Annotated in this window: 58 protein-coding genes (1 of these 58 cut by a window edge); 38 read left to right on the top strand and 20 right to left on the bottom strand. The window is 70.0% G+C overall.

The annotated features are described in order from the left end of the window. The 3 genes from ACEU5R_RS15755 to ACEU5R_RS15745 all read right to left on the bottom strand — a co-directional run. On the bottom strand, positions 1-515 hold the 5' portion of the coding sequence (locus ACEU5R_RS15755) for a branched-chain amino acid ABC transporter permease (RefSeq protein WP_103274696.1). The gene continues 319 nt to the left of window position 1, outside the view; the window shows 515 of its 834 coding nt (coding positions 1-515); the start codon lies at positions 513-515; the stop codon falls past the left edge of the window. 164 nt (positions 516-679) lie between these two features. Further along, positions 680-1,861 (bottom strand): substrate-binding protein, encoded by a 1,182-nt coding sequence (locus tag ACEU5R_RS15750; protein WP_392410780.1) that lies wholly within the window; start codon positions 1,859-1,861, stop codon positions 680-682. A gap of 71 nt (positions 1,862-1,932) precedes the next feature. Beyond that, positions 1,933-2,835, bottom strand: coding sequence for a nitrilase family protein (locus ACEU5R_RS15745; protein ID WP_392410779.1), 903 nt, complete (start codon positions 2,833-2,835; stop codon positions 1,933-1,935). A 408-nt stretch (positions 2,836-3,243) separates the two neighbouring features. Here ACEU5R_RS15745 and ACEU5R_RS15740 point away from each other — a divergent pair, with 408 nt between their 5' ends. After that, complete coding sequence (locus ACEU5R_RS15740; protein ID WP_392410778.1) at positions 3,244-4,692, top strand: DHA2 family efflux MFS transporter permease subunit; 1,449 nt, start codon at positions 3,244-3,246, stop codon at positions 4,690-4,692. 116 nt (positions 4,693-4,808) lie between these two features. Continuing rightward, positions 4,809-5,990 carry a low temperature requirement protein A gene (locus ACEU5R_RS15735; RefSeq protein ID WP_392410777.1) on the top strand — a complete coding sequence of 394 codons (1,182 nt, stop codon included), beginning with the start codon at positions 4,809-4,811 and terminating at the stop codon, positions 5,988-5,990. Between the two features lie 19 nt (positions 5,991-6,009). On the opposite strand, the gene ACEU5R_RS15730 is transcribed toward ACEU5R_RS15735, so the two are convergent. After that, positions 6,010-6,879 (bottom strand): IclR family transcriptional regulator, encoded by an 870-nt coding sequence (locus tag ACEU5R_RS15730; protein ID WP_392410776.1) that lies wholly within the window; start codon positions 6,877-6,879, stop codon positions 6,010-6,012. 193 nt (positions 6,880-7,072) lie between these two features. Between ACEU5R_RS15730 and ACEU5R_RS15725 the strand changes: the two genes are divergently transcribed. Together ACEU5R_RS15725 and ACEU5R_RS15720 are read left to right on the top strand one after the other, a co-directional pair. After that, positions 7,073-8,752: a GMC family oxidoreductase gene (locus ACEU5R_RS15725; RefSeq protein ID WP_392410775.1), complete on the top strand. Its 1,680-nt coding sequence runs from the start codon at positions 7,073-7,075 to the stop codon at positions 8,750-8,752. 85 nt (positions 8,753-8,837) lie between these two features. Beyond that, positions 8,838-10,193, top strand: coding sequence for an MFS transporter (locus ACEU5R_RS15720; RefSeq protein WP_392410774.1), 1,356 nt, complete (start codon positions 8,838-8,840; stop codon positions 10,191-10,193). On the opposite strand, the gene ACEU5R_RS15715 is transcribed toward ACEU5R_RS15720, so the two are convergent. Beyond that, positions 10,114-11,124 carry an aldo/keto reductase gene (locus ACEU5R_RS15715; protein ID WP_392410773.1) on the bottom strand — a complete coding sequence of 337 codons (1,011 nt, stop codon included), beginning with the start codon at positions 11,122-11,124 and terminating at the stop codon, positions 10,114-10,116. The two genes, ACEU5R_RS15720 and ACEU5R_RS15715, sit on opposite strands and share 80 nt — an antisense overlap. A gap of 142 nt (positions 11,125-11,266) precedes the next feature. Next, positions 11,267-11,824: a TetR/AcrR family transcriptional regulator gene (locus ACEU5R_RS15710; protein WP_392410772.1), complete on the bottom strand. Its 558-nt coding sequence runs from the start codon at positions 11,822-11,824 to the stop codon at positions 11,267-11,269. Between the two features lie 64 nt (positions 11,825-11,888). Between ACEU5R_RS15710 and ACEU5R_RS15705 the strand changes: the two genes are divergently transcribed. Further along, positions 11,889-12,458 (top strand): carboxypeptidase regulatory-like domain-containing protein, encoded by a 570-nt coding sequence (locus ACEU5R_RS15705; RefSeq protein ID WP_392410771.1) that lies wholly within the window; start codon positions 11,889-11,891, stop codon positions 12,456-12,458. 119 nt (positions 12,459-12,577) lie between these two features. Continuing rightward, positions 12,578-13,093, top strand: a complete 516-nt coding sequence (locus tag ACEU5R_RS15700) for a hypothetical protein (protein WP_392410770.1) — start codon at positions 12,578-12,580, stop codon at positions 13,091-13,093. A gap of 89 nt (positions 13,094-13,182) precedes the next feature. Here the strand turns inward: ACEU5R_RS15700 and ACEU5R_RS15695 are convergent, their stop codons facing one another. Both ACEU5R_RS15695 and ACEU5R_RS15690 read right to left on the bottom strand, forming a co-directional pair. Next, the gene (locus ACEU5R_RS15695) at positions 13,183-13,689 is read right to left on the bottom strand and encodes a DUF523 domain-containing protein (RefSeq protein ID WP_392410769.1); all 507 of its coding nucleotides are present in this window, start codon (positions 13,687-13,689) and stop codon (positions 13,183-13,185) included. Between the two features lie 139 nt (positions 13,690-13,828). After that, the gene (locus ACEU5R_RS15690; RefSeq protein WP_392410768.1) at positions 13,829-14,134 is read right to left on the bottom strand and encodes a hypothetical protein; all 306 of its coding nucleotides are present in this window, start codon (positions 14,132-14,134) and stop codon (positions 13,829-13,831) included. Positions 14,135-14,250: 116 nt separating this feature from the next. Here ACEU5R_RS15690 and ACEU5R_RS15685 point away from each other — a divergent pair, with 116 nt between their 5' ends. Further along, entirely contained in the window at positions 14,251-15,045 is a 795-nt protein-coding gene (locus tag ACEU5R_RS15685) for an AraC family transcriptional regulator (protein WP_392410767.1), read from the top strand. A 31-nt stretch (positions 15,046-15,076) separates the two neighbouring features. Here the strand turns inward: ACEU5R_RS15685 and ACEU5R_RS15680 are convergent, their stop codons facing one another. Continuing rightward, entirely contained in the window at positions 15,077-16,636 is a 1,560-nt protein-coding gene (locus ACEU5R_RS15680) for an NYN domain-containing protein (protein ID WP_392410766.1), read from the bottom strand. Between the two features lie 157 nt (positions 16,637-16,793). On the opposite strand from ACEU5R_RS15680, the gene ACEU5R_RS15675 reads away from it, so the two are divergent. The 9 genes from ACEU5R_RS15675 to ACEU5R_RS15635 all read left to right on the top strand — a co-directional run bounded on the left by ACEU5R_RS15675 (position 16,794) and on the right by ACEU5R_RS15635 (position 24,416). After that, positions 16,794-17,354 carry a GNAT family N-acetyltransferase gene (locus ACEU5R_RS15675; RefSeq protein ID WP_103274711.1) on the top strand — a complete coding sequence of 187 codons (561 nt, stop codon included), beginning with the start codon at positions 16,794-16,796 and terminating at the stop codon, positions 17,352-17,354. Between the two features lie 236 nt (positions 17,355-17,590). Beyond that, positions 17,591-18,457 carry a motility protein A gene (locus tag ACEU5R_RS15670; protein WP_103274712.1) on the top strand — a complete coding sequence of 289 codons (867 nt, stop codon included), beginning with the start codon at positions 17,591-17,593 and terminating at the stop codon, positions 18,455-18,457. Then, entirely contained in the window at positions 18,454-19,383 is a 930-nt protein-coding gene (locus ACEU5R_RS15665; protein WP_392410765.1) for a flagellar motor protein MotB, read from the top strand. The genes ACEU5R_RS15670 and ACEU5R_RS15665 overlap by 4 nt, the downstream gene beginning before the upstream one ends. Before the next feature lie 84 nt (positions 19,384-19,467). Further along, the gene (locus ACEU5R_RS15660; RefSeq protein ID WP_103274714.1) at positions 19,468-19,821 is read left to right on the top strand and encodes a YciI family protein; all 354 of its coding nucleotides are present in this window, start codon (positions 19,468-19,470) and stop codon (positions 19,819-19,821) included. Between the two features lie 214 nt (positions 19,822-20,035). Continuing rightward, positions 20,036-20,452 carry a YciI family protein gene (locus ACEU5R_RS15655; RefSeq protein WP_392410764.1) on the top strand — a complete coding sequence of 139 codons (417 nt, stop codon included), beginning with the start codon at positions 20,036-20,038 and terminating at the stop codon, positions 20,450-20,452. A gap of 218 nt (positions 20,453-20,670) precedes the next feature. Continuing rightward, complete coding sequence (locus ACEU5R_RS15650) at positions 20,671-21,081, top strand: VOC family protein (RefSeq protein ID WP_103274718.1); 411 nt, start codon at positions 20,671-20,673, stop codon at positions 21,079-21,081. Further along, entirely contained in the window at positions 21,078-22,406 is a 1,329-nt protein-coding gene (locus tag ACEU5R_RS15645) for an RNA polymerase sigma factor (protein ID WP_392410763.1), read from the top strand. The genes ACEU5R_RS15650 and ACEU5R_RS15645 overlap by 4 nt, the downstream gene beginning before the upstream one ends. Positions 22,407-22,429: 23 nt before the next feature. Further along, positions 22,430-23,296, top strand: a complete 867-nt coding sequence (locus ACEU5R_RS15640) for an AraC family ligand binding domain-containing protein (RefSeq protein ID WP_392410762.1) — start codon at positions 22,430-22,432, stop codon at positions 23,294-23,296. 160 nt (positions 23,297-23,456) lie between these two features. Next, the gene (locus ACEU5R_RS15635) at positions 23,457-24,416 is read left to right on the top strand and encodes a DMT family transporter (RefSeq protein ID WP_392410761.1); all 960 of its coding nucleotides are present in this window, start codon (positions 23,457-23,459) and stop codon (positions 24,414-24,416) included. Between the two features lie 14 nt (positions 24,417-24,430). On the opposite strand, the gene ACEU5R_RS15630 is transcribed toward ACEU5R_RS15635, so the two are convergent. The 5 genes from ACEU5R_RS15630 to ACEU5R_RS15610 all read right to left on the bottom strand — a co-directional run bounded on the left by ACEU5R_RS15630 (position 24,431) and on the right by ACEU5R_RS15610 (position 29,129). Next, entirely contained in the window at positions 24,431-25,252 is an 822-nt protein-coding gene (locus ACEU5R_RS15630) for an IclR family transcriptional regulator (protein ID WP_392410760.1), read from the bottom strand. Between the two features lie 128 nt (positions 25,253-25,380). Continuing rightward, entirely contained in the window at positions 25,381-26,100 is a 720-nt protein-coding gene (locus ACEU5R_RS15625) for an SDR family NAD(P)-dependent oxidoreductase (protein ID WP_392410785.1), read from the bottom strand. A 33-nt stretch (positions 26,101-26,133) separates the two neighbouring features. Beyond that, positions 26,134-27,111 carry a tripartite tricarboxylate transporter substrate binding protein gene (locus tag ACEU5R_RS15620; RefSeq protein WP_392410759.1) on the bottom strand — a complete coding sequence of 326 codons (978 nt, stop codon included), beginning with the start codon at positions 27,109-27,111 and terminating at the stop codon, positions 26,134-26,136. Positions 27,112-27,249: 138 nt separating this feature from the next. Further along, positions 27,250-27,777 (bottom strand): 2,4'-dihydroxyacetophenone dioxygenase family protein, encoded by a 528-nt coding sequence (locus ACEU5R_RS15615; RefSeq protein WP_103274723.1) that lies wholly within the window; start codon positions 27,775-27,777, stop codon positions 27,250-27,252. Between the two features lie 131 nt (positions 27,778-27,908). Continuing rightward, positions 27,909-29,129 (bottom strand): CynX/NimT family MFS transporter, encoded by a 1,221-nt coding sequence (locus ACEU5R_RS15610; RefSeq protein WP_392410758.1) that lies wholly within the window; start codon positions 29,127-29,129, stop codon positions 27,909-27,911. Between the two features lie 162 nt (positions 29,130-29,291). On the opposite strand from ACEU5R_RS15610, the gene ACEU5R_RS15605 reads away from it, so the two are divergent. Further along, positions 29,292-30,197 carry a LysR family transcriptional regulator gene (locus tag ACEU5R_RS15605; RefSeq protein ID WP_392410757.1) on the top strand — a complete coding sequence of 302 codons (906 nt, stop codon included), beginning with the start codon at positions 29,292-29,294 and terminating at the stop codon, positions 30,195-30,197. 24 nt (positions 30,198-30,221) lie between these two features. Here ACEU5R_RS15605 and ACEU5R_RS15600 read toward each other — a convergent pair whose 3' ends face one another. The 3 genes from ACEU5R_RS15600 to ACEU5R_RS15590 all read right to left on the bottom strand — a co-directional run bounded on the left by ACEU5R_RS15600 (position 30,222) and on the right by ACEU5R_RS15590 (position 32,139). Further along, positions 30,222-30,647 carry a GNAT family N-acetyltransferase gene (locus ACEU5R_RS15600; protein WP_392410756.1) on the bottom strand — a complete coding sequence of 142 codons (426 nt, stop codon included), beginning with the start codon at positions 30,645-30,647 and terminating at the stop codon, positions 30,222-30,224. A 182-nt stretch (positions 30,648-30,829) separates the two neighbouring features. Further along, entirely contained in the window at positions 30,830-31,612 is a 783-nt protein-coding gene (locus tag ACEU5R_RS15595; RefSeq protein ID WP_392410755.1) for a DNA alkylation repair protein, read from the bottom strand. Beyond that, entirely contained in the window at positions 31,609-32,139 is a 531-nt protein-coding gene (locus ACEU5R_RS15590) for a MarR family winged helix-turn-helix transcriptional regulator (protein ID WP_392410754.1), read from the bottom strand. The genes ACEU5R_RS15595 and ACEU5R_RS15590 overlap by 4 nt, the downstream gene beginning before the upstream one ends. Positions 32,140-32,285: 146 nt before the next feature. Between ACEU5R_RS15590 and ACEU5R_RS15585 the strand changes: the two genes are divergently transcribed. The 12 genes from ACEU5R_RS15585 to ACEU5R_RS15530 all read left to right on the top strand — a co-directional run bounded on the left by ACEU5R_RS15585 (position 32,286) and on the right by ACEU5R_RS15530 (position 44,368). Beyond that, positions 32,286-32,798, top strand: coding sequence for a GNAT family N-acetyltransferase (locus ACEU5R_RS15585; protein ID WP_103274728.1), 513 nt, complete (start codon positions 32,286-32,288; stop codon positions 32,796-32,798). A 42-nt stretch (positions 32,799-32,840) separates the two neighbouring features. Beyond that, complete coding sequence (locus tag ACEU5R_RS15580; RefSeq protein ID WP_103274729.1) at positions 32,841-33,326, top strand: DUF6882 domain-containing protein; 486 nt, start codon at positions 32,841-32,843, stop codon at positions 33,324-33,326. Between the two features lie 22 nt (positions 33,327-33,348). Continuing rightward, positions 33,349-34,569 carry a helix-turn-helix domain-containing protein gene (locus ACEU5R_RS15575; protein WP_392410753.1) on the top strand — a complete coding sequence of 407 codons (1,221 nt, stop codon included), beginning with the start codon at positions 33,349-33,351 and terminating at the stop codon, positions 34,567-34,569. Positions 34,570-34,602: 33 nt separating this feature from the next. Then, the gene (locus ACEU5R_RS15570; protein WP_392410752.1) at positions 34,603-35,247 is read left to right on the top strand and encodes a glutamine cyclotransferase; all 645 of its coding nucleotides are present in this window, start codon (positions 34,603-34,605) and stop codon (positions 35,245-35,247) included. A gap of 200 nt (positions 35,248-35,447) precedes the next feature. After that, entirely contained in the window at positions 35,448-36,197 is a 750-nt protein-coding gene (locus ACEU5R_RS15565) for a DUF3348 domain-containing protein (protein ID WP_392410751.1), read from the top strand. A 10-nt stretch (positions 36,198-36,207) separates the two neighbouring features. Further along, the gene (locus ACEU5R_RS15560; protein WP_392410750.1) at positions 36,208-39,609 is read left to right on the top strand and encodes a DUF802 domain-containing protein; all 3,402 of its coding nucleotides are present in this window, start codon (positions 36,208-36,210) and stop codon (positions 39,607-39,609) included. Next, a complete protein-coding gene (locus ACEU5R_RS15555) occupies positions 39,606-40,256 on the top strand; it encodes an OmpA family protein (protein WP_392410749.1) in 651 nt (216 codons plus the stop codon). Before ACEU5R_RS15560 ends, ACEU5R_RS15555 begins: the two co-directional genes overlap by 4 nt. Next, positions 40,249-41,100 carry a DUF2894 domain-containing protein gene (locus tag ACEU5R_RS15550; RefSeq protein ID WP_392410748.1) on the top strand — a complete coding sequence of 284 codons (852 nt, stop codon included), beginning with the start codon at positions 40,249-40,251 and terminating at the stop codon, positions 41,098-41,100. The genes ACEU5R_RS15555 and ACEU5R_RS15550 overlap by 8 nt, the downstream gene beginning before the upstream one ends. A 78-nt stretch (positions 41,101-41,178) precedes the next feature. Continuing rightward, a complete protein-coding gene (locus tag ACEU5R_RS15545; RefSeq protein WP_212322480.1) occupies positions 41,179-41,424 on the top strand; it encodes a ParD-like family protein in 246 nt (81 codons plus the stop codon). Further along, positions 41,424-42,215, top strand: coding sequence for a type I methionyl aminopeptidase (gene map / locus ACEU5R_RS15540; RefSeq protein WP_212322481.1), 792 nt, complete (start codon positions 41,424-41,426; stop codon positions 42,213-42,215). The genes ACEU5R_RS15545 and map overlap by 1 nt, the downstream gene beginning before the upstream one ends. A gap of 134 nt (positions 42,216-42,349) precedes the next feature. Then, complete coding sequence (locus tag ACEU5R_RS15535; RefSeq protein WP_392410747.1) at positions 42,350-43,573, top strand: MFS transporter; 1,224 nt, start codon at positions 42,350-42,352, stop codon at positions 43,571-43,573. A 171-nt stretch (positions 43,574-43,744) separates the two neighbouring features. Beyond that, a complete protein-coding gene (locus tag ACEU5R_RS15530) occupies positions 43,745-44,368 on the top strand; it encodes a glutathione S-transferase family protein (protein WP_392410746.1) in 624 nt (207 codons plus the stop codon). 37 nt (positions 44,369-44,405) lie between these two features. Here ACEU5R_RS15530 and ACEU5R_RS15525 read toward each other — a convergent pair whose 3' ends face one another. Then, positions 44,406-45,734, bottom strand: a complete 1,329-nt coding sequence (locus ACEU5R_RS15525) for a DUF445 domain-containing protein (RefSeq protein WP_392410745.1) — start codon at positions 45,732-45,734, stop codon at positions 44,406-44,408. Positions 45,735-45,974: 240 nt separating this feature from the next. Between ACEU5R_RS15525 and ACEU5R_RS15520 the strand changes: the two genes are divergently transcribed. The 9 genes from ACEU5R_RS15520 to ACEU5R_RS15480 all read left to right on the top strand — a co-directional run bounded on the left by ACEU5R_RS15520 (position 45,975) and on the right by ACEU5R_RS15480 (position 53,038). Next, a complete protein-coding gene (locus ACEU5R_RS15520) occupies positions 45,975-46,811 on the top strand; it encodes a transporter substrate-binding domain-containing protein (RefSeq protein ID WP_212320673.1) in 837 nt (278 codons plus the stop codon). Between the two features lie 54 nt (positions 46,812-46,865). Beyond that, the gene (locus ACEU5R_RS15515) at positions 46,866-47,528 is read left to right on the top strand and encodes an amino acid ABC transporter permease (protein ID WP_392410744.1); all 663 of its coding nucleotides are present in this window, start codon (positions 46,866-46,868) and stop codon (positions 47,526-47,528) included. A gap of 5 nt (positions 47,529-47,533) precedes the next feature. Then, positions 47,534-48,193, top strand: a complete 660-nt coding sequence (locus ACEU5R_RS15510; protein WP_103276514.1) for an amino acid ABC transporter permease — start codon at positions 47,534-47,536, stop codon at positions 48,191-48,193. A 13-nt stretch (positions 48,194-48,206) separates the two neighbouring features. Next, complete coding sequence (locus ACEU5R_RS15505) at positions 48,207-48,977, top strand: amino acid ABC transporter ATP-binding protein (RefSeq protein ID WP_103274743.1); 771 nt, start codon at positions 48,207-48,209, stop codon at positions 48,975-48,977. 87 nt (positions 48,978-49,064) lie between these two features. Beyond that, positions 49,065-49,868, top strand: a complete 804-nt coding sequence (locus tag ACEU5R_RS15500) for an IclR family transcriptional regulator (RefSeq protein ID WP_392410743.1) — start codon at positions 49,065-49,067, stop codon at positions 49,866-49,868. A 253-nt stretch (positions 49,869-50,121) separates the two neighbouring features. Further along, positions 50,122-50,646: a hypothetical protein gene (locus ACEU5R_RS15495; RefSeq protein WP_158658436.1), complete on the top strand. Its 525-nt coding sequence runs from the start codon at positions 50,122-50,124 to the stop codon at positions 50,644-50,646. Next, positions 50,643-51,911, top strand: coding sequence for an FKBP-type peptidyl-prolyl cis-trans isomerase N-terminal domain-containing protein (locus tag ACEU5R_RS15490; protein ID WP_392410742.1), 1,269 nt, complete (start codon positions 50,643-50,645; stop codon positions 51,909-51,911). The genes ACEU5R_RS15495 and ACEU5R_RS15490 overlap by 4 nt, the downstream gene beginning before the upstream one ends. A 198-nt stretch (positions 51,912-52,109) precedes the next feature. Then, positions 52,110-52,487 (top strand): VOC family protein, encoded by a 378-nt coding sequence (locus ACEU5R_RS15485; RefSeq protein ID WP_392410741.1) that lies wholly within the window; start codon positions 52,110-52,112, stop codon positions 52,485-52,487. A gap of 77 nt (positions 52,488-52,564) precedes the next feature. Next, on the top strand, positions 52,565-53,038 hold the full coding sequence (locus ACEU5R_RS15480; RefSeq protein WP_392410740.1) for a DUF2000 family protein: 474 nt from the start codon (positions 52,565-52,567) through the stop codon (positions 53,036-53,038). A 52-nt stretch (positions 53,039-53,090) separates the two neighbouring features. Here ACEU5R_RS15480 and ACEU5R_RS15475 read toward each other — a convergent pair whose 3' ends face one another. Together ACEU5R_RS15475 and ACEU5R_RS15470 are read right to left on the bottom strand one after the other, a co-directional pair. Next, positions 53,091-53,882 (bottom strand): hypothetical protein, encoded by a 792-nt coding sequence (locus ACEU5R_RS15475; protein ID WP_392410739.1) that lies wholly within the window; start codon positions 53,880-53,882, stop codon positions 53,091-53,093. A 213-nt stretch (positions 53,883-54,095) separates the two neighbouring features. Then, on the bottom strand, positions 54,096-54,260 hold the full coding sequence (locus ACEU5R_RS15470; protein ID WP_392410784.1) for an integrase core domain-containing protein: 165 nt from the start codon (positions 54,258-54,260) through the stop codon (positions 54,096-54,098). Between the last annotated feature and the right edge of the window lie 8 nt (positions 54,261-54,268).

Below are 54,268 nucleotides of genomic sequence, written 5' to 3'. Positions count from 1 at the left end.
CGCGCCAGGTTCTCGTTCATGATGACGGCGCGCGTGCGCACGCCAAAGCGCGTGCGGTTCAGCAGCAGCGTCAGCAGCAGGTACAGCAGCAACGCCGCCGGGATCAGGAACAGCCGGTAGGCCGAGTACTCCGTGCCCAGCAAGCTCGCCGCGCCCTGCACCGGCGAATCGACGAACTGCACCTCGCGGCCGAAGGCCATGGTGATGAGCTGGCCGATCACGATGCCCAGGCCCCAGGTCGCCAGGATGGCGTCCAGCGGCCGTTTGTACAGCGGCTGCACGATCAGCCGCTCGACCAGCAATCCGGTGGCCACGCCCGCCGCCAGCGCGGCCGGCAGCGCCAGCCAGGGGTTCAGCCCCAGCTGCGTCACCACCAGGCTGGCGTAGCTGCCCAGCGTGATGATGGCGCCATGGGCGAAGTTCACGATCTTCATCACCCCGAAAATGATCATCAGCCCGGCGGTCACGATGAACAGCATGGCCGCGGTGCTCAGGATGTCCAGCAACAATCCCATCGTCTTCTCCGGCGGCCGCCCGACTGGCGAGCGGCGCGCATCCAACACAGTTTGCCGCGCCCCGGCAATACGCCTGGCGGGGCCGCACGGAGCCGGCTTCGCCGGTCCGTGGCGGCGTCCCCTTTCGAGGGGGAGCGCGTGGCGCTTCGGGGGTGGGCCTCACCTCACTTAAGATCCGGACACTGGGCGCCAGGGTCGACGTTCTCGAAGGTCTGCAGGATCTTGATGGACCCGTCCTGCTGCACCTGACCCAGCCGCATGGTCAGCGCGGCATGGCGCTGGCGGTCCATCTTCACCACCCCGCGCGGACCGTCGAAGGACACCTGGCTCAGCGCCGCCACGATCTTCTGCGCATCCATGCCGCCGGCCTTTTCCACCGCAGCCTTGTACAGGTAGAACCCCTCGTACTGCGGCTCGGACAGGTCATTGGCGGTCTTGGCCTGGTCGCCGAACTTGGCTTTCAGCGCGGCCAGGAATTTGTGGTTCTGCGCGTTGTCGATGCTGGTCAGGTAGGACGCCGACATGTACATGCCCGCCGCCGTGTCGCCCATGGTCCTGGCCGTGCCTTCGTCGATGGCCAGGTTGCCATAGGGCATGGACAGTCCGGCCGCGCGGATCTGCTTGGCCAGGCCCACGTTGGGACTGCCGCCCGCGGTGGAGCTGATCAGCGCGCCGGGCTGGGCCGAGCGGATCTTGGAGACGATGGGCGTCCAGTCGGTGCCGTCCATGGGCAGGTATTCCTCGCCCACCACCTTGCCACCCTGCTTCTCGATGTACTCGCGGGTGAACTTGAGCATGCCCCGGCCAAAGGCGTAGTCGCTGCCGACCAGGAAGAAGGTCTTGACGCCGCGCTCCTTCATGAAGTGGTCGACGATGGGCGCGACCTGCTGCTCCGGCACCCAGCCGTTGACGTGCATCCAGCGGTTGCAGGAACGGCCTTCGTAGAACGAGCTGTAGATGTACGGGATCTTGCCCCGGTTGATGATGGGCAGCGCGGCGTTGCGCGCCGCGCTGGTTTCCATGGCGATCACGGCGTCCACTTTCTTCTGGAACACCAGCGTGTCGTAGGCCTTTTGCGCGCCCACCGCCGACGAGGCGTCGTCGGCGATCTCCAGCACCACCTGGCGGCCCAGGATGCCACCGGCGGCGTTGATCTCGTCGGCGGCCAACTGCGAGGCCTGCACCACGGCCGGCGCGATCACGCTGTTGGCGCCGGACAGGCCCACCGGCACGCCGATGCGCAAGGGTTCGGCGGCCTGCGCGGACGCGGACGCGCCCAGCAGGGCGACCACCGACAGGCGCAGCAGGAAGTTGCAATACGGAAGACGGCGTTGCGAAATGCTCATGGTTTTCTCCTTGGGGGCCGGCGGTGGTCCGCCGTTCGGATGTGCTGCGGGTTCGCTGCTGGATTCGCTATTCAGGTCACGGTCCTGTCCGCCGCCGGCGATGGGCCGGCGCCAAGCATTTCGTCGTACACGTCGCGGCGCCGGTCGCGCAGCACGTGGTTGAAGGCGTTGAGCTGGCGCGCGCGGCGCGCGGCCTTCAGGTCCACCGCCGCGACCAGGATCTCTTCCCGGTCGTGGCTGGCCGGCCCCGCCACCGTCCAGCCCTGCGCGCCCACGATCAGGCTGCGGCCGACGAAGGGCTGGCCGCGCTCGATGCCCACGCGGTCGGCGCAGGCCACGGTCAGGCCGTTGCTGTGAGCGCCGGCGATCGCCAGCGCGTGCGCCATCGCCGGGCCGTCAGGCGTCTGCCCCGGCATCGGCACCCAGTTGGTGGGCACGGCCACGATGTCCGCGCCGCGCATCGCCAGCAGCCGGTAGACCTCGGGGAACCAGCCGTCGTAGCAGATGGCCACGCCCAGCCGGCCGAACTCGGTGTGGAACACCGGCAGGCCCAGGTCGCCCGGTTCGAAATACAGGTTCTCGTCGCCCCACAGGTGCAGCTTGCGGTAGGTGCCCAGATAGCCTTGCGGGCCGGCGACCAGCGCAGAGTTGTAGAGCCGGCCGCCGTCGCGCTCGGCGATGCCGGCCACCAGATGGATGCCCAGCCGTTGCGCCAGCGCGATCCAGGCGCGCGCGCTGGGGCCGTCCGGCACTGTCTCGGCCAGCGCGTAGGCTTCCTCGCGGCTTTCGAACATGTAACCGGTATTGGCCAGCTCGGGCAGCACCACCAGTCGCGCGCCCTGGGCGGCGGCCTGTTCGACCAGCGTCCCGGCGCGCGCCACGTTGGCGGCGACCTCGCCCATCGCCGGGGCCATCTGCACGCAGGCGATCCGCAAATCGGCGGCGGGCGGATGCTGCGGGGAAGACTCTTGCATGCCATCTCCTTCATTTCTGGAACAGAACGCGACGCACGATCCGACGACGAAAACAAAAAGCCCCCGACCACGCGCTGCGTGCATATCGGGGGCTTTCATAGCCAGAAGGTGAATTCAGGCGGCAATCATTGCCGCGGGTACCGCCACTGCCGGCGCGCCGTGCGCGCCGCGGTCGAAGCTGACCTTGGCTCGCATGATAGAAAGGCCGGCGGCGGCGCGGCAATAAGAGATTTCCCGGACAAATCGTCTCGAAATGACACCACTACCGGCATCGCCGGCGTTACTATCGCGCTCCGGAAAATTCCGCGGACCGCGCCTTGCCCGCGCGCCGCGCCTGGACGATCGCGCACGCAGGGGGCTCATGCGCGACGGCTTCCGGTGTCCTTCGGCCCCCGGGAGCAACAATCGATGACGCATGACCTGCATGGCAAGCAACGATGGTGGGCGCTGATGGTGCTCTGCCTGGGCGTGTTGATGATCGTCCTGGACACCACCATCGTCAACGTCGCCCTGCCCTCGATCCGCGAAGACCTGCAATTCACCGAGACCGCGCTGGTCTGGGTGGTCAACGCCTACATGCTGACCTTCGGCGGCTTCCTGCTGCTGGGCGGACGGCTGGGCGACCTGTACGGCTCGCGCCGCATGTTCCTGGCTGGCCTGACGCTGTTCACCGTCGCGTCGCTGGCCTGTGGACTGGCCCAGGGGCAAACGCTGCTGATCGTCGCGCGCGCCGCGCAAGGCCTGGGCGGCGCCGTGGTCTCGGCGGTGTCGCTGTCGCTGATCATGAACCTCTTCACCGAGCCGGGTGAACGCGCCCGCGCCATGGGCGTGTACGGCTTCGTCTGCGCCGGCGGCGGCAGCATCGGCGTGCTGCTGGGCGGCCTCCTGACCAGCGCGCTGAGCTGGCACTGGATCTTCCTGGTCAACATCCCGATCGGCGTGCTGGTCTACGCGCTGTGCCTGCGGCTGCTGCCGGCGTCCCGGCCCGCTCCGGCCGGCACCCGGCTGGACGCGGGCGGCGCGCTGACCGTGACGGCCTCGCTGCTGCTGGCGGTCTACGCGGTGGTCAACGGCAACGAGGCCGGCTGGACCTCGGCGCAGTCGCTGTCGCTGCTGGGCGCGGCGGCGCTGTTGATGGCGCTGTTCCTGGCGATCGAGGCGCGCTCGTCCGACCCGCTGATGCCGCTGTCCATGTTCCGCCTGCGCAACCTGGCCACCGCCAACGTCGTGGCGGTGCTGTGGGCCGCCGCGATGTTCGCGTGGTTCTTCGTGTCGGCGCTCTACATGCAGCGCGTGCTGGGCTATGACGCCATGCAGGTGGGCCTGGCCTTCCTGCCCGGCAACCTGATCATGGCGGTGTTCTCGCTGGGCCTGTCGGCCAAGCTGGTGATGCGCTTCGGCATCCGCGGGCCGCTGGCCTGGGGGCTGGCGCTGGCGGCCCTGGGGCTGGCGCTGTTCGCGCGCGCGCCCATCGACGGCAGCTTCACGCTCGACGTGCTGCCTGCGATGGTGCTGCTGGGGCTGGGCGCAGGCGTGGCCTTCAATCCCATGCTGCTGGCCGCCATGAGCGACGTCGAGCCGTCGCGCTCCGGCCTGGCCTCGGGCCTGGTCAACACCGCCTTCATGATGGGCGGCGCGCTGGGACTGGCGGCGCTGGCCAGCCTGGCCGCCGCGCGCAGCGCCGGACTGGCGGCGGCCGGGGCCGCCCCGCAGGCCGCATTGAACGGCGGCTACCAGGCCACCTTTCTGGCCGGCGCCCTCATCGCCGGCGTCGCGGCGCTGCTCAGCGCCGCGCTGGTGCGCACGCGCAACCATGAGCTGGCGCGGCCGGCCGGCGACACGCCGCCCATGCACTAAGGCGAGGCGGGCGTGGCGTCGCCGCCACGCCCGGCCGGACTTTGCAGAGCTTGACGGTCCGGCGCGGACAGGCTTGCGCTAATCTGGCTGCGCCACCACAGCCAGGCAGCCTCCTCATGACCTTTCTCGCAAGCGCCAACCTGCTGCGCCGCCGCGACGGCCACGAAGCCCGCGTCACCTTCGTCGAGCTGTTCTTCGATCTGGTGTACGTCTTCGCGGTCACCCAGATCTCCCACAGCCTGCTGCACGACCTGACCCTGATGGGCGCGCTGCACGCGCTGGTCTTGTGGTTCGCCGTCTGGCTGGGCTGGCAGTACACCTGCTGGGTCACGAACTGGTTCGATCCCGACGCCGTGCCCATGCGCGTGATGCTGTTCGCCGTGATGCTGGCCGGCCTGGTCTCGGGCGCCGCCCTGCCCGGCGCCTTCGGCGCCACCGGGCTGGTGTTCGCCATCAGCTACGTGGTGATCCAGGTGGGCCGCACGCTGTTCATCGTGCTGCACCTGGGGCCGTCGCATCCGCTCTCGCCCAACTTTCGCCGCATGCTGGCCTGGCTGTGCGTGTCGGCGGTCCTGTGGATCGCCGGCGGCCTGTCGCAGGACGACACGCGGCTGGCGCTGTGGGCGCTGGCGGTGGCCTGCGAATACCTGTCGCCCATGATCGGCTTCCGCTTCCCCGGCCTGGGCCGTTCCGCCACGCGCGAATGGACCATCGAGGGCGGCCACCTGGCCGAGCGCTGTCAGCTCTTCGTCATCGTGGCGCTGGGCGAGACCCTGCTGATCACCGGCGCCACGCTGGCTGGCCTGGACAACTGGCACGCGCCGGCGCTGATCGCGCTGCTGGCCGCCTTCCTCGGCACCGCCGCGATGTGGTGGGTGTACTTCGACACCAGCAGCCATGACGGCACCGAGGCCATCGTGCATTCGGACGATCCGGGCCGCATCGGCGCCTGGTTCCACTACGTGCACGTGATCCTGATCGCCGGCGTGATCGTCTCGGCCGTGGCCAACGAACTGGTCATCCTGCATCCGGACGGCCGCAACACCATGCCGGCCGCCGCCGCGCTGATCGGCGGCCCGGCGCTATACCTCGCCGGCAACGGCATCTACAAGACCGTGGTCTACGGCCGCTTCCCCTTGTCGCACGTGGTCGGCCTGTTGCTGCTGGCCGTGCTGGCGCCCATCGCCTTCGTCACCGACAACCTGATGGTGGGCGGCCTGACCACGCTGATCATGATCCTGGTGGCGGCCTGGGAAAGCGTGGCGCGGCGCAAGGCTCGCGCCGCCGCCCCGCACTGAGCCGGGGCGCGCGCCCCGATCAGCCGGCCGCCGCCCGCTGCGAGAACACCTCGCGCATGGCCTCGGCCGCCCGCTGCATCACCGGCACGGCGCGCAGCAGATCGTCCAGCATCACCCGCGCCGTCGGCGCATGGCAGGCCACGGCCGCCACCACGCGATCTTCCTCGTCGCGCACCGGTACCGCCACCGCGCTCATGCCGCGCACGAACTCCTCGTTGTCGATGCCGATGCCGCGCGCGGCCAGGCGCTCCAGCTCTTCCTCCAGCTGCTCGGGCCGGGTCAGCGTGCGCGGCGTGTTGCGCGTGAGCGGCAGCCGAGCCACCACGCGCGCGCGTTCCAGCCGGCTCATCGAGGCCAGGAACAGCTTGCCGCTGGCGGTGCAGTGCATGGGCACGTGGCTGCCCACCGCGAAGATCAGCCGCAACGGCTCGGCGGTTTCGACGCGCTCCATGTAGATGACGCGGTCGCCGTCCGGCGCGGTCAGGTTGCAGGTCTCTCCCAGCGTGCCGGCCAGCTGCGCCAGCACCGCGCGGCAGGCGCGCGTGTAGGCCGAGGCGCGCAGCGTGGCCAGCGCCAGCGCGCCGGCCTGCGGCCCCGGCACGTAGCCGCGCTCGACCGGCGTGGCGGCGACGAAGCCGGCGCGCTGCATCGCGGCCAGCAGCCGCATCAGGGTGGTCTTGGGCATGGCCAGACGCTGCGCCAGCTGGGCCAGCGTGGGCGGATGCTGGGCCCGGGCCAGATGGTCCAGCACATGCAGGGCGCGCAGGCTGCGCGCCTCCTCCAGCCGCGACCCGGCGTCCTCGTCCCGGCCGTCCTGGATGCCGCCATCGGCGCCGTCCCGCGATGCTGCACTGCGATTTTGAAACCGAAGCCCCATGTTCTGTTCCATTTCCCGCCCCGCGCGCCGATTGCGCTTGGCCCGGCGCGCGCGCTTCCTAGAATCGCCTCAAGCCTCGCGGGCCGTGCTCGCGCCGCGAGGAACCCGGCCAGTATATAAGCGCCCCCGGCCCCGGCAAGCAGGAAAAAACGCGTCGTGGCGGACGCGCGCTTGCGCAGGCCCGGGCGCCAGGGAGACAGGCGGCATGTCGGACACAGTGGACTACATCGTGGTGGGCGCCGGTTCGGCCGGATGCGTGCTGGCCAACCGGCTGAGCGAGGACGGCGCGCATGCCGTCTGCCTGCTGGAGGCCGGTCCGCGCGACCGCTATCCGTGGATACACATCCCCATCGGCTACGGCAAGACCATGTTCCACAAGGAAGTGAACTGGGGCTACTACACCGATCCCGATCCCAACATGCTGGGCCGCCGCATCTACTGGCCGCGCGGCCGCACGCTGGGCGGCTCCAGCGCCATCAATGGCCTGATCTATATCCGGGGCCAGCGCGCCGACTACGATGCCTGGGCCGCCGCCGGCAATCCCGGCTGGCGCTGGGAAGACTGCCTGCCCTACTTCCGCCGGCTGGAGGACAACGACCTGGGCGAGAGCCCGACGCGCGGCGTGGGCGGCCCGCTGAGCGCCACCTCGATCAAGACGCCGCATCCGCTGGTCGAGGCCATGATCGAGGCCGCCGCCGGCCTGGGCGTGCCGCGCGTGCGCGACTTCAACACCGGCGAACAGGAAGGCGCGGGCTATTACCAGCTCACCACGCGCAACGGCCGGCGCTGCTCCACCGCCGTGGCCTACCTGCGTCCGGCCGAGGGCCGGCCCAACCTGCGCGTGCAGACCGGCGCCCACGCCATGGCCGTGCTGTTCGAGGGCCGCCGCGCCTGCGGCGTGCGCTACCGCGTCGACGGCGAGGTGCGCACGCTGCGAGCCCGGCGCGAGGTGCTGCTGTGCGCCGGCGCGCTGCAATCGCCGCAGCTGCTGCAGCTGTCCGGGGTCGGGCCGGCGGCGCTGCTGCGCCAGCACGGCATCGGCGTGGTGCGCGACCTGCCGGGCGTGGGCGAGAACCTGCAGGACCATCTGCAGATCCGGCTGATCTACGAGACCCGCCGTCCCATCACCACCAACGACCAGCTGCGCACGCTGGCCGGGCGCGCGCGCATCGGCCTGCAATGGCTGCTGTTCCGCGACGGGCCGCTGGCGGTCGGCATCAACCAGGGCGGCCTGTTCTGCCGCGTGGATCCGGCCAGCGCCACGCCGGACACGCAGTTCCATTTCGCCACGCTGTCGGCCGACATGGCCGGCGGCAAGGTGCATCCGTTCTCGGGCTGCACCTACTCGGTGTGCCAGTTGCGGCCCAGCTCGCGCGGCCATGTGCGGCTGCGCAGCGCCGATCCCTTCGAGGCCCCGTCCATGCAGCCGAACTACCTGTCCACCGAGCTGGACCGCCGCATGGCGGTGGATGCGGTCAAATACGCGCGCCGGCTGGCGGCCGCCGAGCCGCTGGCCGGGCTGATGAAACGCGAGTTCCGGCCCGGCCCCGAGGTGCGCGACGACGACGAGATCCTGCACTTCTGCCGCGAATACGGCGCCACCATCTTTCATCCTTCGGGCACGGCCAAGATGGGGCCGGCCGACGATCCGCTGGCGGTGGTGGACGAGCGGCTGCGCGTGCGCGGCGTGGCCGGGCTGCGCGTGGTCGACTGCTCGGTCATGCCGACGCTGGTGTCGGGCAACACGAACGCGCCCGTGATCATGCTGGCCGAGCGCGCGGCCGAATTCATATTGCAGGAACAGTCCCTGCCCGCGACGCCAGGCGCCGCCTCGCTGGAGGCATGCACGCGGACGGGCGAGGCCGGCGCCACGGCAGCCCGATGATGCGGCATCCGCCAGTCCAACCGTAGCACCCCCAACGGCCAGGCGCGGCGCAGACCGCCCGGCCATCCACCAGAGGAGAGCAGACATGGCCAAGCAGAACGTAGCGGCGGTGCGCAGAGTCGTCACCGCCTCGCTGATCGGCGCCACCATCGAGTGGTACGACTTCTTCCTGTACGGCGTCGTCGCCGGCATCGTGTTCAACAAGCTGTACTTCCCCACGGACGACCCGCTGGTGTCGACCATGCTGGCCTATACCACCTTCGCGGTCGGCTTCATCACGCGTCCGCTGGGCGGGCTGATCTTCGGCCACTTCGGCGACCGCATCGGCCGCAAGAGCATGCTGGTGATGACGCTGATGATCATGGGCGTGTCGACCTTCCTGATCGGCCTGGTGCCCACCTACGACAGCATCGGCATCTGGGCGCCCGTGCTGCTGCTGCTCTTGCGCGTGTTCCAGGGCATCGGGCTGGGCGGCGAATGGGGCGGCGCGGTGCTGATGGCCTATGAGTACGCGCCGCCGGAGAAGAAAGGCTTCTACGCCTCGCTGCCGCAGATCGGGCTGGCCATCGGCCTGTGCCTGGCCTCGGGCACGGTGGCGCTGCTGTCCACCCTGCTCACCGACGCGCAGTTCATGGCCTGGGGCTGGCGCGTCGCCTTCCTGGCCTCGGCCGCGATGGTGCTGGTGGGCATGTACATCCGGCTCAACATCAAGGAGACGCCCGAGTTCTCCGAGGTCAAGGCGCGCAACGCCGAGAGCCGCATTCCCTTCTTCGACATGCTGCGGCGCTATCCGGGCAATGTGCTCAAGGGCATGGGCGCGCGCTACATCGACGGCGTGTTCTTCAATGTGTTCGGGGTCTTCTCGATCTCGTACCTGACCCAGACCGTGCAGATCACACGCACGCAGGCGCTGACCGGCGTGATGGCGGCGGCGCTGGTGATGTGCGTGTTCATCCCCTTCTTCGGCCGGCTGTCGGACCGCATCGGCCGCACGCGCGTCTACTTCTGGGGCTCGCTGATCACGGCGGCGGCGTCCTTTCCGGGCTTCTGGCTGATGCTCAACAGCCAGGGCAGCGTGATGCTGGTGTGGCTGGCCATCATCGTGCCCTTCGGCATCTTCTACGCCGCCGTCTACGGGCCGGAGGCCGCGCTGTTCTGCGAGCTGTTCGACGCCAAGGTGCGCTACACCGGCATCTCCTTCGTCTATCAGTTCTCCGGCATCTTCGCCTCGGGCATCACGCCCATCATCGCCACCGCCCTGCTCAAGAGCGGCGGCGGCCAGCCCTGGCTGATCTGCCTGTACGTGCTGTTCGCGGGCCTGGTGTCGGCGCTGTGCGCATGGCTGATCGGACGCGGCGGAGTCAGGCGCGGGGGACCGGCCGGCCGTGGAACGGATAGTTGGGATCGTTGTAGCCGTGGGTGGAAGCGTGACCCGGCGTGACCCAATCGTCCACCAGCGTCTCGTCCTCGGGCGTGATGCGCAGGTCCAGCGCGGCGTAGTCGTCCTGCATCTGCGCCAGCGTGCGCGGGCCGGCGATCACCGAGCTGACCAGCGGATTGGCCAGCACCCAGGCGGTGGCGAAGGGGCCGGGCTGCACGCCGCGCGCGGCGGCATGCTCGACCAGCCGCTGCGCGATCCGCAGCGATTCCTCGCGGAACTCGGTGGCCAGGATGCGGCGGTCGCCACGACCGGCGCGCGTGTCCGCCCCGGGGGCCTGGCCCGGCAGGTACTTGCCCGTGAGCACGCCGCGCGCGATCGGGCTGTACGGCACCACGCCCAGGCCATAGTGGCCGCAGGCGGGCAGGATCTCGACCTCGGGGCCACGGTTGAGCATGTTGTAGTACGGCTGGCAGACCACCGGCTGCGGCACGCCCAGCTGTGCGCACAGCCGGATGACCTCGGCGATGCGCCAGCCTCGGAAGTTCGACAGACCGAAACCGCGCAGCTTGCCGGCGCGGATCAGGTCGCCCAGCGCCCACACGGCCTCTTCCAGGTTTTCCTCGTGGTAGTCGCGGTGCAGGTACAGGATGTCCAGGAAATCGGTGTCCAGCCGCGCCAGGCTGGCCTCGACGCCGCGCACCAGCCACTGGCGCGAATAATGCGCCTGGTTGGGGCCCTGGCCCATGGCGTTGCCGATCTTGCTGGCCAGCACCCAGTCATGGCGCTGGCCCTTGAGCAGCCTGCCCAGCACCTGTTCGGAACGACCGTCGTTATAGACGTCGGCGGTGTCGATGAAATTCACACCCTGTTCGCGCGCCGACGCGACGATGCGCGCGGCCTCGTCGTCCGGCGTCTGTTCGCCGAACATCATGGTGCCCAGGCACAGCGGCGATACGCGGAGATTGCTGTTTCCCAGTCTGCGGTAATTCATGGCGGTTCCCTTGTGGCGTTGCGGGCGGCGTCTGCGCCGGACGGCACATATTGCCAGAAGCCCGCGCCATGGGACGCGCCGGCGCCGAAGCCGTGCCACGCGCCATGCCTGCGTTCAGGGATCCGTCAGTGCGGGCGCAGCGTCAGGCGGGCATGCCCGCCGGCGCCGCGCGGCGGCGCGCGCCGTCCAGCAGCAGGTCCGAGATGAATCCCGACAGCGTCGAGGATTCCTGCCCCGGCGCCTGGCGCACGAAACGTTCGATGATGCCCATCAGCGCATGCGCGAACAGCTCGGCCGAAACCTCGGCGCGGAACAGGCCGGCCTGCTGCTCCAGGCGCACCCTGGCCGCGATCATGCGCGCCAGTTCGTCCTTGAGATCCTCGGCCGAATCGGCCTGGAAGAAGCCGATGCGGGTCAGGTCGGGATTCTCGCGCAGGATGGCCAGCAGGCCGCCGACGCTGGCGCGCACGCGCTCGTCCAGCCCCGAACCCGGCGCGCCGGGCTCGCGCTCCTGGCCGATGATGCCGCGCAGGCGCTTGGCGAACATGCCGACGAGTTCGTCATAGGCCGCCTGCTTGCTGGTGAAATATTGATAGAAGACCGGCTGCGTCACGCCGGCGCGGGCGACAATGTCGCTGATCCGGGTATGCTGGAAGCCGCGTTCGGCGAATTCCGCCGCGGCCACTTCCAAAAGCTGCAATCTGGTGCGTTCGCCTTTCGTCAGGCGCGGGTCTTGCGATAAAGATGGGGGTCGTGCCGTACTCATGAATGGTCTTGCCTTGCTAGTCGCGAGAAAATACTACCTTCGTATTCTTTTGACCACTGTTTCCCTGTATTGCCACACCGCCAATATGTATCGACTGTTGCGTCGACCGTTCCGTCTCCCATTTTTTTCGCTGCGCGCGGCCCTGCTGGCCGCGCCCTTGTTGCTGGGCGGCTGCATTCCGTACCCGGCGTACAAGACGCTGCAGCCGCAGGCCCGCGCCACCGTGGTCGACGAGCAGTCCAGGCCCTTGGCGGACACCCGCGTGATCCTGATCACCTCCTCCTATCCCTATGGCCGGGAACGCTGGCGCGATGAACAGCGCAGCGGCGAGGACGGCGTCGCCTCATTCGAGAATCACAGCGAATGGCGTGCCGAATCGCTGATGATCCATGGCCGGACGATCTTTTTCTGGAACTGGTGCGTGGAGAAACCGGGCTATGCGACCTATCGCACGCTGCTGACGTCGTCGGACGACTTCGACGCGCGGCCGACGATCACGCTGACGCCCGGATCGTCGCAAACTTGCGATGATCCGGGCGCGAGCAAGGACCGTCCGCCCAAGTCCTGAAATCCGCTGAAATGCGGGTAACCATTGACACATCTATTTCCGCGCCGCGGCGGTAAAGTAGCGTCATCGCCACAGTTCTCAGCGCATCGCCGGGCCTGGGCGACTCGGGAGCACGAATCATGAAGCGGTTTTCAGGCCGACTGGTCAGCGCGGCGCTGGCACTGGCCCTGGCAAGTTCGCCAGCCTTCGCCGGCAGGTATCACCATCACGATCACTATCGCGGCGGCAGCGCCAGCGGCTGGTGGATAGGCGGCGCGGTGGCGCTGGCCGCCGCCGGGCTGTACCTGGCGGCCAACTCGGAGCCGAGCTACGCGCAGGCCGGCGTCTACGCGCCCGGCGTGGCCTACACCAGCCCTCCGGTCTATGCCGCGCCGGTCTATTCGGCGCCTGTCTATGCCGCGCCCGCTCCGGTCTACGCGGCCGCGCCGCAACAGTACGCGCCGGTGCAGTATCAACAGCAGAGTCCCGCCGACAATGCGCTGGCCAACGCGTCCACCGATTGCCAGCGCTGGGCCGTCAACCAGAGCGGCTACGACCCGGCCACCATCTCGCAATGGACCACGCAGGTCATGGTGGACTCCTACAACCGCGCGCTGGATTCCTGCATGAACAGCCGCGGCTACCGCGCCAACTGAGGCCCGGCAGGAACACGGGCGGCGCTCAGCGCCGCCACGCCAGCCAGGCGCAGACCCCGATCCCCACGGCCGCCAGCGGCTCGCCCATGTCAGGGTTCCCCGGCGTCTTCCAGCGCCAGCAGGCAGGCCTGCGCCTCGTCCCATTGCTGCTCGCTGAACACCTGCAAGCCCGCTTCGCGCAGCAGCGCGGCCGTCACGCCCTGGCCGGGCTGGCGCTGTCCCTGGAAACGGCCGTCATACACATAGGCGCTGCCGCAGGACGGACTGCCCTGCTTGAGCACGGCGACGCGAATGCCCTGGCGTCGCGCGGCGTCCAGCGCCATGCCGGCGCCCTGCACGAAGGGCGCGGTGACGTCCTCGCCGTTGACCGCGACCACGCGGGCGCGGCCGGCCAGCACGGCGGCGGCATCGGCCCCCGGCTCGATCTCGGCGGGCGGCCTGGGAATGGGCATGCCGCCGGCGACCTCGGGACAGACGGATACGATGCGGCCCTCGGCGCGCCAGCGCGCCAGCACGGGATGATCGACGGGCACCCCGCGGCCGTCGTAGCGCACCGGGTTGCCCAGCAGACAGGAACTGACCAGGACGTATTGCATGAAAGGCACCGGAACCGCGGCAGGCATCGGGGCCCACGCCCCGCGCCCGCCGCAAACCCTGGATGATAGATCAGGGGCGGTTAATGCATCCCGCCACGGGTGCGCGCCCGCGACCGCCGCCAGCCGGCATCTCGCCGCCTTATGCGATCACTTCCCGCGCCCGCGCCGCCACCGTTCCGGTCGCCTCTTGCGCCTCTTGCGCCTCGATCCAGGCCCGCAGCGCCGGATCACGCAGCTGCAATACCTCGAACAGGCCCAGCGCGCGCAAGGCGGGCAAGGCCTCCGCGATGTCGCGCCCGGCGGCCTCGCGGCGCTCCGGCGTGGCGGCGGCGTCGCACCAGGCGCGCGCATTCGCCAGGAACGCGCCCACCGTGCCCTTGCGCACCATCACGCCCTGGAATTCGCCCTGGTTCACATCATCAGGCAATACGTCTTGCGCTTTCATGTCGGCTCCTTGCCGCGCCCGGGCCGCCGTGATGGCGCGCGCTGCGGGCACTGGCGCTACGATAGGCGCGTCGCGCCGGCAAGACTGGCGTATTCTGGTCATTCGATACCCCATTCATGCCAACGCCGACTCCGCCCGCTCCCCTGCTCGATCCCGCCCTGGCGCGTTCCCCGCGCGGTCCGCGCGCCATCGCCGTGCGACGCGATGATGCCGAGCTGCGCGACACCGCCATGCACCGCCACGCGCGCGGCCAGTTGCTGGGCGCGCGCCGGGGCCTGATCACGGTCTATGCCGGCGACCGGCAATGGGTCGCGCCGCCCTCTCAGGCGGTGTGGATTCCTCCAGGCTGGCCGCATGGGCTGCGCTCGCACGGGCCATATTCGGGCTACAGCGTCTACCTGAGCCCGGCGGCCTGCGCCGGCCTGCCGTCGGCGCCGCGCGCACTGGCGGCGTCCGCCCTGCTGCTGGCCGCCGTGGAGCGCGCGGCCGCCTGGGACGGCGATGCGCGGGACGCGCCGCGCCGGCGCGTGGTCGAAGTGATCCGCGACGAGATCGGCGACCAGCCGCAAGCGGCCGACGCCCTGCTGCTACCCGCCGAAGCCCGATTGCAACGGCTGGCGCTGGCCCTGTCGGACGATCCCGCCGACACCCGCACGCTAGCCCAATGGGCTGACTGGATCGGCATGGCGCCGCGCACGCTGGCGCGGCATTTCCTGGCGGAGACCGGCCTGACGCTGAGCGCGTGGCGGCAGCGCGCCCGCCTGATGCGGGCGCTGGAAATGCTGGCGGCGGGCGCCGCCGTGACCACGGTGGCGCTGGACCTGGGCTATGACAACGTCAGCGCCTTCATCGCCATGTTCAAGCGCGAGCATGGCGTGACGCCGGGACGCTACGCGCCGGACGGCGCGTAGCCGACCCTTGCGCCGGGCACAGCGACCGGACTCAGGCGTCCGAGGACGCGGCCGTCTTGCGCGGACGACGCGGACGCGCGGCGGTCTTGCGCGCGGGCTTGGCCTCGTCCGGCGCCGGCGCGTCGGCGGTAGCGGCGGGCGCCGGCGCGGCAACGCCGGCCTTGTCGCCAGTCGCGCCGTCGTCGGCGGCCATGGTGTCGCCCGCCGTCTTGGCGGCCTTGCCCCGGCCGGCGGCGCGGCGCGGGGTCTTGGCGGCGCGCTTGGCGGCCGGTTTCGCGGTCGCCTGGACGGCGGCGGGCGTGTCGGCATCGGCCGAACCATCCTGCGTTGCCTGGCTGTCGTCCTGCGCATGCGCGGCGGCGTCCGAACGCAGGTCCGGCGCGGCTTGCGACGGCCGCGTGGACGCGAAGCCGGCGCTGGCGCGCGATTCGTCTTCCGCTTGCGCCTGCTGGCCTTCCCAGGATTCAGCATCCTCCCACGGCAACACGGGCGTGGCCGCGCGCGCGGCGTCCTGCGCCGGTTCGCGGTCGCCATCCGCCGCCCCATCATCCTGCGCACGCTCGGCGTCACGGCGGCCGCCGCGCTTGCGATCGCGGCCCGACCGGCCCTTGGCGCCCTCCTGCTGGCCGCCGCGCGAACCCCGCGCGGCGCCTTGCGCCGGTTCGGCGGACGCTTCCTGCGCGGCGGCGGCAACGGCCTCATCCGCCGGCTGCAAGGCCGCGGCGCGCACGCCCTGGCGCGGAGCCGGACGGCCATGGGCGCTGTCGCGGTACACATAGGTGCCCGACTTTTCCTCGCGGCCCACGTCCAGGAAGCCGCGCGACTGCGCCTCTTCCAGCAGGTTGCCGAAGGCGCGGAAGCCGTAGTAGGACTCGTTGAAATCGGGCTTGCGCCGCTTGAGCGCGTCCTTCAGCACCGAGGCCCAGATCCTGTCGCCGTCGCCGCGCTCGGCCATGAGCGCGTCGAAGGTCTCGACCACCAGCTCGACCGCCTGGGTCTTGCGGGCTTCCTGTTCTTCCTTGCGGCGGCGCTCCTCTTCCGGCGTGCGGCGCTGGCCGCCGCCGGCGCCACGGCTGTCGCGGCTGTCGCGGCGCGACTCGGCGGCGCGCTGGCCTTCGCGGGCCAGGTCGTCATAGAAGATGAATTCGTCGCAATTGGCGATCAGCAGGTCGGAGGTGGACTGCTTGACGCCCACGCCGATCACCTTCTTGTCGTTCTCGCGCAGCTTGGACACCAGCGGCGAGAAATCGGAATCACCGCTGATGATCACGAAGGTATTGACGTGGGACTTGGTGTAGCAAAGGTCCAGCGCATCCACCACCAGGCGGATGTCGGCGGAGTTCTTGCCGGACTGGCGCACGTGGGGGATTTCGATCAGCTCGAAATTGGCCTCGTGCATGGGGGCCTTGAATTCCTTGTAGCGCTCCCAGTCGCAATAGGCCTTCTTGACCACGATGCTGCCCTTGAGCAGCAGGCGTTCCAGCACCGGCCGGATGTCGAACTTCTGGTAGCGGGTATCGCGCACGCCCAGCGCCACGTTCTCGAAGTCGCAGAAAAGCGCCATGCTGACGTTTTCGTTGGGGGTATTCACAGTCTTTCTCCAATGCCGCGACGGCCGCGCGGACGCGTCGCTCAGGCCGTCATGATATACATTTCCCCTGGCCGCGCCCCCTTTTCCCGCCTGCTATCCCTCGCCGTCGCATTCCCGCCATTACACGCCGCGCCCGGCGCCACGCCCGCCCCGTCCCATGTCCGCCCCAGACCTGCCCGTCCTGCACACCCCCCGCCTGATCCTGCGCCCGCTGGCGCGCGAAGACGCCGACGCCATCCAGCGCCTGTTTCCGCAATGGGAAGTGGTGCGCTACCTGGCCGACCAGATTCCCTGGCCCTATCCGCCCGACGGCGCGCGCCACTTCGTCGAGAACCTGGCCCTGCCCGCCATGGCGCGCGGCCAGCAGTGGCATTGGTCGATCCGCGAGCAGGCCGCGCCCGAGGCGCTGATCGGCGTGATCAGCCTGATGGACGACGAGCCGGACAATCATCGCGGCTTCTGGCTGGCGCCGGCCTGGCAGGGCCGGGGCTACATGAGCGAGGCCTGCGAGGCCGTGACCGGTTACTGGTTCGAGACGCTGGGCAAACCGCTGCTGCGCGCGCCCAAAGCCGCGCCTAACGCCGCCTCGCGCCGCATCTCCGAGAAATCCGGCATGCGGCTGCTGCGCACCGAGGAACGCGGCTATGTCAGCGGCCGCCATCCGAGCGAGCTGTGGGAAATCAGCCGCGAGGAGTGGCTGGCGCGCCGCAACCGCTGACGCCAGGGGCTGGCCTTGCGGACGGACGGCCGGCGCGGGCGGCTCCGGCGACTGCGCGCCTTCACATGCGTCCCTGATTTACTCACGGAGTCCTTGCTCCCCGCCGCCAGCGCCAAGCCGCCGCTTACCGCCCTTTTCGCCCCGTTTTCCCGCCGATTGAAGGCGGCCCGCCCTGGCTAGAATGCCCCAGCATCCAGCGCTGCGTCCGCGCAGCGCCTTCCCTTCGGGCCAGATCCATGAATCCGTCTACCGTCATCGGGGCCGCCGTCGGCCTGCTCACCCTGATCATCGTGGTGGCGCTGTCCGCCACCAACCCCGGCATGTATTTCAATCTGCCGGGCCTGGCCATCGTGCTGGGCGGCACCTGCGCCGCGCTCTTCATCGCCTACCCGCTGTCCGAGGTGGTGCGCGTGTTCAAGCTGGTGCGCACCGTGTTCCGCAACGACCAGCACGACCAGCAGCGCGACATCGACGAGCTGGTGAACATGGCCCAGCTGTGGATGAACACCGACGTGCACAAGGTCGAACAGGAGCTGAAGAAGGTCTCGAACCCCTTCCTGCGCACCGGCGTGCAGCTCATCATCGACAACACCCCGGAAGACCAGATCATCGAGCTGTTGCAATGGCGCGTGGCGCGGCTGCGCGCGCGCGAACAGGCCGAGGCGCAGATGTTCCGCGTCATGGCCACCTTCGCCCCGGCCTTCGGCATGTTGGGCACGCTGGTGGGCCTGATCAACCTGATGGCCATCCTGGGCGACGGCAGCATGCAGACCATCGGCCAGCAGCTGGCGATCGGCCTGATGACCACGTTCTACGGCATCCTGCTGGCCAACCTGGTGTGCAAGCCCATCGCGGTCAAGCTGGAGCGCCGCACCGCCCGCCGCGTCGAATCCATGAACATGGTGCTGCAAGGCATCGCCATGATGTGCGAGAAGCGCGGCCCGGCCGTCGTGCGCGAGACCCTCAATTCCTTCGTCATGCACGTCGAGGACGAGATCTATGACGGCGGCGCCCCCGCCGCGCAGCCGGCCAGGACCGAAGGCCAAGTCAAGGCCGGCGCCCGTCCCGTGTCCATCGCCCGCCCCGCCGCCGCGCGCCAATGAGCCTGATTTCTCCCTCCCTGGCGCAGCGGATCGAACAGGCCCGCCAGGCCCAGCTGCGCGCGCAGAAGGCCGCCGAGAACAGCGGCTGGCGCATGAGCCAGAGCAAGAGCGCCGGCGGCAAGGACCGCTACGCGCGCTGGCACGTGGACGAGGCGATCGAGCAGGATTCCGAGAACTGGCTGCTGAGCTACCTGGACCTGATCACGCTGCTGCTGGCCATGCTGGTGGTGATGCTGGCCATCTCGCGCCTGCACGGCTTCCCCGGCGAGAGCAAACCGGTCGAGCTGGTCGGCTCGCTGGCCGCCAGCGGCCTGCCCGCCTACGACGGCGAATATTCCGAGTTCGACAAGGTCGCCATTCCGCCCGAATGGGCCGCGCCCGAGGCCACGGCCCAGGCGGCCGCGCCGGCCACGGCAAGCGACGGCGAGATCGTCGCCGAGGCCGCCCCGCCGCTGAAGGCCCCGTCCAAGGAGTCGCTGGGACTGGCCGACCTGGGCAAATCGGTGGACGTGATCGTCAACGAGCAGTCGGTGAGCTTTCGCATCAGCAACGAGCTGCTGTTCGCCTCGGGCCAAGCCACGCTCAGCCCCGCCGGGCTGGACGTGATCAAGCGGCTGGCGGCGATCCTGAACAAGAACGAGTACCAGGTCTCGGTCGAGGGCCACAGCGACACGGTGCCGATCCAGACCCGCCAGTTCGCCTCGAACTGGGAGCTGTCCAGCAGCCGCGCCACCAGCGTGCTGCGCGAGCTGGTGCGCGACGGCGTGTCCGCCGGCCGCCTGCGCGCGGTGGGCTATGCCGAAACGCGACCCATCGAGAGCAACGAAACGCCGGCCGGCCGCGCCGCCAACCGCCGCGTCGAGCTGATCATGGACATCACGCAGCCGCCCAAGGCCGCGCCGGCGCCCGCGCCGGCCAAGTCCTGAGCGGCGGCGGGCGGCGGCGCCTCTCGCCGCCGGCCGCGAACGGCGCTAAGCTGGCGGCCTGCCCTGCGCCAGGAACCTCCCTCCATGTCCTATCTGCTCCTGATCGTCGAACCGGTCGGCCAACGCGCCGAGCGCACGCCCGAACAAGGCCGCGAGGCCTATGGCGCCATGCTGCGCTATGCCGAAAGCCTGAACGAGCGCGGCCTGCTGCAACGCGCCGAATCGCTGAAATCCGACGCCGAGGGCGTGCGGCTGCGCGTGCGCGACGGCGAGCGCAGCGTGGTCGACGGCCCCTTCGCCGAGGCCAAGGAAATGATCGGCGGCTTCTTCCTGCTGGATTGCGACACGCGCGAGGAAGCGCTGGCGCTGGCCGCCGAATGCCCGGCCGCCGCCTGGGCTACCGTGGAAGTGCGCGAGCTGGGCCCCTGCTTTCTTTGAGTCGGCTTCGACCACGCGATTGAAGCCTTGGCGACCCTTCCCGACTGCGGCGGCATCGGTCTAGCATCCGTGGCAGCCCCAACCGCCATCCAGGGGTTTACCCTAGGAATACAAGCGGACAGTCGATCTGCATCCTCTCCGTTCGTCGTGTCAGTACAAGCCCGAATCCAAGCCCGGATCCGGGCTTGGATCTTTCCCTCCCGGAGACTCAGAAATGCGATTCATGATCATGGTCCGCGCCACCGCCGACAGCGAAGCCGGCCGCATGCCCGAAGAAAGCCTGCTTGCCGCGATGGTGAATTACCACGAGGCCTTGTCCAAGGCCGGCGTGCTGCTGGACGCCAACGGCCTGCTGCCCTCGTCCAGGGGCTGGCGCGTCCACTACGATGCCCAGGGCGAACGCAAGGTGCTGGACGGCCCCTTCGCCGAAACCAAGGAGCTGATCGCCGGCTACACCATGATCCAGGCCCGCTCACGCGAGGAAGCCATGCAATGGGCGCTGCGCTTTCCCTCGCCCTTCCCCGGCCAGCCCTGCTCGGTCGAGGTGCGGCAGCTGTATGAGCTGGAGGATTTCGCGCCCAGTCCCGCCATCGAACGGTTCCGCGACATCCCGGGCAACGGACAACAATAGAAGTCCCCGAAGTAGAAGCCCCCCCCGAGCGCTGCGCGCTCCCCCCAGGGGGCGTCGCTACGGACCGGAGGGCGAAGCCCACCCGTGCAGCGCTAGGCGCTTCTGCCCTCAAGGGCGTCGCTGCGGACCGGCAAAGCCGGCTCCGCGCGACCTCGGTCCGGGGCGAGCCGGGCGTATGAATACCGTTTTTCCTTCGACATCAGACACCAGGAATTGCCATGCACAAGCATATGTTCGTCAACCTGCCGATCCGCGACATGAAGAAATCGCAGGCCTTCTTCCGCAGCGTGGGCTATGAGTTCAATCCGCAGTTCACCAATGACCAGGGCGCCTGCCTGGTCGCGGGCGAGAATCTGTTCGTGATGCTGCTGGTCACGGACTTCTTCAAGACCTTTACCGGCAAGCCGGTGGCCGACGCCCACCAATCCACCGAGGTGCTGGTGGCGCTGTCCTGCGACAGCCGCGCCCATGTCGACGAGCTGGTGGCCCGCGCGCGTGCCGCCGGCGGCGCGGTGCCGCGCAGCCCGCAGGATCTCGGCTTCATGTATTCGCACGGCTTCGAGGACCTGGACGGCCACGTTTGGGAGCTGGTGTACATGGAGCCGGGCGCGGTGCCGCCGCAGGCATGAGGGGCAACAAGCCCTCGGCCGACGCCGGCGCGCCGGACAGTCCGGCCGCGCTGGCCACCCACCGCGCCATCGAGGCGGTCTGGCGGATCGAGGCCGCCAGCGTCATCGCCGGCGTGGCGCGGCTGGTGCGCGACGTCGGCCTGGCCGAGGAGCTGGCGCAGGACGCGTTGGTCGCCGCGCTGGAGCGCTGGCCCGCGTCCGGCGTGCCCGACAATCCCGGAGCCTGGCTCATGACCACCGCCAAGAACCGCGCCCGCGACCGCTTGCGGCTGGAGGCGCTGCACAGCCGCAAGCACGAGCAGATCGGCCACGAGCTGCAGGCGCTGGAGGCCGACGTGGAACCGGATTTCGTCGACGCGCTGGACGCCGCGCGCCAGGACGATATCGGCGACGATCTGCTGCGGCTGATCTTCACGGCCTGCCATCCGCTGCTGTCCACCGAGGCGCGCGTGGCGCTGACGCTGCGGCTGCTGGGCGGCCTGTCGACGACCGAGATCGCGCGCGCCTTCCTGGCCTCCGAGTCCACCATCGCGCAACGCATCGTGCGCGCCAAGCGCAGCCTGTCCGCCGCGCGCGTGCCGTTCGAAGTGCCCGGCCCGGCCGAGCGCGCCGCGCGGCTGGCCTCGGTGCTGGAAGTTATCTACCTGATCTTCAACGAAGGCTATTCGGCCACATCGGGCGAGAATTGGACACGGCCCGCGCTATGCGACGAGGCGCTGCGCCTGGGCCGCATCCTGGCGCAATTGGCGCTCGGCGACAGCGAGGCGCACGGCCTGGTCGCGCTGATGGAGCTGCAGGCCTCGCGCCTGGCCGCCCGCGCCGACGCCCAGGGCCGGCCGGTATTGTTGATGGACCAGGACCGCGGCCGCTGGGATCCGCTGCTGATCCGGCGCGGGCTGGCCGCGCTGGCGCGCGCCGAATCGCTGGGCGGCGCGCTCGGCCCTTACGCGCTACAAGCGGCGCTGGCGGCCTGCCATGCCCGCGCCCGTCGCGCCGAGGATACCGACTGGCCGCGCATCGTGGCGCTGTACGACGCGCTGGTCCAGGCCATGCCCTCGCCGGTGGCCGAGTTGAACCGGGCGGTGGCGGTCGGCATGGCCTTCGGCCCGCAGGCCGCGCTGGACCTGGTCGACGCGCTGGAGGCCGAGGGCGCGCTGGCCAATTACCACTGGCTGCCCAGCGTGCGCGGCGACCTGCTGGCCAAGCTGGGCCGGCATGCAGAGGCGCGCGAGGCCTTCGAACGCGCCGCCGGCATGACCCGCAACGCCCGCGAACGCGAGCTGCTGCTGGCCCGCGCGGCGCAGATGCGGGACGGCCCGGCCTGACGCGCGCGTGCTTAAATGCCGTCATGCGCCCCGTTCCCGCTGCCCCCGACGAACCCGCGCCCGCCATGGCGGGCGTGCCGGACGCATTCGACCATCCGGACGACCGCGCCGAGTTCCGACGGCCCGGTCACCGGCCCGGCGTGGAGTTGTACCGCGCCCACATCATCCGCCACGCCTTCGAACCCCACACCCACGACGCCTTCGGGCTGGGCGCCATCGAATCCGGCGTGGAGCGCTTCCGCTACCGTGGCGCCGATCACCTGGCGCCGTCCGGCTCGGTGGTGCTGATGAATCCCGATGAACTGCACACCGGCCGCGCCGAGACCGAGGGCGGCTGGCGCTACCGCATGGCGTACATCGACGCCGACGTGGTCGCGCGCGTGACGGGCGAGGACGGCTGGTGGTTCGACACTGCCGTGGGCCTGGACACTGCCAGCGCCACGCGCGTCACCGCCCTGCTCGACACCCTGTGGCGCACGCGCGAGCCGCTGGCCTTCGACAGCGCCCTGCACGCGCTGCTGGCCGAGTTCCGCCGCCACGCCCGCGTGCCGCGCCCGGTCCGCGCCGAGGGCGCGCCGCGCTTCGCGCCCGTCATCGACTACATGCGCGCGCATCTGTCGCGCCGGCTGACGCTGGAAGAGCTGGCGCGCGAGGCCGGCCTGAGCCCCTTCCATTTCCTGCGCAGCTTCCAGGCGCATTGCCACGCCACGCCGCAGCAGATGCTGATGGCGCTGCGCCTGTTCGAGGCCAAGCGCCGCCTGGCCGCCGGCGAACCGCCCGCCCAGGTCGCGCTGGCGGCTGGCCTGACCGACCAGGCCCACCTGACGCGGGCCTTCGCCCGGCGCTACGGCGTCACGCCCGCGCGCTACCAGAAGCAGATGCGCGCCTGAGACCGCAGATCGCCGAACAGGCGCGGGTGCCGCGCCGGCGCTGCCGACGCGGTCGCGGGAATGCGCCGCCAACGCCCGCGCAGCAATCTGGTACAAGACCGCCCTCTCCTGCCGCCGATAGACTGGCCGCGTTTTCCTTGTCTGGAACCGGAGTGATTCTATGTGGGCTGGAACCCTGTACGCCCTGGCCGCCGGCCTGATGTGGGGGCTGGTGTTCGTGGGCCCGCTGCTGCTGCCCGAGTATCCGGCGGCCTTGCAATCGGTGGCGCGCTACCTGGCCTTCGGCCTGATCGCCCTGCCGCTCGCCTGGCTGGACCGGCGCGCGCTGCGCCAGCTGGGCCGTGCCGATTGGATCGAGGCGCTGAAGCTGGCCGCCATCGGCAACCTGCTGTACTACCTGTGCCTGGCCAGCGCCATCCAGCGCGCCGGCGGGCCGGTGCCCACCATGATCATCGGCACGCTGCCGGTGGTGATCGCGGTCAGCGCCAACCTGCGCAACGCGCGCCGTGACGGGCGGCTGCCCTGGAAGCGGCTGGCGCCGTCGCTGGCGCTGATCGCGCTGGGCATCGCCTGCGTCAACCAGGTCGAGCTGCAGGCGCTGCGCCAGGATCCGGACGCCGACCTGGGCCGTTACGCGCTGGGCGCGCTGCTGGCGCTGGCCGCCGTGGCCTGCTGGACCTGGTATCCGCTGCGCAACGCCGACTGGCTGCGCGCCCATCCCGACCGCAGCCCGCGCACCTGGGCCACCGCCCAGGGCGTGGCCACGCTGCCGCTGGCCCTGGCCGGCTACGCGCTGCTATGGACCGGCATGGCGGCGACCGGCAACGCCTTTCCCATGCCGCTGGGCCCGCGCCCCGAAGTGTTCCTGGCACTGATGGCCGCCATCGGCCTGTTCGCGTCGTGGCTGGGCACGCTGTGCTGGAACGAGGCCAGCCAGCGCCTGCCGACCGCGCTGGTCGGGCAGTTGATCGTGTTCGAGACGCTGGCGGCGCTGGCCTATGCCTACATGCTGCGTGGCCAGATGCCGCAGCCGCTGACATTGATCGGCATCGGCTGCCTGATCGTGGGCGTGTTGCGCGCCGTGCGCGTCAAGCCCGAGCCGGTGGCGGCGCAGGCCTGAGCGGCGGCAGCATATCAGGCGTAGGCCAGGTTGGGATTCTCGGCCAGGCGCTGGCCGATCGCCGCGCAGGCGCGCAGCAGCGGCGCCACGTAGCTGGCCTGGATGTCTGGCCTCTGCCGGAACGCCAGCGTGCTGACGCTGACGGCGGCCACCGGCCGGCCGCCGGCATCGCGCACCGCCGCGCCGAAGCAGTGGATATCCTGCTCGTTCTCCTGCGCGTCCGTAGACCAGCCGCAGGCGCGCACGTCCAGCAGCTGCTTGCGCAAGGCAGCGGCGTCGGCGATGGTCTGCGGCGTCTGCCGCTCGTAGCCGATCTGGCCCAGCAGCGGCTCGGCCGCGTCGGGCGCCAGCGCCGCCAGGTAGGCCTTGCCCACGGCGGTGGAATGCAGGCACACGCTGGTGCCGATGCGCGAGGCCATCTGCACCGCGCTGGGGCTTTCCAGTTTCTCGATATAGACCATGCACAGGCCCGAGGGCACGGCCAGATGCACGGTTTCGCCGGTTTCGTCGCGCAGCGCGCGCAGGGCGTCGCGCGCGGCCGTACGCAGGCCCGAGCGGCTCCAGCTGCGGCTGGCCAGCTGCACCAGGCGATGGCCCAGCGTCCAGCTGCGGGTCGCGCCGATCTCCACCAACAGCCGCTCGGCAGTCAGCGCCGCCACGATCCGGTGCACGGTGGGACGTGGAAAACCGGTGGCCTTGGCGATCTCGGCGATGCCCACGGGCTCGGGATTGTCCGCCACCCATTGCAGCACGCGCATGAACTTGGAAAACGCGGCGGTGCCAGCGACGCCATTGTCGGCGGTGTTGGAAGCGGAAGCGGGCGTGGCGGAAGACATGCGAGGAACCTGTGTATCCGGGCGCGGCTGCGGCCGCGCGGATAAAAAAAGCGGACGGAAAGGCGGGACAGCATAACCCGCCGCTCACGCCCGCGCGGCCTTGCTGCCTGTCGAGGCTGAAAACGACGCTAGGCCACCATGTATCCCCCGTCCACCGGCAGCACCACGCCCGTCATGAAAGCGGCAGCTGGCGTGCACAGGAACACCGCCGCCCGCGCCACATCCTCGGGAGTGCCCCAGCGCGCCAGCGGCGTGCGCGCCAGAATGGGCCCGGCGCGGGCCGGGTCGTCCTGCAGCGCCTGGGTCAGCGGCGTGGCGATCCAGCCGGGCGCCACCGCGTTGACGCGGATGCCGTCCGGCGCGTAGGCGATCGCCAACGACTTGGTCAGCTGCCCCACCCCGCCCTTGCTGGCGGCGTAGCCGGGCACCAGTCCGCCGCCGAAGAACGTCAGCATGGACGCCGTGTTGACGATGCAGCCGCGCGCCGCCTTCAGCGCGGGCCGCGCGGCGGCGCAGACCCGCATGGTGCCGGTCAGGTTCACGTCCAGCACCTGCTGGAACACGTCCGGATCGTGCTCCTGGCCGCGCTTGATGATGCCGGCGCAGTTGAACAGGATATCGAGGCGGTCGAAGTCGGCCAGCGCCGCGTCCACGTCGTGCTGGCGCGTGACGTCGGCCTGGCGCGTGCGCACCGAGGCGTCCAGCGTGCCATCGCCCGGCCCCAGGCCCAGCGCCACCACCCGGGCGCCCATCGCCGCCAGTTGGTTGGCGATGGCCGCGCCGATACCCTGGGTGGCGCCGGCCACCAGGGCCGTCCTGCCCGCGAGAATGTCCTGCCGATACGTCATGTCCATCGCTTGCATGCCTTCCTCGCGCCGGACTCAGTTCTTCATGGGCAGCGTCTTCACCAGTTCGGTGAAGACGGCCGCGTCACGCGTCATGTTGTCGCGAAAGCCCTTGTCGTCGGCATAGGAGAAGCCCAGGTACTGCTTCTCCAGGACCTCGCGGAAGGCGGGCTCGTCGATCGCTTTGCGCGACTCGGCCTTGAGATACGCCAGGACTTCCGGCGGCAGGTTCTTCGGCCCGGCGATGCCGCGCCAGGTGCCCAGGCTCAGATCTATGCCCATTTCCTTGAACGTGGGCACCTTGGCGAAGTTCTTCACGCGCTGGTCCGCCATCACGCCCAGCATCTTCAGCTTGCCGGCGAGCACGTACTGCGCCACCTCGGCCGGGCTGACGGCCACCGCGTCCACGTGCTTGCCCAGCAAGGCCTGCACGGCCGGGCTGGCGCCCTGGAACGGGATGTGGTTGAACTCGATGCCGGTCTTTTCCCCAAGCGCCGCCGCCGCGAAGTGCCAGATCGAGCCGTTGCCGGCATTGCCCACCGACACCTTGCCCGCCGTCTTCCTGGCGTCGGCCAGGAACTCCTGCAGCGTGTTCCAGGGCGCGTCCGCGTGCACGGTGATGGCGGCCGGATCGGCGTTGAACTGGATGATGGGCTGGATGTCGTCCTGGTTGAACTTCGCCAGCCCCATGGGCTTGAGCGTGACCAGCTCCACCGTCACCACAGCGAGCTTGTAGCCGTCGGGCTTGGCGTTGATCATCTCGGTCCAGCCGATGGCGCCGCTGGCGCCGGGCTTGTTCAGCACCACGATGCTGCGCGGAATGTGCGTGCGGGCCGCCTCGGCGAAGGCGCGCGCCACGCCGTCGGTGCCGCCGCCGGGCTGGAACGGCACGATCAGCTCGATCTGCCGGCTGGGAAAATCCGCCGCCACGGCCGGCCCGCCGAACAACGCCAGCGCGGCCATCGCCGCCGCGCCGCGCGCCAGGACGCGGCGCCGCATATTGTGCTCACTCATCTTGTCTCCCTTGCTCTTTGGTCTTGTGCTGTGGTGATGCGCGGCACGGATCCGGACGAAGCATGGCCGGACGGCCGCGCGGGCGGCGCCTGCAATGCGGCGGCTGGCGTGCGGCGCCACGGCGCCAGCCGGACTGGATCAGCGGATGAACTGGTCGGCGTAGCCGGCGCCCAGGCCGACTGCCTCGAAGTGCTTGCGGCACATGTCGATCTTGGTGAACACGTCCTCGAAGCCCATGCCCTTGCCCCAGGGATCCGTGTAGTACATGACGCCGTTGACCTGGAAGTACGTGATCATTTCCTCGACGTCCTCGGGCACATAGAGCGTGTGGGTCTCGCCGGGCGGCTCGAACACATAGCTGCCTTCCACGGCCTCCCAGTCATGTTCCAGGTAGCGCCAGCGTCCCTTGAGCACGAAGCCATGCACCGCCTGCGGATGGCGGTGGCGGCTCAGCACGCCGGACTTGCGGACCCTGAGCAGGTTCATCCAATAGCCTTGGCTGGCGTTCAGACAGAGCGGCCGGAACCACACGTTCTCGGCCTGCGGCACCCACAGGCGCTCGTCCTGCGGGATCGCGTGAGGCACCACGATCTCCGGCAGCGCGTCCGGCGGATTCGGGTACTGGTAAGGCATCAAGGGAGTCTGGTCGGGTGTCTCTACGGGCATGTTTTTATCCATATTGTGGACAATAATTCACAATATGGATAATTGTAAGCAGCCCAAGCCGCGCGGGAATTGATGAAAACCCGTAGCGGCCAGGACTGGACTTCGTGTGAGCGCCCCTGCGGGACAGCACACTAGAGCCGCGCCGCGTGCGACGCGCGCCGGCCCAGGCGGCGCAGCCCCCAGGCGATCAGCAGGCCGCCCGCGCCGGCCGCGACCACCACCCAGGCGGCGCTGGGCCAGCCGTGGCGATCGATCACGGCGCCCACCGTGACCGGCCCGATCACCTGGCCCAGGTTGCTGCCTTGCATGACCAGGCCGACCGAGGCCGCCGCCAGCGCCGGCCTGGGCGCCAGCAGCGGCGCCGAGCCCAGCAGCGTGGCCGGGATCAGGCCGCCAACGGCCGAAAACGCCACGCACAGCAGGAAGATCGTCATGGCCGGCGCGCCCGAGCGGAAGATCAGCAAGGCGATCAGGGCCATCGATGCGCAGGCGATCGCGATCAGCGTCGAACGCCGCCAGCCGCGCGCCAGCAGCATGCCCGCCCCCAGGTTGCCGATAACGTTGGCGACGGTGGCGATGGCGCTGTACAGGCCGGCCTGCGCCAGCGACAGTCCGAGCCGCTCCATCAGCAGCACCGGCAGGAAGCTGAACAGCGCGAAGAACATCAGGCTGTACAGCATGAAGGTCAGCGACAGCAGCACCGGACCGGCCGTGCCCAGCGTGTCGATCGTGTCCTGCCGCAGGCCGCGCCAGGACAGGCTGGCGCCGGCGGCGGACGGTGGCGCCAGCAGCGCCACGCAGGCCAACGCCAGCAGCGCCGCCGCGCCCGCGCACCACCAGTACGCATGCCAGTCCGCGAACGCCTGCGAGGCCAGCATGGCGACGGCCATGCCCCCCGGCATGTAGCAGCTCCACAGCGCGAAGGCCAGGTCGCGCCGCGCCGGCGTCACCAGCCGCTGCAAGGCCGCCGGCCCCGCCACGGTGATCATCAGGAAACCCAGCCCTTCGAGCACGCGCGATGCCAGCAGCGCGCCGTAGCCCGGCGCCGCCGCGCCCGCGGCCGTGCCCAGCGCGGTGGCCGCCAGCCCCAGCAGCAGCATGCGGCGCGCGCCGAAGCGTGCGATCACGCCGCCGGCCGCGATGCCGCCGACCATGCCCAGCACCGAGAACACCGCCGTCAGCGAACCGACGGCGGCCAGGTCCAGCCCCATGTCCCGCCGCAACAGCGGCGCGGCGATGATGACCTTGCCCACTTGCAGCGCCGCCACCACGCCCGCGCCCACGATGGCCAGCACCGCCGCCCAGCGCGTGCCCACCGGCGTCCCGCCCTGCCCGTCGCCTGTGCGCCGCATGCCCTGCTCCGTCTCCCGCGCCCGGGCCGTCCGGGTCTCGTGCTGGTCCATCGCCGCCTTCTGTGTCCGCGTATCGAAGCCGCCAGCATGCCCGTCCGTGGCGATCCTGTTAAGTGATAATCTTTTGACGCAACCGATCGATTCCATAGATCACTGACGCCCATGCTGGACGCCCTCACCCTGGACCAATTGCGCGTGTTCGCCGCCGTGGCCGACGCCGGCAGCTTCCGCGCCGCCGCCCGCCAGCTGTCGCGGGTGCAGTCGGCCGTCAGCCATGCCATCGCCAACATGGAATCCGAACTGGGCGTGTCGCTGTTCGACCGCCAGGGCAGGCGTCCCGTCATGACGCCGCAGGGCCAGGCACTGCTGGCCAATGCCCGCGACATCCTGCTGCGGGTCGACGCCATGCGGGCGCGCGCGCAGGGGCTGGGCGAAGGCGTCGAACTCGAACTGCCGCTGGTCGTCGATACGCTGTTTCCCATCGCCCACGTGGGCGCCGCGCTGTGCCGCATGCGCGCGGCCTACCCGTCGGTGGCGCCGCGCGTCACGGTGCTGCCGCTGGGCGGCCCGATCGCCGCCCTGCTGGACCGCAGCCACGCCCTGGGCATCATCGCCGGCGAGCATTTCCGCGACCCGCGCATCGCGGTGCAGGCGCTGTCCTCGGTGCAGATGGTGGCGGTGGTCGGCGCCGGCCATGCGCTGGCCGGCCGCGTCGTCGCCGGGCAGATGCTGGAGCCGGCCGAGCTGGCCGACCATGTGCAGATCGTGCAGACCGATGCCTCGCCGTTGAGCCAGGGCCGCGATTTCGCCGTGCTGTCGCCGCAGACCTGCCGCGTCAGCGGCCAGGACACCAAGCACGCCATGATCCTGGCCGGCCTGGGCTGGGGCCGGCTGCCGCTGTGGCAGGCCGAGCGCGACCTGGCCGAGGGCCGGCTGCTGCGACTGCCCACCAGCAGCCTGGGCCGGGGCAGCCAGGTCGCCGTCGAGACCTATCTGGCGCATCGCATCGACCAGCCGCTGGGACCGGCGGCACGGGCGTTCAGGGAAGCGTTGCAGACGCTGGCCTGAGCCCTGTTGCCTCGAAGAGCGGCGTCATGCGCGCTTCATCAGGTACTTCGGCGATTCCTCATACCCCTGGCGGTAATAGAAACGGTGCGCGTCGACGCGGCGCTCGTGGCAATGCACCTCGATGCGGTCGCAGCCGCGCTCGCGCGCCAGCCGCGCGGCCGTCTCTTCAAGCTCGCGACCCACGCCCAGGCCGCGCGCCGCCTCGCTGACGCAGAAATACGTGATGCGGCAGAAGTCGCCCGGCAAGGCCAGCTGCACGATGAAATGCAGGCCGATGAAGCCCTGCACGCCGCCGTCCCCGGCTTGCGCGACCAGCAGGCGCGCGTCCGGATGCGCGGCGATGCGCGCGATCTTGTCGGCGCAAAAATCCTCCGTGCCGGGATAGCCCAGTTCGCCCAGCAATGCGGCGATCGCCGCGGCGTCCTTGATTTCCGCGTCCCGGATGCGCATGGCCCGATCTCCAAAAAACGCAGACGATATGACGCCCGCATGTCCGCCGCATGACCGGCGCCGGGCAGCGCGAACGCCGCTCAGGCGACGCCGTCATGCGCGTGTAATGTGGCGAACAATGCCCGACTCGCGGCTTTGCAAGCCGAAGCCTGAGCGCCGCCCTGGCCACGGCGGCGCCAGCCTCAGGCGCCGACCGTGCGCAGCGCGCGCCTGCAGATCCGCAGTGTGGCCTCGGCCGGCGCGTCGGCCTGCCAGCGCGCGCATACGCCGCGCACCCAATCCGGCTGGTCCTTGCTGGCGTCGTTCAGCCAGTTAGCCACCGAGTCCTGCACATATACCGAGGGATCGGCGCGCAGCGGCGCCAGCAAGGGCAAACCGATCCCGGGATCGGCCTTGAGTTCAGCGATGTGCGCGCACCACACGCCGCGCGGACGCAGCGACTCGCTGGCGAAGCGGCGCAGGCGCTCCGACGGTTCCTTGGTCCACGGCGTCAGCAAGGCCACAGAGCGCCGCAGTTCCACCGCCAGTCCGGGACGCAGCGCCATCCAGACCCATTCCCTGACGCCGAAGTGCGCGTCGTCCGCCAGCGGCCGGATCAGGCGCAGCCGCGCTTCCAGGTCCAGGCCCGGCATCGCGCCCGCCATGAAGCAGGCCCAGCCGCGCACCGTGTCGGACGCGTGCCCGCGCAGCGCGTCGAAGCCGGCCGGCCCCAGGCGCTCCAGCATCAGGGCGCCGGCCAGCGCCATGCGCCGGGAAATGCCCTGCGCCGACGCCGCGCGCATAGCGGCGGCCGCATCGGCGCCGGCCTGCGGCACGGCGGCCGCCATCAGCGCGGCGAAATCCACCGCCAGGCACTCGGTCAGGTTGGACGCCGGTGCGCCGGCGTCCAGCTGCGCGCGCCGCGCCGGGCTGATATCCTGCACGCCGCGTCCGGCGGCGGGCGTCTTGGCTGCCTTCCTGCTCATCGCGCCACCTCCTGCAACGCCGCGCGGCCGCTGTCCGTGGCGCGCCAGACCTTGCCCAGCAATTCGCCCAGCCGCTTGCGCTCCGCCGGGGACAGGGCTTCGAACAGCCCGCCTATCCATTGCGTGTGCTCGGCGAACAGCTTCGTCGCAATGGCCTTGCCCTTTGCACTCAACAGCACCCGCACCCGCCGCCTGTCGACGTCATCGGCCTCGCGCCACAGGAAGCCGTCGCGCTCCAGCCCATCGAGCAGGCCGGTAACGGTGGCGCGCGTGACACCGGCGCGCTCGGCCAATTCATGCGGCGACAGGCCGCCGGACTGGCCGTGCAACAGGAACAGCAACACGAATTTGCCTTCGGACAGGCCGCGCGGCGCCAACCGCGCCGCGCAATCGCGGTCGATCGCGCCGGCCGTGGCCAGCAGCTGGAAGCACAGGCGCACGCCGTCCGCCGACGGCAGCCTCCGGCGCGCCGACTCGTTCAGCAAAGCGTGGTGCTTGGGTTCCAGCATGCCGTCCGGACTGTCCATGTACCGCTCCTCAAAAAATAAGAAGGCAGCATATCATATGGCAGCTAATTATATTTCCAAGGACCGATGCAGGTGACAGCCGGCAACGGCAAGGTCTGCTATCCTCGCCGCAACAGATACCCAGATCGCCCGCGCCAGCCCGGTTCATGCCCATCATCACTGTCCCAGCCGAACGTCCGCCGGTTGCCCTGCGCCGCATGTGCGTGGACGACGTGCCCATGCTGCTGGCCCTGGAGTCCGACCCCGAGGTCATGCGCTACAGCACCGGCGTCAAGCCGGCCACCGAGGCGCGCCGCCGCGAACTGCTGGACTGGCTGCGCGAGGCGCCCGGCAAGCTCGGCCACTGGGCCGTGGTGGCCGACGGCGACGCGGTCGGCTGGGCCAGCCTGACGCCATTGCCCGGCACCGACCGCATCCAGCTCGCCTACCGGCTGCAACGGCGCGCCTGGGGCCGGGGCTGCGCCACCGCAGCCGGCCGCCAGCTGTGCGACTATGCCTGGCGCATGCTGGATGTCGCGGCCCTGTCCGCCGTCGCCTGGCCGGACAACCTGGCCTCGCGGCGCGTGCTCGAAAAACTCGGCTTCGTCCAGGCCGGCACAGAAACGCACTACGGGCGCGACACCGTGGCCTATCTGCTGCCGCGTCCGGCCTCGGCCTGACCCACGCCATCACTCTTACCCCTTTCCTGGAACCATCCACTCATGACCGACGCCCACAACACCGCCCCCGCCGACCCCCGCGTCTATATCGCGCAGAGCCTGGAAGGCATGAAGGCCGCCACCGCCGCCCATTGCGGTTCCTGGCACCTGGACCAAGCCGAGCGCTGGTCGGTGGACATGGACGAAGGGCTGATCCGCTTCGTGCTGCCCGACGGCATGCATGCCTCGGCCCCTGTCCAGATCGTCGGCACCACCAACAGCGACGACGGATCCTTCCTGTGGGGTTGGGATCACCCGTCCGTGCCGCCGGAACTGGCCGAACACGCCGAGCTGGCGCGCGCCTTCGGCGAAGCCCATGGATTGCCCGAGTACAGCAATCGAAAAGTCGAATGCGACGACATGCGGGCCTGGGAATTCGCCGCCGTGGCCATGCGCCTGGGCGGCGCCAGCGGCACCTATCGCGGACAGGCGTCGGAAACCGCCTGCGTGTGGATGACCTTTGGCGCCGTGACCCTGTCCCAGGGCTGACGCCGCCGCGCCGGGACATTCCATGGACGCGCCCCTGGCCGCCGCCGCCCGCGCGCTTGCCGCGGGCGATCCGCTGGGCGCGCTGCACCATGTCGCGCTGCGCGGCGACCCACCGGCGCTGGCGCTGCGCGGCATCGCCCTGGCCCAGCTGGGCGACCTGGAACGCGCCCGCGCCCTGCTGCGGCGCGCGGCCCGCGCGTTCCGCCCGGAGCAGGAGCTGGCGCGGGCGCGTTGCGAGTTGGCCGAGGCCGATGTGGCGCTGGCGATGCGCGACCTGGACTGGCCCGACGAAACGCTGGAATCCACCCGCCAGGCCCTGCTGCGGCACGGCGACCTCGCCAACGCCGCGCATGCCCGGCTGCTGCATGCGCGGCGCCTGCTGCTGCTGGGCCGTGCCGACGACGCCGCCGTCGCCATCGCGGGCTGGGATCAGGCGCCGCTGCCCGCCGCCGCGCGGGCGGTGCATGCCTTGGCCGCCGCCGGCATCGCGCTGCGCCGCCTGCAGGCAGAACCCGCCCGGCTGGCGCTGGCCCAGGCCCGGGCCGCCGCGCGCGAATCCGGTATCGGCGCGCTGCAAGCCGAGGCCGATGCGCTGTCGCGCCTGCTGGAGGCCCCGGCGGCCAGGCTGACCCACCACGGCGCGCAGCGCCTGCTGCGCCTGGACGAAGTCGAGGCGCTGATGGCCTCGGACGCGCTGGTGGCGGACACCGCCCGCCAGGCGCTGCGCAGTCCCATGGCCACGGTGGACCTGTCGCGGCGGCCGGTGCTGTTCGCGCTGGCGCGCCAGCTGGCCGAGGCCTGGCCCGGCGACGCGCCGCGCGAGGCGCTGATCGCCGCCGTCTTCCGCCTGCGGCGGCCCGACGAGACCCATCGCGCCCGGCTGCGGGTGGAGGCCGGCCGGCTGCGCGTCGCGCTCAAGGGCCTGGCCGAGGTCCGGGCCAGCCGCCGGGGCTATGCGCTGGCCCTGCCACCCGGCTGCGAAGCCGTGACGCTGGCCCCGCCCGACGAAAGCGCCCACCCGGAACTGCAAGCCCTGCTGGCGGACGGCCAGCCCTGGTCCAGCGCCGCGCTGGCCCTGGCGCTGGGCGCCAGCCAACGTTCGGTGCAGCGTGCCCTGGAAACCCTGGCCGCCGCCGGCCAGGCCCAGCCGCTGGGACAGGGGCGCGCGCGCCGCTGGGCCGCGCCGCCGCCGCCCGGATGCGCGACGGTTTTGTTACTCCCGCCGCTGCCGCCGGCGGACTAGCATGGCTCCATTCCCATCCGGAGACTCCCCGCCATGAAATCCGCTCCCGCCCAGATCGTCCGTGAATACGGCCCCTTCCCCGGCGTCACCGATGTCCACGGCGTCAGCCACGACGGCCGCCGGGTCTGGTTCGCCACCGGCGATTCGCTGCAATCGATGGATCCGGCCAGCGGCAAGATCGTCAGCATCATCAAGATGACGGCGCGCGCCGGCACCGCCTATGACGGCCAGCACCTGTACCAGCTCGCCGGTCCGAGCATCCAGAAGGTCGACCCGCGCAGCGGCGAGATCCTGGCCACCCTGCCAGCGCCCGCCGAGGGCTGCTCGGGCATGGCCTGGGCCGAGGGCGCGCTGTGGGTGGCGCATTACCGCGAGCGCAAGATCCACAAGATCGACCCGGCCACGGGCAAGATCCTGCGCACCATCGCCTCGGACCGCTACGTGACCGGCGTCACGTGGACCAACGGCGGCCTGTGGCACGGCACCTGGGAAAACGACGAAAGCGAACTGCGCCGCGTCTCGCCCGAGACCGGAGAAGTGCAGGAGAGCCTGCTCATGCCGCCGGGCGTCTACGTCTCCGGGCTGGAAGCGGGCGACGGCGTGTTCTATTGCGGCGGCAGCACCAGCGGCAGGATCCGCGCCGTGCGCCAGCCCGAGCCCGCGTCCGAAAGCCGCTGAACGGACGCCGCCGCCCGAATCCGGCGGCGGCGCTTCCCGGTTGGCGCCACGGCCGTCCGCCTCGTGGAGCCGGCCCCGGCCGGCGCTCCGTCCCCCAGGGGAATCCAAGCGTCTTCCCCGCTCCATCCGCCCGCCGCCGCCCTGGGGTCCGCTTTCCGCCGCGCCAGCGTGTAAACTCCCCCCTTTTTGGCTCTGGTGGTATGGTGCAAGCCCCTCGGCGCACAGGTTTCAGCGGCCCGACGCTCGTTCGCTTGCTTGCTCGCCTGACGGACGTCGACGTTCCCGAATCCGGACAATCCCTTTCCGACCGGCTCAGCCTCTGGCTGGGCTGGACGGACGCCATCGCGCTCGCCGCCGTGCTGGATGGCAAGCCACCGGCCATGGCGCCGGGCGGCCCGACGTTCGACAGCGAGCAGGACCGGGAAAGCCTGAAGCTGCGGACCACGCTGGCCGATGCCATCGCCAGCGACACCGAGTTCACCGCCGCCCGGCCCCGCGGCCGGCAGCCGCCCTCGCGGACGCAGGCCATGCCCAAGGCGCCGACCGACGCCGACTACTCCAGCTTCCGCCAGCGCTACCTGTCGCTGCAGCACACGATGGAGAACGGCATCGGCGGCCTGCGCAGCCGCCTGCGCGGCATGCTGGCCGGACGCAATCCGGAAATGACCCGGCTGGCGATGGTGGACGCCATCATGGAAAGATCGCTCAGCGTGCGCGAACGCGCCCTCATGACGACTATTCCGACGCTGCTCGGCGCGCATTTCGAGCGGCTGCGCAAGGCCGAGCAATCGGCGCAGGAAGAAGCCGAGGCGGCGGAAATGCCGCCGCCGGCCAAGCCCGGCGCCTGGCTGGACACGTTTCGCAAGGACATGCGCAGCGTGTTGCTGGCCGAACTGGATATTCGTTTTCAACCGGTGGAAGGGCTGCTCGCGGCGCTTCGCACCCGCTAATTAGGACACTATGTCCCGATACCTCATCAATCTGGTCGTTTTTCTTGTGGGCCTGGCCGCGGCAGGCTGGATCGGCGCGGGCTATGTCGGCTCGAACCCATTGGCGCTCGGCGTCACGCTGCTGATCGCCCTGTTCTACATGGCGGGCGCCTTCGAGCTGTACCGCTACGGCCGCGCCACCAGCGGGCTGCGCCAGGCGGTGGCCGGGCTGGAGGCCCCGCCCGCCTCGCTGGCCGGCTGGCTCGACTCCCTGCCGCCCAGCCTGCGCCACGCCGCCCGGCTGCGCATCGAAGGCGAGCGCGCCGCCCTGCCCGGCCCCTCGCTCACGCCCTACCTGGTCGGCCTGCTGGTCTTGCTGGGCATGCTCGGCACCTTCCTGGGCATGGTGGTCACGCTGCGGGGCACCGGCCTGGCGCTGGAAAGCGCCACCGACCTGCACGCCATCCGCGCCTCGCTGGCCGCGCCGGTCAAGGGCCTGGGCTTCGCCTTCGGCACCTCGATCGCCGGCGTCGCCACCTCGGCCATGCTGGGCCTGCTGTCCGCGCTCTGCCGGCGCGACCGCATCCTGGCCTCGCAGCAGTTCGACGCCCGCGTCGCCACCACGCTGCGCCCCTATTCGCAAAGCTACCAGCGCGAGGAAACGCTCAAGCTGCTGCAGCGCCAGGCCGACGCCATGCCGGCCCTGGCCGAACGCCTGCAGGCCATGATCGACGCCGTCGAGCGCCAGGGCCAGGCCATGAATGACCGCCAGCTCGCCAGCCAGGACGCCTTCCAGGGCAAGGCCGAGGCCGCCTACAGCCGCCTGGCCGCCTCGGTCGAACAGACGCTCAAGGCCAGCGTGGCCGACAGCGCCCGCGCCGCCGGCGCGGCGTTGCAGCCTGTCGTGGAAGCCACCATGACCGGCCTGGCGCGCGAGACCGCCGCGCTGCGCGACACCGTGTCCGACGCGGTGCAGCGCCAGCTCGACGGCCTGTCCGCCGGATTCCGCGCATCCACCGCCGACGTGGCCGGCATCTGGGCGCGCGCGCTGGACGGCCAGCAGCGCGCCAACGAAACGCTGGCGAACGACCTGCGCGTCTCGCTGGATCAGTTCGCCTCCACCTTCGAGCAGCGTTCCGCCGCGCTGATGGACGGCATGTCCACGCGCATGGAGGCCTCGGCCGGCAAGCTGTCCGACGTCTGGGACGGCGCGCTGTCGCGCCAGGAACGCGCCGGCGAAAAGCTGGCTGGCGACAACCAGCAGGCCCTGGCCGCCGCCGCCGCCGCGCTGGAGCGCCAATCGGCCGCGCTGGTGCAGGCCGTGAGCCAGTCCCACGCCGACCTGCAAGCCGCGCTGATGGCGCGCGACGAGCAGCGCCTGGCCGCCTGGAACGCATCGCTGGGTTCGGTCTCGGCCTCGCTGCGCCAGGAATGGGAACAGGCGGCGGCGCAGACCGCCGGCCGCCAGCAGGAGATCTGCGACGCGCTGGCGCTGACCGCCCAGCGCATCTCCGACCACACCCAGCTGCAGGCCGGCGAGACCATCGCCGAGATCAGCCGACTGGTGCAGGCCGCGGCCGACGCGCCCAAGGCCGCCGCCGCGCTGCAGGCCGAGCTGGCCGCGCGCGACCAGGATCGCCTGCAGGCCTGGACGGCCACGCTGGAGAGCATGACCGCCGCGCTGCGCCAGGAATGGCAGCAGGCCGGCGCCGAGACGGCCAGCCGCCAGCGCGAAATCTGCGATGCGCTGTCGCTCGCCGCGCAGAACATCTCCGAGCAGGCGCGCACCCAGGCCAGCGGCACGCTGGCCGAGATCAACCGGCTGGTCGACGCCGCCGCCGACGCGCCCAAGGCCGCCCTCGCGTTGCAGGACGAACTGGCCGCGCGCGACCGCGAGCGCCTGGACGCCTGGAGCGGCTCGCTGGCCGAGATGACCGCCGCGCTGCGCCAGGAATGGCAGCAGGCCGGCGCCGACGCCGCCAGCCGCCAGCGCGAAATCTGCGACGCGCTGGCCCTGGCCGCGCAGCGCATATCCGAACAGACGCAGGCCCAGGCCAGCGGCACGCTGGCGGAAATCAACCGACTGGTCGACGCCGCCGCCGACGCGCCCAAGGCCGCCCTCGCCCTGCAGGGCGAGCTGGCCGCGCGCGACCGCGAGCGCCTGGACGCCTGGAGCGGCTCGCTGGCCGAGATGGCCGCCGCGCTGCGCCAGGAATGGCAGCAGGCCGGCGCCGACGCCGCCAGCCGCCAGCGCGAAATCTGCGATGCCCTGCTGCTGGCCGCGCAGGACATCTCCGAGCAAGGCCGCGCCCAGGCCAGCGGCACGCTGGCGGAAATCAACCGCCTGGTCGATGCCGCCGCCGAGGCGCCCAAGGCCGCCGTCGCCCTGCAGGCCGAGCTGGTGGCCCGCGACCAGGCCCGCCTGGACGCCTGGACCGGCACGCTGGCCGAGATGGCCGCCACGCTGCGCCAGGAATGGCAGCAGGCCGGCGCCGATGCCGCCAGCCGCCAGCAGCAGATCTGCGAGGCGCTGGCCGACACCGCCCGCCAGATCTCGGATCAATCGCGCGCCCACGCCAGCGACACGCTGGCCGAGATCAACCGCCTGGTCGATGCCGCCGCCGAGGCGCCCAAGGCCGCCGTCGCCCTGCAAAGCGACCTGGTGGCCCGCGACGAGGCCCGCCTGGATGCCTGGACCGGATCGCTGGCCGACATGGCCGCCGCGCTGCGCGAGGAATGGCAGCAGACCGGCGCCGCCACCGCCAGCCGCCAGCAGGAAATCTGCGACGCGCTGGCCCAGGCCGCGCGCGACATCTCCGAGCACACCCACACCCACGCCAGCGCCACCATCGCCGAGATCGAGCGTCTGGCACAGGCCGCGTCCGAAGCGCCGCGCGCCGCCGCCGAGGTCATCGGCGAACTGCGTCAGAAGCTGTCCGACAGCCTGGCCCACGACAACGCCATGCTGGAAGAGCGCGGCCGCCTGCTCGACACGCTCGCGACCCTGCTGGACGCCGTCAACCTCGCCTCCACCGAGCAACGCGCCGCCGTGGACGCGCTGGTCGGCACCACCTCGGAACTGATGGACCGGGTGGGCGCGCAGTTCTCGGAACGCGTCGAATCCGAAACCGGCAAGCTGGCCGAGATCTCGGCCCAGGTCACCGGCAGCGCCGTCGAAGTGGCCAGCCTGGGCGAAGCCTTCGGCGCCGCGGTGCAGCTGTTCAGCGCGTCCAACGACAAGCTGGCCACGCAGCTCGAACGCATCGAGGCGGCGCTGGACAAGTCCATCGCCCGTGGCGACGAACAGCTCTCCTACTACGTGTCGCAGGCGCGTGAAGTGGTGGACCTGAGCCTGATGTCGCAGAAGCAGATCATTGAAGACCTGCAGCACCTGGCCAGCCAGCGCGCCGACGCGGGAACCGAGGCCGCATGAGCGAGGACTTCGACGCCGGCGTGGACAGCACCGCGCCCACCTGGGCGGTCTTCGGCGACCTGATGTCGGTGCTGCTGGGCTCGTTCGTGCTGATCCTGGTCAGCGTGATCGGCATGCAGCTCGAACTGTCGACCCAGCTGGAAGACGAGGTCAAGCAGCGCCAGGAGGAAACCCATCGCCGCGAAAGCCTGGAACAGGTGCTGGCCGGCCCGCTGGCCGCCGGCCGCGTCACGCTGGTCAACGGCCGCATCGGCATCAGCGGCAGCGTGCTGTTCGCGCTGAACTCCGACCAGCTCCAGCCCGAGGGCCGCGAGCTGCTCAGGAGCCTGGCCGAACCGCTCACCGCCTACCTGGGCACGCGCCAGGAAATCCTGATGGTCAGCGGCTTCACCGACGACCAGCAGGTGCGCGAGGGCAACCGCCGCTTCGCGGACAACTGGGATCTCTCGGCCCAGCGCGCGCTGACCGTCACCCGCACCCTGATCGACGCCGGCGTGCCGTCCTCGTCCCTGTTCGCCGCGGCCTTCGGCTCGGAGCAGCCGGTGGCCTCGAACGCCGACGCCGAGGGCCAGGCCAAGAACCGCCGCGTGGAAATCGCGCCGGTGCCGCGCCTGGCCGGCGACCCGGCCAAGAAACCGAATGAGTGACCACACGCAGGCCGACGCCGGGCGCGAACGGGATCCGATCCCGACCGCCCGGGAAAGAGATCAGGACCGCCAGGCCTTGAGCGCCCCCGTGGACGAGTCCGCCAGCGCCCACGCGGACGCGCCCACCGGCGCCCCCGCCCTGCCCCGCAGCGCCGCCGGCCTGCGCCTGGACGCCTGGCGCGAGCGCGGCGCCGACCGCATGGATCCCGTGCGCTTCCGTTTCATGGAAGCGCTGGAGCGACGCGCCGCTCCGCATGCCGGCGCCGCCCGCGCGCTGCTGGACCAGCGCCTGGCCGCCCTGCTCGACGCCTACGCGGCGGACCTGGAGCGGGACGAGGCCGCGCCCGGCAGCCCCGCGCCCGAGCCGTCGCAAGCGCCTGGCCGCGAGGCGCAGGATTGCGCCGCCGCCGATACGCCCATCGACGGTCCCCTGCCCGCCGACACCCTGGCCAGCCTGGCCCGCGCGCTCGACACCGGCCACGCCGTGCCCTGGCGCGGCGCCTACCCGGAGCTGCCGCTGCTGGACGTGTACCGCGATATCTGGGCCAAGGTCAGCGCCAACCGCCAGCTGCGCCAATCGGAACAGCAGGTGCCCGACAATGCCGGCCCGCTCAATTCCAACAACCTGGTCCACCGCTCGCTGGCGCTGATGCGCCAGCTCTCGCCCGGCTATCTGCACCAGTTCCTGTCCTACCTGGACGCGCTGGCCTGGATGGAGCAGTTCGATGGCGCGGTGGCCGCTGCCAAGGAAGCCGCGCGCGGTTCGGCCAAGGCTGGCGCCAAGGGTGCGGGCAAGGCGGCTAAGCCCGCCGCCGCCAAGCGCAGCCGGGCCAAGACGGCCTGACGCCCCGTCCGATTTGCGCCGGGCCCGGTGCCCGCAGTAAGATACGATCCATATACAAACCATATACGGATCACTTACATGGGCATCGTCAAGATCTCCGAGCAGATGCATGAGAACCTGCGCGTGGCCAGCGCCGCGCTCAGCCGCTCCATCAATTCCCAGGCCGAGCACTGGATGCGCATCGGCATGCTGTCCGAGCTGTATCCCCAGCTGCGCCACGCGGACATCTGCCAGTTGCTGATCCGCATCGAGCAGGCCGAGGGCTTCTCCATCGCCGCCCTGTCCCAGGGCCAACCGCAAGACGCCCAGCGGGAGGCCGCGTGATGGCCAAGAAGGTCTCGATCAAATCCGCCGCCGACATCGAAATGGCCCGCAAGGCCGGCGCGCTGGCGGCCGAAGTGCTGCAGGTGGTGGCCGAGCACGTGCGGCCCGGCGTCACCACCGACGAGCTGGACCGCATCTGCCACGACCACATCGTCAAGGTGCAGCAGGCCATCCCCGCCAACATCGGCTACCACGGCTTTCCCAAGACCATCTGCGCCTCGCCCAACCACGTCATCTGCCACGGCATCCCGTCGTCCAAGGTGCTCAAGAACGGCGACATCCTGAACATCGACGTGGCCGTCATCAAGGACGGCTGGTACGGCGACACCAGCCGCATGTACTACGTCGGCGAACCCAGCCCGCTGGCTCGCAGGCTGGTCCGCACCACCTACGAAGCCATGCGCGCCGGCATCATGGCCGTCAAGCCGGGCGCCACGCTGGGCGACATCGGCCACGCCATCCAGACGGTGGCGCACCGCGAGCACTTCAGCATCGTGCGCGAGTACTGCGGCCACGGCATCGGCCAGATCTATCACGACGAGCCGCAGGTGCTGCACTACGGCCGTCCCGGCGAGGGCCTGGTGCTGCAACCCGGCATGATGTTCACCATCGAACCCATGATCAACGCCGGCAAACCGGCCACGCGCCAGATGCCCGACGGCTGGACCGTGGTCACCAAGGACCGCTCGCTGTCCGCGCAGTGGGAGCACATGGTGGTGGTGACCGACACCGGCCATGAAGTGCTGACGCCCTGGCCCGACGGCTTCGGCGACTATCCGCCCATCCCCTGAGGCGGCTGCCGGGCAGCGCAAGTAGCGGAGTGCCACAACGGACGGCGGCGGCCATGATGGCGTCTCCGCCGTCCTGGCCGCTCACCGCCGCGCCAGGACGGTTCCCGTCCAACGCACCGGCTGCCATCGCCTCCATGTCCTCCCTGTCTCCGGCGTTCCGCCGACTGGCCTCGTCCAACCTGGCCGCCCAATTCTCCGAACAGATCGCCCTGGCCGCCGCGCCGCTGGCCGCCGTGCTGGCGCTGGGCGCCGATGCCGCCCAGACCGGCTATCTGCAGACCGCCCAGACCCTGCCCTTCCTGCTGTTGTCGCTGCCCGCCGGCGTGCTGGCCGACCGCATGCAGCGCCGGCTGCTGATGAGCGCCGCCGAGTGCGCGCGCGCCGTCAGCCTGCTGTGCCTGCTAGCGCTGCTCTGGTCCGGCCAGCTGACCCTGCCGCTGCTGGCCGCGCTGGGCTTCCTGGGCGCCGTCGGCACCGTCGCCTACAACGTGGCCGCCCCCGCGCTGGTGCCCAGGCTGGTGCCGCAGGCCGAGCTGGCCGGCGCCAACCGCTGGCTGGAGCTGGCGCGCAGCGCCGCCTTCTCCGCAGGCCCGGCCGCCGGCGGCGCGCTGGTCAGCGCGCTGGGCGCGTCCGCCGCCTATGCGCTGGCGACCGCGCTGTCGCTGCTGGCCGCCATGCTGCTGGCGGGACTGCCGGCCGACGCGCCCGCCGCGACGGCGACGCGCCGCCACATCGGACGCGAGCTGGCCGAAGGCGCCGCCTTCGTGCTGCGCCATCCGCTGCTGCGGCCCGTGCTGGTCACCGCCGTGTTCTTCAATGTGGCCTGGTTCGTGCTGCAGGCCGTGTACGTGGTCTATGCCATCCGCGACCTGGGGCTGGACGCCGCCGGCGTGGGCCTGACGCTGGGCATCTATGGCCTGGGCATGCTGGCCGGCGCGCTGCTGGCGCCGCGCCTGGCGCGCCGGCTGAGCTTCGGCGCGCTGATCGCCGCCGGCCCGCTGTGCGCGCTGCTGGCCAGCGGCCTGATGCTGCTGACCCTGGCGCGCCCCTCGTCCGCGCTGGCCGCGCTCGCCTTTTTCCTGTTCGGCGCCGGTCCCATCCTCTGGACCATCGCCACCACCACGCTGCGCCAGGCGGTCACGCCCAACGCCATGCTGGGCCGCGTGTCGGCCGTTATCCTGACCGCCACCTTCGGAGCGCGCCCCGTCGGCGCGCTGATCGGCGCGGCCCTGGCCGAGCACGTGGACATCGCCGCCTGCCTGTGGGTCTCGGCGCTGGGCTTCGCGCTGCAGTTCGCCGTGATCTGCGCCTCGCCAGTGCCCAGGCTGCGCACCCAGCCCGAAGCCGTGGCCGGCTGATCCGGAGCGCGGTCGCGGGCTGGCCATGCCTCGCCCAGCGGGCCTCGCCGGCGGCGGTTTGCCGGCGGCGCCGGCACTGTTGCGGCCCGGGAAAACGCAAACTGTATCTGCCGCCTGGACGCGCCATGCCATAGACTGGCCCGGTCGATCGTCCATCCACCCGTCCGCCTCATGCTGAAGATCCTGGGAAAAGCCTCATCCATCAACGTGCGCAAGGTCCTGTGGACCTGCGTCGAACTCGGCCTGCCGTTCGAGCGCGAAGACTGGGGCTCGGGCTTCCGGCCCACCGATGCCCCGGCCTTCCTGGCGCTCAACCCGAACGCCATGGTGCCCGTCATCCAGGACGGCGACTTCACGCTGTGGGAATCGAACAGCATCATCCGCTACCTGGCCAACCAGTACGGCGACGGCGCGCTCTACCCCGCCGAACCGCGCCTGCGCGCCAGGGTGGATCAATGGATGGACTGGCAGGCCACGGACCTGAACCGCTCATGGAGCTACGCCTTCATGGCCCTGGCGCGCCAGTCGCCCGCCCATCAGGATCCCGCCGCGATCCAGGCCTCGCAACAGGCCTGGACGCAGTTCATGGGCATCCTGGAACAGCGCCTGCAAGCCACCGGCGGCCATGTGGCGGGCGCCGGCTACTCGCTGGCGGACATTCCCGTCGGCCTGTCGGTCAACCGGTGGTTCGAGACGCCTTTCGCGAAGCCGGCGCTGCCGGCGGTGGCGGCCTACTACGACCGGCTGGCATTGCGCGAGGGCTACCGGCGGCATGGCCGCAATGGCGTGGCCTAGGACCGGCATTCCCGCCTGGCGGCAACGCGGCCAGCGCTCAGCCGCCCGCCAGCAGCACCAGCGCGTGCAGGCCCACCCCGATCAGCCCGCCCACCAGCGTGCCGTTGAAGCGGATGTACTGCAGGTCGCGGCCCACGCTCAGCTCCAGCTCGTCGACCAGATGGCGCTCGTCCCAGTTCTTGACGGTGCGCGCGATATGCCCGGTGACGCCGGCGCGCAGCCTGCCGGTGAGCCGGCGCGCCGCGCCCAGCACGTGGCGGTTCAGCGCCTCGCGCAGCGCCGCATCCTCCGCGAGCTTGCGGCCCATCGCCAGCAAGGCGCTTTCCAGATGCGCGGCCAGCGCCGAGTCCGGCGTGGACAGGTCGCGCCGCAGCGCCGCGTGGATGTCGTCCCATAGTCCGCGCACGTACTCCTGCACCTTCGGGTGATCGATGGCGCGCTGCTTGAGCGCCTCGGCCTGCGCCGCCAGCGCCGGATCGCTGCGCAGCCGTCCGATATAGTCCTGCAGCCAGCCCTCGTAGTCCTGGCGCACCGGATGATCCGGCTGCGACAGCACTTCGCGCAGCTCCTGCACCAGCGCGCGCGCCAGCCGGTCGGCCAGGTTGTCGGCGATGCCGTCCACCGAGGCGATCACGTCCACGGCCGCGATGATGCGCGGCCATTCCTTGCGCGCGAACTTCACCAGCAGATTCGAGGCGCGCTCGCGCACCTCTTCCGTGCCCAGGTAGCCGCCCAGCCGCTCCAGCGCGGCGTCCAGCAGCTCCTGATGGCGTCCGTCGCGAGTCAGCAGGCCCAGCACCTCGCCGGCCGTGGCGGACGCGTCCCAGCGCCGCAGGTTGGACACCACGAACTCCTGGATCACGCCGCGCACCGCGCGGTCGTCCAGCAGATCCAGCGTCTGCAGCGCCACGCGGCGCGCGCCCTCGCTCAGGACGCGCGCCTGCCGTGGCCGCTCGAGCCAGCGGGCCAGGCGCGCGGCCGGATCGAACACGCGCAGTTTTTCCAGCAGCGTGTCCGGGTCCAGGAAATGGTCGCGCACGAACACGGCCAGGTTGTCGCCGATGCGGTCCTTGTTGCTGGGAATGATGGCCGTGTGCGGAATCGGCAGCCCCAGCGGCCGGCGGAACAGCGCCACCACCGCGAACCAGTCCGCCAGCGCGCCCACCGTGGCCGCCTCGCAGAACGCCCGCACCCAGGCCCAGACGCCCTGCCCGCCCATCGCGTGGCTGGCCACGAAACCGCCCAGCATGGCGGCCAGCAGGAGCAACGCGGCGATCTTCATGCGCCGCAGCTGCGCGCGCCGCGCGTCCGAGGCCAGGGAGGAATGAGGAACGGCGGGCGTGTCGTGGCGAGGCGTGTCGGTCATGCGGTCGTGGCGCTCGAGGGACGAATCAGCTTTGCAGCATACCAAGCGCGCGCCGCCCGCCGACCGCCTGTCGTTCCCGCCTCGCAAATGTGCCTTGCGCGCTGGCGCCAGGCCGTGGAAACCCTTGATTGACAAGGCATGACCCGTGACGCCTAATGCATCGATCCAATAAAAAAGACATATGTCCGATATACTGGACATAGCGATCACCACCACCGCTTCCATCCAAAGGGGAATGCCATGACCACTTCCGTACGCGCCGGCCTGCTGTCGCTGGCCGCCGCCGCCCTCCTGTCCGCCGCGCCCGCCCAGGCCGGCAAGCTCGAAGACGTGCTGGCCCGCGGCCATCTCGTCCTGGGCACCGGCAGCACCAACGCGCCCTGGCATTTCAAGAGCGCGGACGACAAGCTGCAGGGCTTCGACGTGGACATGGGCCGCATCATCGCCAAGGCGCTGTTCGGCAATCCCGACAAGATCACCTACGTCAACCAGTCGTCCGACGCGCGTATCCCCAACATCACCACCAACAAGGTCGACATCACCTGCCAGTTCATGACCGTGACGGGCGAACGCGCCCAGCAGGTCGCCTTCACCATTCCCTACTACCGCGAAGGCGTGGGCCTGATGCTCAAGGCCGACGGCAAGTACGCTGACTACGCCGCGCTGAAGGAAGCCGGCTCGTCCGTGACGATCTCGGTACTGCAGAACGTCTACGCCGAACCGATGGTGCGCGCCGCGCTGCCCAAGGCCAATGTCGACCAATACGAGTCCGTGGACCTGATCTACCAGGCGCTGGCCTCGGGCCGCGCCGACGCGGTGGCCACCGATCAGTCCTCGCTGGCCTGGTACATGACGCAGAATCCCGGCCGCTTCAAGGACGCCGGCTATGGCTGGAACCCGCAGACCTACGCCTGCGCCGTCAAGCGCGGCGACCAGGACTGGCTCAACTTCGTCAACACGGCCCTGCACGAAGCCATGACCGGCGTCGAATTCGACGCCTATGCCAAGTCGTTCAAGACCTGGTTCGGCAAGGACCTGCCGCCGCCGCAGATCGGCTTCCCGGTCGAATACCGCTGATCCTCGCCCGCGGCGGGGCCGTCCCCGCCGCCACCCTGCTTGCGGGAACGACGCATGGACTACACGCTGAATTTCGGCGCCGTCTGGCGCAACTTCGAGTACCTCATGAGCGGCCTGGCGCTGAGCCTGGGCCTGGCCGCGGTTTCCATCCTGATCGGCGCGGCGATCGGCCTGGCCCTGGCCTTCGCGCTGACATCCAGGCGCCTGACGCTATCCGCGCCGGCGCGGCTGTACGTCACGCTGCTGCGCAACCTGCCCATCCTGGTGCTGGTGCTGTTCGCCTATTTCGCGCTGCCCCAGCTGGGGGTCCGGATCGACAAGATCAGGAGCTTCATGCTGGTGCTGTCGCTCTATTCCGGCGCCTACCTGGCCGAGGTGTTCCGCGCCGGGCTACTGTCGATCCCGCGCGGCCTGACCGAGGCAGGACTGGCGATCGGCCTGACGCCCACGCAGATCCGCGCGACCATCATCGCGCCACTGATGCTGCGCAACGTGCTGCCCTCGCTGTCGTCCACGATCATCTCGCTGTTCAAGGACACCTCGCTGGCGGCCGTCATCGCCGTGCCCGAACTGACCTTCGCCGCGCGCAAGATCAACGTCGAGAGCTTCCGCGTCATCGAGACCTGGATCGTCACGTCCGCGCTCTATGTCGCCTGCTGCTTCCTCATCGCCGCCGCGCTGCGCCTGATCGAGCGCCGCCTGGCGCTGCCCAGGTGAATCCCATGTCGCAGACCTTTCTTGAACAACTGTGGGCCGCCCGCCAGGTCATCCTGAACGGCCTGGCGGTCTCGGTGTCGATCTCGCTGCTGGCCATCGCCGCGGGCTCCGTCCTGGGCGTGCTGGCCGGCCTGGCGCTGACCTATGGCGGCCGGGCCGCGCGCCTGGCGCTGCGGACCTACATCGACATCGTGCGCGGCACGCCGGTGCTGGTCCTGGTGCTGGCCAGCTATTACGTGTCGGCGGCCATCGGCCTGGACCTGGGGCCCTTCGCGGCCGGCGTGCTGGCGCTGGCGGTGTTCTGCTCGTCGCACGTCGGCGAGATCGTGCGCGGCGCGCTGCAGGCCATTCCCCGGGGCCAGACCGAAGCCGCCAAGGCCATCGGCCTGAGCTTCGCCCAGACCTTCTCGTCGGTGCTGTGGCCGCAGGCGCTGCGCCAATGCCTGCCGGCGTGGGTCAATACGGCGGCCGAGATGGTCAAGGCGTCCACCCTGCTGTCCGTCATCGGCGTCGCCGAGCTGCTGCTGCGCACGCAGGAAATCATCTCGCGCAACTTCATGAGCCTCCAGTTCTATTTCCTGGCCGGAGGCCTGTACTTCATCGTGAACTTCGGCATCGAGCGCCTGGGCAAATACGTCGAGCGCAAGACCGCGCTGCCGTCCTGAGGAGATCACCACCATGGCCAACACCATCCTGGACATCGCGGGCCTGCGCAAGGCCTACGGCCAGAACGAAGTGCTCAAGGGCGTGGACTGCGCCGTGCGCGAAGGCGAAGTCATCTCCATCATCGGCTCGTCCGGCTCGGGCAAGACGACCCTGCTCCGATGCATCAACATGCTGGAGGAATTCGAGGGCGGCACCATCCGGCTGGACGGCGAGGAAATCGGCTACCACGTCGAAGGCGGCCAGCGCCGGCGCAAGAGCGAGAAGGACATCGCCCGCCAGCGCGCGCTAACCGGCATGGCCTTCCAGCAGTTCAATCTGTTCCCCCACATGAGCGCGGCCGAGAACGTCATGCTGGGCCTCATCAAGGTCAAGAAGCTGGACAAGGCCCAGGCCCGCGCCATCGCCGGACAATGGCTGGAACGCGTGGGCCTGGCGGCGCGCGCCAACCACTACCCCGGCCAGCTCTCCGGCGGCCAGCAGCAGCGCGTGGCCATCGCCCGCGCCATCGCCATGGCGCCCAGGCTGATGCTGTTCGACGAAGTGACCTCGGCGCTGGACCCCGAACTGGTGGGCGAGGTGCTGCAGGTCATCAAGGCGCTGGCGGCCGACGGCATGACCATGCTGCTGGTCACGCACGAAATGCGCTTCGCCTACGAAGTATCGTCCCGCGTCATCTTCATGAACCAGGGCGTCATCTGCGAAGAAGGCGACCCCAGGGAGATGTTCGCGCGCCCCCGGACCGAGCGGCTGGCGGAGTTCCTCAAGTCGTCGAGCTTCAGCTAGGGCCCGATCGCCTATGATGGCCGTCCGCGACTTGCGGACGGATCCGCCACCGGCGGATCCCACCGGAACGAGGTACTGGAGATGAACATGGCCGACGCCCCCGGCGACACCGTGGCGAAACGCACCCGGGGGCTGGACCGCGCGTTCGAGATCCTGGAATTCCTGCGCGTGCGGCGCCAGCCCCTGCGCCCCAACGAGATCGCCGCGGCCATCGGCGCGCCGCGTTCGTCCGTCTATGAGCTGGTCAACCTGCTGCTCGAGCACGGCATGCTCGAATACCAGGGCGGCGACGGGCGCGTCTTCCTGGGCCGCCGCCTGTATTTCCTGGGCACGGCCTACGCCGAACAGTTCGACCTCATGCGCGAATGCGACCGCATGCTGGTCCGGCTGGCCGAGGAAACCCGCGAAACCGCGCAAATGTGCCTGCTCGAAGGCAACAAGTACACGGTCGCCATGATGCGCGAGGGCCTGCGGCCGTTCCGCATCTCGTCCAGCGTGGGCGAGCTGGTTCCCATCCCCTGGACCGCGTCGGGCCGGCTGCTGCTGGGGCACCTGTCGGACCCGCAGATCAGCGCGCTGATCCCGCCTGAGGACTTCGTCATGCCCGATGGCGGCCGGCTCGCGGCCGCCGATTTCATCGCCGAGGTCCGGCGCGCCGCCAGCGACGGCTACTTCGCCTTCAACAGCGTGGTCGAAAACTTCACCCACTGCTTCGCCGCGCCCGTCCGCCAGGCCGACGGCGCCTGCATCGCCACGCTCTGCCTGGTGACGCCGCGCGAGGACGGCCTGAACAACCGCGACGCCTATCTCGACAGCCTGCTGCGGGCCGCCCGCGAGATCTCCGAGAAACTGGGCTTCAATCCCTCACCGGCGCGCGCCTCGCGCGCCTGAGCCTCGGCGGCCACTGGCCGCCGCAATCGCTTCCGCGCCCGCCTCGCTCGCCACTCGTCGCGCATGGCGCATTGCTGGCGCGGTGCGGCAGCGCTCGCGGCTGGCACTTTGAAACGATGCAATGCATCGATTGCTCGCGGCCCGGGTTTCCCCATGTAAATGCGGGGCAGTCGCCGGGTACCAGTTTCAAATTCAGATTTGTCTTATGCCGCCATTCCGATGGCCATAGTCTAATTCCGTGGCAGAAAAAGCAATGCGCGCACGCCTCCCTCCGGGAGGTCGTTTATTTTCACGCGCCTGTTTTTCGACCCCATGCATCAACCCTGCTCGTGGCCAGACCCAAGACCAAGATCCGCTGCTCGCCTCCCCGCAGAAACTCAGCAAAGCAATCAGAAATTCCCGAGGACGTTTAATGAGATTCCACCTATCCGGCGCAGCCGCCCTGCTCGCGGCGTTCATCCTGACGGGCTGCAACACCATCAGCCCCGCGCGCGTCTCAGAGGAACCCGAGGCACGAAACCAGGAAGAAAAATGCTATCAAGAGTTTTCCGCGCTGAAGAACCTGGATCCGGCGACCTACGAAAAATACCGTGAGCAGATGAATGCCATCGACGAGAACTTCCGGATCTACAAATCCAACGAAACGCTCATCGACGAAAACGCCTCCGAAATCATGCTGACGGAAGTGAAGAAAATGCTCTCCCTGGTTTGCGTTCGAATCAACAGCGCGGTCTATTCCAATATGAGGACCCGCGCCCAAAGCCTGAACAAGCTATGAGAAAGTACGCCTACGCGACGCTTTGCGGCACGCTGCTGTTCTCCGGCAAGGCGGCGTTTGCCATCGAAACCAGCCTGCTGGACCGGCTGGCCCAGGAGCGCATCATCGGCGACGGACAGGCCCGCCCCCAGGCCTATCCCGTTCCCTCACAGCCCGGCGCGCCGCGCGCAGCCAGCCCGGCCCAGGCGCCCAGCGCCAACGCGGAACTCGTCGGCCAATTGCGACAGGCGAACGAACAGCTCCAGGAACTGGAACAGAAGCTGGCCGCGACGGAACAGGGCAACGCGCTGCTCACCGAGCAGCTGGCGCAGCGGCAGGCCCAAGGGAGCCGCTCGCCGGAATCCAGCGCCCTGGCCGCCGAGCAGGAACAGAATCAGGCCCGCATCCGCGAACTGGGCCAGCGGCTTGAAGACGCGCAAGCGCAAAGAGACGCCCTAGCGGCCGAACTCGCCAGCGCCAGGACGGCAACGGCAGGCAACGCCTCCCAAGACAGCGCGCTCAGCGCCGCCCTGGGCACAGCCCGAACCGAGATCGCCAGCCTGAAACAACAGACGGCGGACCTGCAGGCCGCCAACCAGCAGCTCAGGGATCAGCAACTGAGGGACCAGCAGGCCGCGCAATCCGCGCAACAGGCCAAGGCTGACAAGACGGACGGCGCCGGACGCATCGTCATCAACGACGCGGCGCCAAAGGACGTGCGCGTCAGCTATGCCGTCGGCGCCTGGTACGCGGAAAGCGCGCCGCAGGAAACCCAGAAGTTCGCGTCCATCGGCAAGAAGCTGGACCTGCAGGCGTTCTCGCAGGGCTTCACCGACAAGATCAACAATCGCCTGCAGCTGCCCCAGGCCAAACTCTCGGCCGAACTCGACGGCGCGCAACAGCAGCTGGAAACCGCCATGCTGTCCAAGAATGAAAAAGAGAGCAAGGTCCTGCTGGCGGCGGCCGCGAAGGAAAAAGGCGCGGTCAAGATGCCGGACGGCGTGATCTACAGGATTCTCGACAAAGGCAAGTCGCCGAGCGTGTCGGACAAGAACGAAATCCTGTTCGACATCGAAGAACAGCTCTCCACGGGCGAAGAACTGGTCCGGGAAACTCGCAGCAGCCACGTCAAGGACCTGCCGCCGCTGTTCCAGAGCATCGTCAAACAGCTGGGGCTTGGCGGCTCGGCGAAGATCCTGACCCCCGTGACGCAGGCCCATGCCGCATCGGGTATCCCGCCGGGCACCGTTTCGATCATCACGATCAAGCTTGCCGGCATCAAGTAAGGCCCGTAACCATCCCGCCCGGCGGCGCGTCACGCGCCTTCTGCGTGATGCCGCCCACATGCGGAAGGCCATTCCTGGGCGGTCCGCTCTCCCGGGCCGGGGCGCCTCCAAGGCGCCGAGGGCAAGATCGACTACTGCCATAATTTGGCAGTTGCACCGCCTAGCATGAGGGCTCATTCACACAATACGGAGCCCATCTTGCCCTCTCCCATCCCCGCCCGCCTCAACCTGTTCCTGCTGTACGTCGCCGACCCGCTGGCCAGCGTGGCCTTCTATCAGCGCCTGCTCGACCGCGACCCGCTGGATGCCTTTCCAAGCTATGCCGCCTTTGCCCTGGACGGCGGCTACGTGCTGGGCCTGTGGGCCTCGCACCGGGTCAGCCCGCCGCCGCCCGTTTCGGGCCACCGCAGCGAAATCGCGTTCACGGTCGACGACGACGAAGCCGTGCGCAGCCTCCACGCGCACTGGCTGACGCTGGGCGTGCCCATCGAGCAGTCGCCCGTCGCCGAAGTCTTCGGGCTGACCTTCGTCGCCCTGGATCCCGACGGCCACCGCATCCGCGTCTGCCCGCGCTGACCGCCAGGGCAGTCACGCCCGTTCAAGACCCGGCGCGACGCCCGCGCGAGCATGGCGGCTTTGCCAGGAACCGCGCCATGCACGACCCGACCGCCGCCGGCGGCCCCATCGAATCGCCCGCCACGTCCGCGCCCGTCCCGCCGGAAAAAGTCGTCATCGTGGTGTCGGCCGGCCTGGCCCTGGGCCAGGCGGCCAACGCCGCCGCCTGCATCGCCGCCGGCCTGGGCGCGGGCCTGCCCGGCTGGGCCGCTCGGCCGCTGCGGGATGTGGACGGACTGCAATCATCCGCCATCTCGCACCTGCCCATCATCATCCTCAGCGCCAGTGACGCGCAGATGGCCGCGCTGTGCGACCGCCTGCCCATGGAGCCGCCCGCCGGCGGCGGGCTGGCGCTGTTTCCCGCCTATGCGCAAGGCATCCACGACTGCCACGCCTATTGGGAACGCCACCGGGAATCCGCGCATCGCGGCCAGCCCATGCTGGGCATCGGGGTGGCCGGCGCGCGGCGGTGGGTCAACGGACTGACGGGCAGCCTGCCGATGCTGCGCTAGGCCGCCGCGATGGCACGCGCCCGCGCAAGGCCGTCAAGAACGTCGGAACGCCCTAGCCCTTCTTCGGCGGCTGAGCCTCCAAGAACTCGGCGCAATCCGGCACCGGCGTCGCGGGCCGATACACCGAACCGTCCTCTTTCCACTTGTAGGTCACGGTATAGCTGCACTGTTTGTCGGCCTGCGGCTGCGACTGCGCCGCCGTCGGCGCCGGCAACTTGCTCGAATCCGCATAGCGGCTGGCCCCCGCCGGTGCGCGCGTGGCCTGAGTGATGACCTGCAGGTCCGGATACGACTGCCCGCCCGCCACCGCCTTGAGCACGGCGTCGTAGCGATACTGATCCATGCAATTAGCCTCGCGTCGCTGCTGATCCGCTTCGTTGAAGCAGGACCGGATCGAAGCCTGGGCGCTAAAGGGCATCAGGTGCACCAGGCCCGAGACCTTCTGGTCCAGATCGACCATGAACAAATACAGGTCCTTGCGCGAGAAACTGCCACCCGAAAACTGGATTTCCTGCTTGTAGTCCGGCGCGGCGGGGCCGATCACGCCCACCAGGGCGCGCTCCTCGCTCAGGCGGATCAGGTGCGGCCAGACAGTGAAGTGGGAAAAGTTCGGAATATCCGGCAGGTCCCAGATGCGGTAATCGGCGCGCAGGGTACGGCTGGACGCGAAAGGCCCGTTGTCCTCGAAACCACCGTCCAGCTTGATGCCTACGCACCAGTCGGTCTGCTCGTTGCAGTACAGCTTGTTCTGCGGGTTCAGCTTCAACGGTTCGACATCGGGCTGGGCCGCGGCGGCAATGGCGGGCAAGGCGGCGCACATCAGCAGCGCAAGGGTCTTCTTCATCGTGGTACCTGATGGGCAGTAATACGGTGGCACATTGTGGCGCAGTTTTTCCGGCGGAGCGTCACCAATTGTTTAAAGGACTACGAATTCTTGAAAGCCGGCTTGCGGGGGGTGACCCACTGCCCTTGCCGGGCCCCTCCAATCGCTGGCCCGCCGTCTTTTTACCTGCCTATCTTTTGCCTGCCTGTATTGACCCAGCAGAACCTGCTCAGGTTAAGTGGCTAATGCAAACGCCTCAGCCGGAGTCTTCATGTCGAGCGCCTGGTGCGGGCGTCGGTGATTGTAAAAACGTATCCAGTCGCCTACAACGCGGCTGGCGTGCTGGATATTCTCGAAGCGATGCCGATGCGCGCATTGTTCTTTGAACGTACGGATCACGCGCTCAA

The sequence above is a fragment of the Achromobacter sp. 413638 genome, from assembly GCF_043119405.1.
Taxonomy (GTDB): Bacteria; Pseudomonadota; Gammaproteobacteria; order Burkholderiales; family Burkholderiaceae_B; genus Achromobacter.
This window is presented reverse-complemented; position numbering and strand designations above follow the sequence as displayed.

Coding starts and splice junctions, on each gene's coding strand:
- ACEU5R_RS15750 (WP_392410780.1), bottom strand. CDS start 1,861: ATGAGCATTTCGCAACGCCGTCTTCCGTATTGCAACTTCCTGCTGCGC.
- ACEU5R_RS15745 (WP_392410779.1), bottom strand. CDS start 2,835: ATGCAAGAGTCTTCCCCGCAGCATCCGCCCGCCGCCGATTTGCGGATC.
- ACEU5R_RS15740 (WP_392410778.1), top strand. CDS start 3,244: ATGACGCATGACCTGCATGGCAAGCAACGATGGTGGGCGCTGATGGTG.
- ACEU5R_RS15735 (WP_392410777.1), top strand. CDS start 4,809: ATGACCTTTCTCGCAAGCGCCAACCTGCTGCGCCGCCGCGACGGCCAC.
- ACEU5R_RS15730 (WP_392410776.1), bottom strand. CDS start 6,879: ATGGAACAGAACATGGGGCTTCGGTTTCAAAATCGCAGTGCAGCATCG.
- ACEU5R_RS15725 (WP_392410775.1), top strand. CDS start 7,073: ATGTCGGACACAGTGGACTACATCGTGGTGGGCGCCGGTTCGGCCGGA.
- ACEU5R_RS15720 (WP_392410774.1), top strand. CDS start 8,838: ATGGCCAAGCAGAACGTAGCGGCGGTGCGCAGAGTCGTCACCGCCTCG.
- ACEU5R_RS15715 (WP_392410773.1), bottom strand. CDS start 11,124: ATGAATTACCGCAGACTGGGAAACAGCAATCTCCGCGTATCGCCGCTG.
- ACEU5R_RS15705 (WP_392410771.1), top strand. CDS start 11,889: ATGAATGGTCTTGCCTTGCTAGTCGCGAGAAAATACTACCTTCGTATT.
- ACEU5R_RS15700 (WP_392410770.1), top strand. CDS start 12,578: ATGAAGCGGTTTTCAGGCCGACTGGTCAGCGCGGCGCTGGCACTGGCC.
- ACEU5R_RS15695 (WP_392410769.1), bottom strand. CDS start 13,689: ATGCAATACGTCCTGGTCAGTTCCTGTCTGCTGGGCAACCCGGTGCGC.
- ACEU5R_RS15690 (WP_392410768.1), bottom strand. CDS start 14,134: ATGAAAGCGCAAGACGTATTGCCTGATGATGTGAACCAGGGCGAATTC.
- ACEU5R_RS15685 (WP_392410767.1), top strand. CDS start 14,251: ATGCCAACGCCGACTCCGCCCGCTCCCCTGCTCGATCCCGCCCTGGCG.
- ACEU5R_RS15675 (WP_103274711.1), top strand. CDS start 16,794: ATGTCCGCCCCAGACCTGCCCGTCCTGCACACCCCCCGCCTGATCCTG.
- ACEU5R_RS15670 (WP_103274712.1), top strand. CDS start 17,591: ATGAATCCGTCTACCGTCATCGGGGCCGCCGTCGGCCTGCTCACCCTG.
- ACEU5R_RS15665 (WP_392410765.1), top strand. CDS start 18,454: ATGAGCCTGATTTCTCCCTCCCTGGCGCAGCGGATCGAACAGGCCCGC.
- ACEU5R_RS15660 (WP_103274714.1), top strand. CDS start 19,468: ATGTCCTATCTGCTCCTGATCGTCGAACCGGTCGGCCAACGCGCCGAG.
- ACEU5R_RS15655 (WP_392410764.1), top strand. CDS start 20,036: ATGCGATTCATGATCATGGTCCGCGCCACCGCCGACAGCGAAGCCGGC.
- ACEU5R_RS15650 (WP_103274718.1), top strand. CDS start 20,671: ATGCACAAGCATATGTTCGTCAACCTGCCGATCCGCGACATGAAGAAA.
- ACEU5R_RS15645 (WP_392410763.1), top strand. CDS start 21,078: ATGAGGGGCAACAAGCCCTCGGCCGACGCCGGCGCGCCGGACAGTCCG.
- ACEU5R_RS15640 (WP_392410762.1), top strand. CDS start 22,430: ATGCGCCCCGTTCCCGCTGCCCCCGACGAACCCGCGCCCGCCATGGCG.
- ACEU5R_RS15635 (WP_392410761.1), top strand. CDS start 23,457: ATGTGGGCTGGAACCCTGTACGCCCTGGCCGCCGGCCTGATGTGGGGG.
- ACEU5R_RS15630 (WP_392410760.1), bottom strand. CDS start 25,252: ATGTCTTCCGCCACGCCCGCTTCCGCTTCCAACACCGCCGACAATGGC.
- ACEU5R_RS15625 (WP_392410785.1), bottom strand. CDS start 26,100: ATGACGTATCGGCAGGACATTCTCGCGGGCAGGACGGCCCTGGTGGCC.
- ACEU5R_RS15620 (WP_392410759.1), bottom strand. CDS start 27,111: ATGAGTGAGCACAATATGCGGCGCCGCGTCCTGGCGCGCGGCGCGGCG.
- ACEU5R_RS15615 (WP_103274723.1), bottom strand. CDS start 27,777: ATGCCCGTAGAGACACCCGACCAGACTCCCTTGATGCCTTACCAGTAC.
- ACEU5R_RS15610 (WP_392410758.1), bottom strand. CDS start 29,129: ATGCGGCGCACAGGCGACGGGCAGGGCGGGACGCCGGTGGGCACGCGC.
- ACEU5R_RS15605 (WP_392410757.1), top strand. CDS start 29,292: ATGCTGGACGCCCTCACCCTGGACCAATTGCGCGTGTTCGCCGCCGTG.
- ACEU5R_RS15600 (WP_392410756.1), bottom strand. CDS start 30,647: ATGCGCATCCGGGACGCGGAAATCAAGGACGCCGCGGCGATCGCCGCA.
- ACEU5R_RS15595 (WP_392410755.1), bottom strand. CDS start 31,612: ATGAGCAGGAAGGCAGCCAAGACGCCCGCCGCCGGACGCGGCGTGCAG.
- ACEU5R_RS15590 (WP_392410754.1), bottom strand. CDS start 32,139: ATGGACAGTCCGGACGGCATGCTGGAACCCAAGCACCACGCTTTGCTG.
- ACEU5R_RS15585 (WP_103274728.1), top strand. CDS start 32,286: ATGCCCATCATCACTGTCCCAGCCGAACGTCCGCCGGTTGCCCTGCGC.
- ACEU5R_RS15580 (WP_103274729.1), top strand. CDS start 32,841: ATGACCGACGCCCACAACACCGCCCCCGCCGACCCCCGCGTCTATATC.
- ACEU5R_RS15575 (WP_392410753.1), top strand. CDS start 33,349: ATGGACGCGCCCCTGGCCGCCGCCGCCCGCGCGCTTGCCGCGGGCGAT.
- ACEU5R_RS15570 (WP_392410752.1), top strand. CDS start 34,603: ATGAAATCCGCTCCCGCCCAGATCGTCCGTGAATACGGCCCCTTCCCC.
- ACEU5R_RS15565 (WP_392410751.1), top strand. CDS start 35,448: ATGGTGCAAGCCCCTCGGCGCACAGGTTTCAGCGGCCCGACGCTCGTT.
- ACEU5R_RS15560 (WP_392410750.1), top strand. CDS start 36,208: ATGTCCCGATACCTCATCAATCTGGTCGTTTTTCTTGTGGGCCTGGCC.
- ACEU5R_RS15555 (WP_392410749.1), top strand. CDS start 39,606: ATGAGCGAGGACTTCGACGCCGGCGTGGACAGCACCGCGCCCACCTGG.
- ACEU5R_RS15550 (WP_392410748.1), top strand. CDS start 40,249: ATGAGTGACCACACGCAGGCCGACGCCGGGCGCGAACGGGATCCGATC.
- ACEU5R_RS15545 (WP_212322480.1), top strand. CDS start 41,179: ATGGGCATCGTCAAGATCTCCGAGCAGATGCATGAGAACCTGCGCGTG.
- map (WP_212322481.1), top strand. CDS start 41,424: ATGGCCAAGAAGGTCTCGATCAAATCCGCCGCCGACATCGAAATGGCC.
- ACEU5R_RS15535 (WP_392410747.1), top strand. CDS start 42,350: ATGTCCTCCCTGTCTCCGGCGTTCCGCCGACTGGCCTCGTCCAACCTG.
- ACEU5R_RS15530 (WP_392410746.1), top strand. CDS start 43,745: ATGCTGAAGATCCTGGGAAAAGCCTCATCCATCAACGTGCGCAAGGTC.
- ACEU5R_RS15525 (WP_392410745.1), bottom strand. CDS start 45,734: ATGACCGACACGCCTCGCCACGACACGCCCGCCGTTCCTCATTCCTCC.
- ACEU5R_RS15520 (WP_212320673.1), top strand. CDS start 45,975: ATGACCACTTCCGTACGCGCCGGCCTGCTGTCGCTGGCCGCCGCCGCC.
- ACEU5R_RS15515 (WP_392410744.1), top strand. CDS start 46,866: ATGGACTACACGCTGAATTTCGGCGCCGTCTGGCGCAACTTCGAGTAC.
- ACEU5R_RS15510 (WP_103276514.1), top strand. CDS start 47,534: ATGTCGCAGACCTTTCTTGAACAACTGTGGGCCGCCCGCCAGGTCATC.
- ACEU5R_RS15505 (WP_103274743.1), top strand. CDS start 48,207: ATGGCCAACACCATCCTGGACATCGCGGGCCTGCGCAAGGCCTACGGC.
- ACEU5R_RS15500 (WP_392410743.1), top strand. CDS start 49,065: ATGGCCGACGCCCCCGGCGACACCGTGGCGAAACGCACCCGGGGGCTG.
- ACEU5R_RS15495 (WP_158658436.1), top strand. CDS start 50,122: ATGCGCGCACGCCTCCCTCCGGGAGGTCGTTTATTTTCACGCGCCTGT.
- ACEU5R_RS15490 (WP_392410742.1), top strand. CDS start 50,643: ATGAGAAAGTACGCCTACGCGACGCTTTGCGGCACGCTGCTGTTCTCC.
- ACEU5R_RS15480 (WP_392410740.1), top strand. CDS start 52,565: ATGCACGACCCGACCGCCGCCGGCGGCCCCATCGAATCGCCCGCCACG.
- ACEU5R_RS15475 (WP_392410739.1), bottom strand. CDS start 53,882: ATGAAGAAGACCCTTGCGCTGCTGATGTGCGCCGCCTTGCCCGCCATT.